Annotated in this window: 48 protein-coding genes and 2 pseudogenes; 22 read left to right on the plus strand and 28 right to left on the minus strand. The window is 73.4% G+C overall.

What is annotated here, in order from left to right; translation table 11 throughout:
* From KCH_RS03560 to KCH_RS03570, 3 genes are all read right to left on the minus strand, one after another.
* A partial coding sequence (locus tag KCH_RS03560; RefSeq protein WP_035858860.1) for a 5'/3'-nucleotidase SurE occupies positions 1-568 on the minus strand: 568 nt, incomplete at its 3' end.
* Positions 565-2,397, minus strand: coding sequence for a glycoside hydrolase family 3 protein (locus KCH_RS03565; protein ID WP_244305128.1), 1,833 nt, complete (start codon positions 2,395-2,397; stop codon positions 565-567). The genes KCH_RS03560 and KCH_RS03565, both read right to left, overlap by 4 nt.
* The gene (locus tag KCH_RS03570) at positions 2,394-3,647 is read right to left on the minus strand and encodes an MFS transporter (protein ID WP_035858863.1); all 1,254 of its coding nucleotides are present in this window, start codon (positions 3,645-3,647) and stop codon (positions 2,394-2,396) included. The genes KCH_RS03565 and KCH_RS03570 overlap by 4 nt, the downstream gene beginning before the upstream one ends.
* Positions 3,648-3,887: 240 nt before the next feature.
* Here KCH_RS03570 and KCH_RS39070 point away from each other — a divergent pair.
* Positions 3,888-4,484, plus strand: a pseudogene (locus KCH_RS39070) (TetR/AcrR family transcriptional regulator); the annotation flags it as partial.
* Between the two features lie 117 nt (positions 4,485-4,601).
* Here the strand turns inward: KCH_RS39070 and KCH_RS03580 are convergent.
* Genes KCH_RS03580 through KCH_RS03600 form a run of 5 tightly spaced genes read right to left on the minus strand, consistent with a single transcriptional unit; the run spans position 4,602 to position 9,840 of the window.
* Positions 4,602-5,411 carry an ABC transporter ATP-binding protein gene (locus KCH_RS03580; protein ID WP_035858871.1) on the minus strand — a complete coding sequence of 270 codons (810 nt, stop codon included), beginning with the start codon at positions 5,409-5,411 and terminating at the stop codon, positions 4,602-4,604.
* A complete protein-coding gene (locus KCH_RS03585) occupies positions 5,408-6,379 on the minus strand; it encodes an ABC transporter ATP-binding protein (RefSeq protein ID WP_035858875.1) in 972 nt (323 codons plus the stop codon). Before KCH_RS03585 ends, KCH_RS03580 begins: the two co-directional genes overlap by 4 nt.
* A 1-nt stretch (position 6,380) precedes the next feature.
* Positions 6,381-7,247, minus strand: coding sequence for an ABC transporter permease (locus KCH_RS03590; RefSeq protein ID WP_035858879.1), 867 nt, complete (start codon positions 7,245-7,247; stop codon positions 6,381-6,383).
* On the minus strand, positions 7,244-8,197 hold the full coding sequence (locus KCH_RS03595) for an ABC transporter permease (protein WP_035870650.1): 954 nt from the start codon (positions 8,195-8,197) through the stop codon (positions 7,244-7,246). The genes KCH_RS03590 and KCH_RS03595 overlap by 4 nt, the downstream gene beginning before the upstream one ends.
* Positions 8,197-9,840: an ABC transporter substrate-binding protein gene (locus tag KCH_RS03600; RefSeq protein ID WP_035858883.1), complete on the minus strand. Its 1,644-nt coding sequence runs from the start codon at positions 9,838-9,840 to the stop codon at positions 8,197-8,199. Before KCH_RS03600 ends, KCH_RS03595 begins: the two co-directional genes overlap by 1 nt.
* Before the next feature lie 161 nt (positions 9,841-10,001).
* Here KCH_RS03600 and KCH_RS03605 point away from each other — a divergent pair, with 161 nt between their 5' ends.
* Together KCH_RS03605 and KCH_RS03610 are read left to right on the plus strand one after the other, a co-directional pair.
* Positions 10,002-11,105 carry a LacI family DNA-binding transcriptional regulator gene (locus tag KCH_RS03605; protein ID WP_035858887.1) on the plus strand — a complete coding sequence of 368 codons (1,104 nt, stop codon included), beginning with the start codon at positions 10,002-10,004 and terminating at the stop codon, positions 11,103-11,105.
* A gap of 120 nt (positions 11,106-11,225) precedes the next feature.
* A pseudogene (locus KCH_RS03610) lies at positions 11,226-12,622 on the plus strand (NAD(P)/FAD-dependent oxidoreductase).
* 69 nt (positions 12,623-12,691) lie between these two features.
* Here the strand turns inward: KCH_RS03610 and KCH_RS39075 are convergent.
* Positions 12,692-13,921 (minus strand): C40 family peptidase, encoded by a 1,230-nt coding sequence (locus tag KCH_RS39075; RefSeq protein ID WP_167573986.1) that lies wholly within the window; start codon positions 13,919-13,921, stop codon positions 12,692-12,694.
* A 442-nt stretch (positions 13,922-14,363) separates the two neighbouring features.
* Between KCH_RS39075 and KCH_RS36760 the strand changes: the two genes are divergently transcribed.
* The 3 genes from KCH_RS36760 (at position 14,364) to KCH_RS03635 (ending at position 17,738) form a co-directional block, all read left to right on the plus strand.
* A complete protein-coding gene (locus KCH_RS36760) occupies positions 14,364-15,716 on the plus strand; it encodes a hypothetical protein (protein ID WP_051652698.1) in 1,353 nt (450 codons plus the stop codon).
* The gene (locus KCH_RS03630) at positions 15,704-16,489 is read left to right on the plus strand and encodes an alkaline phosphatase family protein (RefSeq protein WP_051652699.1); all 786 of its coding nucleotides are present in this window, start codon (positions 15,704-15,706) and stop codon (positions 16,487-16,489) included. Before KCH_RS36760 ends, KCH_RS03630 begins: the two co-directional genes overlap by 13 nt.
* Positions 16,490-16,670: 181 nt before the next feature.
* On the plus strand, positions 16,671-17,738 hold the full coding sequence (locus tag KCH_RS03635) for a polyprenyl synthetase family protein (protein ID WP_035870660.1): 1,068 nt from the start codon (positions 16,671-16,673) through the stop codon (positions 17,736-17,738).
* Positions 17,739-17,981: 243 nt separating this feature from the next.
* Here the strand turns inward: KCH_RS03635 and KCH_RS03640 are convergent, their stop codons facing one another.
* From KCH_RS03640 to KCH_RS03655, 4 genes are all read right to left on the minus strand, one after another.
* The gene (locus tag KCH_RS03640) at positions 17,982-18,848 is read right to left on the minus strand and encodes an NmrA family NAD(P)-binding protein (protein ID WP_035858890.1); all 867 of its coding nucleotides are present in this window, start codon (positions 18,846-18,848) and stop codon (positions 17,982-17,984) included.
* 44 nt (positions 18,849-18,892) lie between these two features.
* Positions 18,893-19,336 (minus strand): hypothetical protein, encoded by a 444-nt coding sequence (locus KCH_RS03645; RefSeq protein WP_035858895.1) that lies wholly within the window; start codon positions 19,334-19,336, stop codon positions 18,893-18,895.
* 111 nt (positions 19,337-19,447) lie between these two features.
* Positions 19,448-19,966 (minus strand): MarR family winged helix-turn-helix transcriptional regulator, encoded by a 519-nt coding sequence (locus tag KCH_RS03650; RefSeq protein WP_035858898.1) that lies wholly within the window; start codon positions 19,964-19,966, stop codon positions 19,448-19,450.
* 96 nt (positions 19,967-20,062) lie between these two features.
* Positions 20,063-21,391, minus strand: a complete 1,329-nt coding sequence (locus tag KCH_RS03655) for a GH1 family beta-glucosidase (protein WP_035858902.1) — start codon at positions 21,389-21,391, stop codon at positions 20,063-20,065.
* Positions 21,392-21,814: 423 nt separating this feature from the next.
* Between KCH_RS03655 and KCH_RS03660 the strand changes: the two genes are divergently transcribed.
* From KCH_RS03660 to KCH_RS36765, 3 genes are all read left to right on the plus strand, one after another.
* On the plus strand, positions 21,815-22,267 hold the full coding sequence (locus KCH_RS03660) for a hypothetical protein (RefSeq protein WP_035858907.1): 453 nt from the start codon (positions 21,815-21,817) through the stop codon (positions 22,265-22,267).
* A 1,197-nt stretch (positions 22,268-23,464) separates the two neighbouring features.
* On the plus strand, positions 23,465-23,878 hold the full coding sequence (locus KCH_RS43890) for an RICIN domain-containing protein (RefSeq protein ID WP_035858915.1): 414 nt from the start codon (positions 23,465-23,467) through the stop codon (positions 23,876-23,878).
* Positions 23,879-23,906: 28 nt separating this feature from the next.
* Positions 23,907-26,120: an arabinofuranosidase catalytic domain-containing protein gene (locus tag KCH_RS36765; RefSeq protein ID WP_051652700.1), complete on the plus strand. Its 2,214-nt coding sequence runs from the start codon at positions 23,907-23,909 to the stop codon at positions 26,118-26,120.
* A gap of 491 nt (positions 26,121-26,611) precedes the next feature.
* Here KCH_RS36765 and KCH_RS03685 read toward each other — a convergent pair whose 3' ends face one another.
* Entirely contained in the window at positions 26,612-26,866 is a 255-nt protein-coding gene (locus tag KCH_RS03685; protein ID WP_035858921.1) for a hypothetical protein, read from the minus strand.
* Positions 26,867-27,139: 273 nt separating this feature from the next.
* Entirely contained in the window at positions 27,140-27,958 is an 819-nt protein-coding gene (locus tag KCH_RS40905; RefSeq protein WP_051652701.1) for an RICIN domain-containing protein, read from the minus strand.
* 289 nt (positions 27,959-28,247) lie between these two features.
* On the opposite strand from KCH_RS40905, the gene KCH_RS42230 reads away from it, so the two are divergent.
* A complete protein-coding gene (locus KCH_RS42230) occupies positions 28,248-29,168 on the plus strand; it encodes a helix-turn-helix domain-containing protein (protein ID WP_035858923.1) in 921 nt (306 codons plus the stop codon).
* Positions 29,169-29,233: 65 nt separating this feature from the next.
* On the opposite strand, the gene KCH_RS03700 is transcribed toward KCH_RS42230, so the two are convergent.
* Entirely contained in the window at positions 29,234-30,055 is an 822-nt protein-coding gene (locus KCH_RS03700) for a phenylalanine 4-monooxygenase (protein ID WP_208865913.1), read from the minus strand.
* Between the two features lie 108 nt (positions 30,056-30,163).
* Positions 30,164-30,694 carry a hypothetical protein gene (locus tag KCH_RS03705; RefSeq protein WP_157031876.1) on the minus strand — a complete coding sequence of 177 codons (531 nt, stop codon included), beginning with the start codon at positions 30,692-30,694 and terminating at the stop codon, positions 30,164-30,166.
* Positions 30,695-30,895: 201 nt separating this feature from the next.
* Between KCH_RS03705 and KCH_RS03710 the strand changes: the two genes are divergently transcribed.
* Positions 30,896-31,687 (plus strand): MerR family transcriptional regulator, encoded by a 792-nt coding sequence (locus tag KCH_RS03710; protein WP_035858928.1) that lies wholly within the window; start codon positions 30,896-30,898, stop codon positions 31,685-31,687.
* An 8-nt stretch (positions 31,688-31,695) separates the two neighbouring features.
* Positions 31,696-32,916 (plus strand): glycosyltransferase, encoded by a 1,221-nt coding sequence (locus KCH_RS03715; RefSeq protein WP_035858931.1) that lies wholly within the window; start codon positions 31,696-31,698, stop codon positions 32,914-32,916.
* A gap of 50 nt (positions 32,917-32,966) precedes the next feature.
* Here the strand turns inward: KCH_RS03715 and KCH_RS03720 are convergent, their stop codons facing one another.
* Together KCH_RS03720 and KCH_RS03725 are read right to left on the minus strand one after the other, a co-directional pair.
* Positions 32,967-34,241 (minus strand): Na/Pi symporter, encoded by a 1,275-nt coding sequence (locus tag KCH_RS03720; RefSeq protein WP_244305129.1) that lies wholly within the window; start codon positions 34,239-34,241, stop codon positions 32,967-32,969.
* Between the two features lie 172 nt (positions 34,242-34,413).
* A complete protein-coding gene (locus KCH_RS03725) occupies positions 34,414-34,776 on the minus strand; it encodes a hypothetical protein (protein ID WP_035858933.1) in 363 nt (120 codons plus the stop codon).
* A gap of 560 nt (positions 34,777-35,336) precedes the next feature.
* Between KCH_RS03725 and KCH_RS03730 the strand changes: the two genes are divergently transcribed.
* From KCH_RS03730 to KCH_RS03755, 6 genes are all read left to right on the plus strand, one after another.
* On the plus strand, positions 35,337-35,780 hold the full coding sequence (locus tag KCH_RS03730; RefSeq protein WP_035858937.1) for a DoxX family protein: 444 nt from the start codon (positions 35,337-35,339) through the stop codon (positions 35,778-35,780).
* A gap of 144 nt (positions 35,781-35,924) precedes the next feature.
* Positions 35,925-37,235, plus strand: coding sequence for a globin domain-containing protein (locus KCH_RS03735; RefSeq protein WP_084224146.1), 1,311 nt, complete (start codon positions 35,925-35,927; stop codon positions 37,233-37,235).
* 272 nt (positions 37,236-37,507) lie between these two features.
* Positions 37,508-37,933 (plus strand): hypothetical protein, encoded by a 426-nt coding sequence (locus tag KCH_RS03740; protein ID WP_035858938.1) that lies wholly within the window; start codon positions 37,508-37,510, stop codon positions 37,931-37,933.
* 481 nt (positions 37,934-38,414) lie between these two features.
* Positions 38,415-40,175: an aa3-type cytochrome oxidase subunit I gene (gene ctaD / locus KCH_RS03745; RefSeq protein WP_051652702.1), complete on the plus strand. Its 1,761-nt coding sequence runs from the start codon at positions 38,415-38,417 to the stop codon at positions 40,173-40,175.
* A 124-nt stretch (positions 40,176-40,299) separates the two neighbouring features.
* Positions 40,300-40,827, plus strand: a complete 528-nt coding sequence (locus KCH_RS36775; RefSeq protein ID WP_051652703.1) for a hypothetical protein — start codon at positions 40,300-40,302, stop codon at positions 40,825-40,827.
* 34 nt (positions 40,828-40,861) lie between these two features.
* Positions 40,862-41,581, plus strand: a complete 720-nt coding sequence (locus tag KCH_RS03755; RefSeq protein WP_051652704.1) for a sigma 54 modulation/S30EA ribosomal C-terminal domain-containing protein — start codon at positions 40,862-40,864, stop codon at positions 41,579-41,581.
* Positions 41,582-41,613: 32 nt separating this feature from the next.
* On the opposite strand, the gene KCH_RS40915 is transcribed toward KCH_RS03755, so the two are convergent.
* The 6 genes from KCH_RS40915 to KCH_RS03785 form a co-directional block, all read right to left on the minus strand.
* The gene (locus KCH_RS40915; RefSeq protein ID WP_035858941.1) at positions 41,614-42,141 is read right to left on the minus strand and encodes a hypothetical protein; all 528 of its coding nucleotides are present in this window, start codon (positions 42,139-42,141) and stop codon (positions 41,614-41,616) included.
* Positions 42,142-42,219: 78 nt separating this feature from the next.
* Complete coding sequence (locus tag KCH_RS03765; RefSeq protein ID WP_208865914.1) at positions 42,220-43,698, minus strand: hypothetical protein; 1,479 nt, start codon at positions 43,696-43,698, stop codon at positions 42,220-42,222.
* A gap of 193 nt (positions 43,699-43,891) precedes the next feature.
* Positions 43,892-44,212 (minus strand): hypothetical protein, encoded by a 321-nt coding sequence (locus tag KCH_RS03770; RefSeq protein WP_157031877.1) that lies wholly within the window; start codon positions 44,210-44,212, stop codon positions 43,892-43,894.
* Positions 44,213-44,278: 66 nt separating this feature from the next.
* A complete protein-coding gene (locus KCH_RS03775; RefSeq protein WP_035858947.1) occupies positions 44,279-44,578 on the minus strand; it encodes a hypothetical protein in 300 nt (99 codons plus the stop codon).
* Positions 44,579-44,817: 239 nt separating this feature from the next.
* Entirely contained in the window at positions 44,818-45,990 is a 1,173-nt protein-coding gene (locus KCH_RS03780; protein WP_035858949.1) for a magnesium and cobalt transport protein CorA, read from the minus strand.
* Positions 45,991-46,331: 341 nt separating this feature from the next.
* Complete coding sequence (locus KCH_RS03785) at positions 46,332-46,730, minus strand: VOC family protein (RefSeq protein WP_035858963.1); 399 nt, start codon at positions 46,728-46,730, stop codon at positions 46,332-46,334.
* Positions 46,731-46,847: 117 nt separating this feature from the next.
* Between KCH_RS03785 and KCH_RS03790 the strand changes: the two genes are divergently transcribed.
* Positions 46,848-47,894 (plus strand): helix-turn-helix transcriptional regulator, encoded by a 1,047-nt coding sequence (locus KCH_RS03790; RefSeq protein ID WP_035858966.1) that lies wholly within the window; start codon positions 46,848-46,850, stop codon positions 47,892-47,894.
* A 78-nt stretch (positions 47,895-47,972) separates the two neighbouring features.
* On the opposite strand, the gene KCH_RS03795 is transcribed toward KCH_RS03790, so the two are convergent.
* On the minus strand, positions 47,973-48,734 hold the full coding sequence (locus KCH_RS03795; RefSeq protein WP_208865915.1) for a hypothetical protein: 762 nt from the start codon (positions 48,732-48,734) through the stop codon (positions 47,973-47,975).
* Positions 48,735-48,927: 193 nt separating this feature from the next.
* Here KCH_RS03795 and KCH_RS03800 point away from each other — a divergent pair, with 193 nt between their 5' ends.
* On the plus strand, positions 48,928-49,698 hold the full coding sequence (locus tag KCH_RS03800) for a GNAT family N-acetyltransferase (RefSeq protein ID WP_051652705.1): 771 nt from the start codon (positions 48,928-48,930) through the stop codon (positions 49,696-49,698).
* Positions 49,699-49,790: 92 nt separating this feature from the next.
* Here KCH_RS03800 and KCH_RS03805 read toward each other — a convergent pair whose 3' ends face one another.
* Together KCH_RS03805 and KCH_RS40920 are read right to left on the minus strand one after the other, a co-directional pair.
* Positions 49,791-51,203 (minus strand): MFS transporter, encoded by a 1,413-nt coding sequence (locus tag KCH_RS03805; protein WP_035870682.1) that lies wholly within the window; start codon positions 51,201-51,203, stop codon positions 49,791-49,793.
* A gap of 31 nt (positions 51,204-51,234) precedes the next feature.
* Entirely contained in the window at positions 51,235-51,432 is a 198-nt protein-coding gene (locus tag KCH_RS40920) for a hypothetical protein (RefSeq protein ID WP_035858969.1), read from the minus strand.
* 76 nt (positions 51,433-51,508) lie between these two features.
* Between KCH_RS40920 and KCH_RS03815 the strand changes: the two genes are divergently transcribed.
* Positions 51,509-52,360, plus strand: a complete 852-nt coding sequence (locus KCH_RS03815) for a helix-turn-helix domain-containing protein (protein ID WP_035858972.1) — start codon at positions 51,509-51,511, stop codon at positions 52,358-52,360.
* A gap of 269 nt (positions 52,361-52,629) precedes the next feature.
* On the plus strand, positions 52,630-56,007 hold the full coding sequence (locus tag KCH_RS03820; protein WP_157031878.1) for a right-handed parallel beta-helix repeat-containing protein: 3,378 nt from the start codon (positions 52,630-52,632) through the stop codon (positions 56,005-56,007).
* Positions 56,008-56,916 lie beyond the last annotated feature (909 nt).

The raw sequence follows: 56,916 nt of genomic DNA on the forward strand, positions 1-56,916 counted from the left end.
CGACCGTGCCGGAGTCGTTGACCTGGGCGCTCACGTTGGGGCCGGAGTTGATGCCGGCGACGACCAGGTCGGGGCCGTCCGCCCAGCCGGCCTTGGCGGCGAGGCCCGCCCGCAGGGCGAGCTTCACGGTGTCGACGGGGGTGGCGCTCGGGCTGTCCGGGCCGCACGGGCCGGCGTCGAGGCAGACCCCGTAGACCGGTGCGCCGGACGGCGCCGCGGCGCAGTCCTCCCGGTGGCCGGCCGGGAGTTCCGCGCGGCGGCTCAGGGTGAGGGTGCCGCCGTTGCTGACGGCCGTGCCCCGGCCGGACTGCGGCTGCCAGGGCGCCATCACCACGACGTCCGCGCCGGCCGCGCAGAGCGCCCGGCGGACCTCGTACAGGCCGAGGCCGTCGGAGTTCGAGGGCCTGGCGGCCTGCACGGAGTCGTCGTTGGTGAGCAGCACGCGCAGGCCGGCCAGCGGGCGGGGCGGGGCTGCGGCGGCGGGCTCGGCGGCGGAGGCGGTGACGCTGCCGGCGAGCGCCGCGACGGCAGCGGCGGCGGCGAGGGATTTGCGGGCGGCGGGTCTCATGCGGGCGGTCCTTCCAGGTCGAGGCCGGCGCCGAACGGGAAGACCGGGTCGGCGGTGTCGTGCGGGACGTCCGGGCGGGAGGCTTCGACGGCGGCCATCGAGCGCGGCAGTTCGAAGGGCAGCCGGCCCTCGGCGCGGGCGCGGCCGAAGACCACGTCGAGCATCGCCTCGTCGTCGGCGCCCCAGTCGGCGATCACGGCGGCGGCGCGTTCGGCGATCTCCGGGATGACGGCGGGCCGTTCGAGGTTGATCAGGACGACGGTCGGCACGGCGTCGAGCACCCGCAGGACGGCGGCGAGTTCGTCCGCAGGGAAGTCGAGGCGGCCGGAGTGGAACATCGACTCGAAGCGGTTCTCGCGGTGCTCGTACGGGGTGAACAGGCGCAGCACGGCGAGGTCGGCCCCGGCCGGGGTGGCGGCCGGGCGGCCGTACCGGGCGACGGCGGCGGGGTCGAGGCCCTCGGTGTACAGGCGGGGTGCGGTCCGGGTGACGGGGAGGGTGCGGTCGCGGTTGGTGAGGACGGTGAGCGAGCGGCGCTGGGCGGCGGCCCCGGCGGCGCGGAAGTCGGCCCGGCCGACGGTCTCCTCGGCGGCGTCGGGGTCGACGAAGCGCCGTTCGTCGAACAGGCCGAGGACGAACTTCTCGCGCAGCAGCCGGCGGACGGACCGGTCGATGCGCCCCTCGTCGATCCGGCCGGAGCGGACCAATTCGACGACCACCTCGGGGCACTCCTCGCCGCCGAACTGGTCGACGCCGGCGTCCAGCGCCTTGGCGGCGCGTTCGGCGACGGTGAGGTGTTCGACGCCCCAGGCCCGGGCCTGGTGGGGTTCGCCGAGGATCTCGTCGTCGTTGAGCAGGCCCCAGTCGGTGCAGACGATGCCGTCGAAGCCGAGCTGTTCGCGGAGCAGGCCGGTGACCACGCCGCGGTTGAAGCCGAAGCCGACCTCCTCCCAGTCGGTGCCGATCGGCTGGCCGTAGTAGGGCATCATCTGCGCGGCGCCGGCGGCGATCGCGGCGCGGAACGGCGCGAGGTGCAGTTCGCGCAGGCCGCCCGGGTAGACCTGTTCCTTGCCGTGCGGGAAGTGCGGGTCCTCGCCGTCCTTCTGCGGGCCGCCGCCGGGGAAGTGCTTGACCATGGTGGCGACGCTGTCCGGGCCGAGGCGCTCGCCCTGGAAGCCGCGGATGTACGCCCGGACGAGTTCGGAGGTGAGGGCGGCGTCGGCGCCGAAGGTGCCGAGCTGCCGGGACCAGCGGGGCTCGGTGGCGAGGTCGATCTGCGGGTGCAGGGCGACCCGCAGGCCGACGGCCAGGTACTCCTGGCGGGCGATGTCGGCGAAGCGGTGCACCAGTTCGGGGTCGCGGACGGCGGCCAGGCCGATCGCCTCGGGCCAGGCGGAGAAGGCGCCGGCCCGGACGGAGGCGCCGATGTTGAGGGTGAAGGAGTGCCGGGGGTCGGTGGAGACCGTCACCGGGATGCCGAGCCGGGTGTCGGCGGCGATCCGCTGCACGGCGTTGTGCCACTCGGCGAGCCGGCGGGGCTCGGCGGTGCCGACCAGGTTGAAGTGGTTGATCCCCTGACGGCCGATCAGGCCGGTGGTGTCGGCGGGGAAGTCGGGGTCGTCGCCGTCCGCGGCCTCGACCGGCCGGCCGTCGGCGTGCATCGGGATCATGGTGTGGAAGAGCAGGCCGGCCTTCTCCTCCAGGGTCATCCGGGCCAGCAGGTCGGCGACCCGTTCGTCGACGGGCCGGGACGGGTCCTGGTACGGGTGAATGGCGGGGGCGGTGCGCACAACGGTCTCCGGGGAGGTTCGGGGCGGACGGATCTTCATCGGACGGTCTTGATGGGCGCCACCGCGAGCGCCCCGAGCAGGATGATCAGCGCGCCGACCAGGTAGAGGGCGTCGTAGCCGGCCAGGCCGACCACCAGGGAGGCCACGAAGGGGGCGAGGATCTGCGGTCCGGCGTTGGCGATGTTCAGCACGCCGAGGTCGCGGGCGTTGTCGGAGGCGCTCGGCAGCACCAGCGTGACCAGGGCGGTGTCCACGGCCATGAAGCAGCCGAAGGCGATCCCGGCGAGCACGGTGTACAGCAGGATGCCGGTCCAGTCGGGCATCACCACGGGGACGGCCATGGTGATCGCGGCCAGCACGCAGGAGACCGCGACGAACGGCTTGCGCCGCCCGATCCGGTCGGACAGCCAGCCGCCGAGCGCGGTGGCGGCCAGCGTGGAGACGGCGTCGACGGGCGCCAGGACGGCCTGCGCGCCGGCCGCGTCCATGCCGTCGGGCAGCTCGATGTGGTCCTGCAGGATGTAGAACTGGAACAGCGAGACGGCGAAGAAGCCGAGCATCATCAGGAACCGGCCGATGAACGCCCAGCGGAAGTCCGCGACCTTCAAGGTCTCGGCGAAGGCGGCCAGTTGACGGCGCAGCGGCACCGCTTCGACCGGCGGCAGCTTCTCCTCCCGGACCAGTGCGGTGAACAGCACGGCGATCACGGCCATCACCGCGCCGGTCACCAGGTAGCCGGTGCCGAGGGAGTCCGGGACGTAGCGGGTGGCCAGCATGACGCCGATCACCGAGCCGATCGGGGTGCCGATGCCGACCATCGCGGAGGCCAGGCCGCGGCGCCCGGCCGGGACCCGGTCGGGGACGATGGCGGTGAGGGCGGCCTGGTAGACGTTCATCGCGACCTGCACCAGGCACCAGACGACGGTGACCAGCAGGATCGTGCGGACCTGCCCGAGCAGCGCGAGCGTGCCGAAGGCGGCGAGGCCGCCGGCCAGGGTCCACGGGTTGCGGCGGCGGGAGCGGTCGGAGAGCAGTCCGGCCAGCGGGTTGAGCAGGGTGGCGAACACGGCGGCGATGCCGGAGACCAGGCCGAGGCTGCCGACCTTCCCGTCCGGGTCGAGCAGTTCGATCTGGGCGGGCAGCAGGACGCCGCCGACGCCGAGGTAGACCAGGTACAGCGCGGCGTTGCCGAGGGTGAGCATCGGCATCAGCCGGCGGTCCCCGGCGGCCGGGGGCGAACCCTCGGTGCCGGTTCTCCGGGCGCCGACGGCGGTGTCGGTGGTGGTCATGACCGGCCTCCTGGGTGGCCACAGGTCCCGTGCGTCGCGGGAAGTCTCGGGGGGAGCCCGGGGCAGGCACGGCTCTTGCTCCGGTCGGCGAGCGGGTGGGCCGACCGGAGCGGCTCGGGGCGCCGTCCGGGGTGCGCAACACAGCGAAGCACGAAAACCGAGTAGGTAGTAGGTTTTCATCCTGTGACCCAGATCACACGCCTCCCGTGCCGCGCACACCCGTTGGCTAAGGTGGCGGTCATGGACGTCAAGGGCAGGGGGACGACCCGCGGCACGGCACGCGGCACCTACGCGGTGGGCGACGAGCGGCGCTCGCGGATCCTGGACACCGCCGTCGAGCACTTCGCCCAATGGGGCTTCCACGCCACCTCGCTGGCCCGGATCGCCAAGGACGTCGGCATCACCCAGGGCGGCCTGCTGCACCACTTCCGCACCAAGGAGGCCCTGCTGGTGTCGGTGCTGGAGGCCAGCGACGAGCACGACACCGAACGCTTCTTCGCCGAGGAGTGCGACAGCGTCGCCGAGTGGTTCCACCGTCTGCTCGACCTGACCGCGCACAACGCCCGCCGGCCGGGCCGCACCCGGATGTTCAACGCCCTGGTCGGCGAGTCCGGCGACCCCGAGCACCCGGCGCACGCCTTCTTCACCCGCCGCTACCGCACCCTGGTCGAGGACGCCGCGCAGTCGCTGCACCGCGGCGTGGACAGCGGCGAACTGCGCCCCGACCTGGACTGCCCGGCCGAGGCCCGGCAACTGCTGGCGATGATGGACGGCCTGCAACTCCAGTGGGTGCTCGACCCGGAGGCGCTGGACATGCCCGCCCAGCTGCACGCCTACCTGGACCGCCTCTACCGGGCGCTGTCCGTCGCCGGCACCGGCCTGCCGCCCGGCCGGCCGGCTGACGCGGACCGCCGGGTGGCCGGGCCCTCCCCCCACAGCAGGGGCCCGGCCGGCTCAGGCCGGCGCCCTGCGGCCCGCCGCGATCCGGCCCGGGTCCCACCCGCGCCGGGGGACGGAGTCCAACAGGAGCCGGGTGTACGGGTGTTGCGGCTCGGTCAGCACCCGGACGGTCGGCCCGGTCTCGACCACCCGCCCGCCCCGCAGCACCGCGACCTCCTCGGTCAGGTGCCGCACCACCGCGAGGTCGTGGCTGACGAACAGGAAGGCGACCCCGGACGCGCGGCGGATCCCGGCGAGCAGGTCCAGGATCTGCGCCTGGATCGACACGTCGAGCGCGGCCACCGCCTCGTCCAGGATCAGCACCTTCGGCTCGGCGGCCAACGCCCGTGCGATGGCGACGCGTTGGCGCTGCCCGCCGGAGAGCCGACGGGGCAGCTCGGCGGCCTCGCGCTCGCCGAGGCCGACCTGGTCGAGGAGTTCGGCGACCCGGTGGCGCCGGTCCGCCCGGTCGAGCGGGAAGTGCAGCCGCCGCACCTCCTCGATGCACGCGCCGACCGGGATCCGCGGGTCGAGCGACACGTACGGGTCCTGGAAGACCAGTTGGATGCCGCGGGCCCGCTCCAGCCGCCCGGCGCGACCGCGCGGCCGCATCGAGCGGTCCACGCCGTCCAGGTGGACGGTTCCGCCGTCGGCCCGCTCCAGTCCGACGAGCATCCGGGCGGTCGTGGTCTTGCCGCACCCGGACTCGCCGACGATCCCGAGCGAGCCGCCGGGCGGCAGGGTGAAGGACACCCCGTCCACCACGGTGCGGCCGCCGAAGCCCTTGCGGAGGCCCTCGACCACCAGTCCGGTCGGTCCGCTCATGCCAGGATCCCTTCGTCGGCGCGCAGACAGGCGGCGAGGCCGTCGCCGTGCGGGCGGAGCGCGGGCGTCTCGGCCGAGCAGCGCGGCTCGGCGAAGGCGCAGCGCGCGGCGAACGCGCAGCCGGCCGGCGCCTCGGCGAGCGAGAGCGGCCGGCCCGGGACGGGCCTCGGCGGCGGGGCGCCGGGGTCGATCCGCGGGGTGCAGGCGAGCAGTCCGGCGGTGTAGGGGTGGCGCGGGCGTGCGAACAGTTCGTCGGTGGCCCGGGTCTCGACGATCCGCCCGGCGTACATGACGTGGATCCGGTCGCAGACGGCGGCCGCGAGTTCCAGGTCGTGGGTGACGAACAGCAGTCCGGTGCCGCGTTCGGCCTGGAGCCGGGTGAGGACGGCGATCACCTCGGCCTGGGTGGTGACGTCCAGGGCCGTGGTGGGTTCGTCGGCGATCAGCAGGTCGGGTTCGCCGGCGAGTGCGGCGGCGATGACCACGCGTTGCAGCATGCCGCCGGAGAACTCGTGCGGGCGGCGGCGCATCGCGGCCCGCGGGTCCTCGATGCCGACGGCGTCGAGGAGTTCGGCCGCCCGGGCGGTGGCCCGGTCGGCGGGGACGCCGGCGGCGCGCAGGCCCTCGGTGAGGAAGTCGCCGATCCGGTGCAGCGGGTCGACGGCGGCGCGCGGGTCCTGGAACACCATGGCGACCTTGCGGGACCGGAGTTCGCGCAGGGCGGTGCGGTCCAGGGTGAGCACGTCCCGGCCGCCCACCCGGACCTGCCCCTCGGCGCCGGCGCCCTGCGGCAGCAGGCCGAGGACGCTGCGGCAGGCGACGGACTTGCCGGAGCCGGACTCGCCGACCAGCCCGACCGTCTCCCCGGCGGCGACGCTCAGCGAGACGCCGTCCAGGATGGGCCGGGCGGCCCGGGCCGCGGGCAGCCGGACGCTGAGCCCGTCGATCTCCAACAGGGCTGGGGTCATCTCAGCGCTCCCGTCGTGCGAGCCGGTCGGCGATGCCCTCGCCGACGATTCCGAAGGCCACCACGGCGAGCACGATGCACACCGAAGGTGCGAGCGCGGGCATCGTCGCGCCCTGCTGGAGCGCCGACTCGCCGTCGTTGATCATCGCGCCCCAGTCGGCGGCGGGCGGCTGCACGCCGAAGCCGAGGAAGGACAGCGCGGCGAGGTCCATCAGCGCGTAGCCGAAGTTGATCGCCGACTGCGCGAGCACCGTCGGCGCGATGTTGGGCAGCAGGTGCCGGACGCAGATCGTCCAGCCGGACCAGCCCTGCACCCGGTACGACTCCAGGTACGGCCGGGCCTTCTCCTGCCGGGCGAGCCCGTGCACCAGGCGGCCCACGTACGGGGTGTAGGCGACGGCCATGGCGATCACCGGGGCGGTCAGGCCCGGCCCGGCGACGGCCACGAACATGATCGCCACCAGCAGTCCGGGGACGGAGAAGACCAGGTCCATCAGCCGGGACAGCACGGCGTCCGCCCAGCCGCCGCGCCAGCCGGCCACCGTGCCCAGCAGCAGGCCGCCGGCCGTGGAGAGGCCGACCACCAGCAGCGGGCCGAGCAGCCCGGTGCGGGCGCCGTACAGCAGCCGGGACAGCACGTCCCGGCCGGACTGGTCGGTGCCGAGCAGGTGGTCGGCGCTGCTGCCGACCAGCGAGGACCGCAGGTCCAGCGCCTCCGGGTCGTACGGGGCGATCAGCGGCGCCAGCGCGGCGACCAGGACGAGCACGCCGAGCACCAGCACGGCGACGGTGAACAGCGGGCCGTTGCCGAGCGGCCGGAGCCGGCGCAGCAGCGGGCGGCGCACCGCGGGAGTGAGGACGGCGCTCATGCCGCGCCTCCCGTCGCCGGCGACACCCGCGGGTCGATCAGCGGGCCGAGCAGGTCGACGGCCAGGTTGACCAGGACGAAGCCGAGGACGGTCAGCAGGGTGACGGCCTGCACGACCGGGAAGTCCTTCGCGGTCACGGACTGCACCAGCAGCTGGCCGACGCCGGTCACGTTGAACGCGCTCTCCACGATCGAGGTGCTGACCAGCAGTCCGGCCAGCGTGGTGCCGCCGACGGTGACGATCGGGCCGAGCGCGCCGCGCAGCACGTGCCGGCGGATCACCGTGCGTTCCGGGACGCCGCGCGAGCGCGCCACTTCGACGTGCTCGCGCGCGAGTTGCTCCAGCATCGCCGAGCGGGTCACCCGGGCGAGCAGCCCGGCGAGGGTGACGGCGAGGGCGACGGCCGGCAGCGTCAGGTGGTAGAGCCGGCCGCCGAGTCCGGTGCCCGTGGAGCCGGGGCCGGGGAACCAGCCGAGCTGGACGGCGAACAGCGAGACCAGGGCGATCGCGCTGACGAACGGCGGGGTGGCGGTGGCCACGCCGGTGCCGATCAGCACCGCCCGGTCGACGAGGCCGGGGCGCAGCGCGGCGAGGACGCCGGTCAGCACGCCGCCGACGCAGACCAGCACTGCCGCGTACCCGATCAGCAGCGCGGTGCCGGGCAGCCGGGAGCCGATCAGCGGGCCGACGTCCTGGCGGAACTGCACCGAGCGGCCGAAGTCGCCGTGCAGCACGTTGCCGAGCCACGTCAGGTACTGCACCAGGAAGGGCCGGTCCAGGTGGTACTGGGCGGCGATCGCGGCCCTGGCCTCGGGTGTCGCCGGGTGGCCCTTGAGCAGGAAGGACACCGGGTCTCCGGGGGCGAGGTGGACGGCGCTGAAGACGAGGAAGGACGTCACCAGCAGCACCGCGGCCAGCCCGAGGAGCCGGCCGAGCAGGTAGCGGGCCATCAGCGGGCGGATCCGACGGTCGCGGCCCACGGGTAGTAGAGCTGGGCGATGCCGGCGGGGGCGCCGGTCACCTTGCTGCCGAGGAAGACCGAGAACGGCGCCTCGTACAGCGGGATGGACGGCAGCTCGCGGACGGCGATCTGCTGGAGCTGGGCGGTGAGGTCGGCGCGGACGCCGGGGTCGGTGGCGGCGACGGCCCGGTCGTAGAGGGCGTCGAACTCGGGGTTCGACCAGTTCGCGTAGTTGCCGAAGTCGCCGGTGTGCAGGGACTGGTAGAACTCCAGCGGGTCCGGGGTGTTGTCGTAGCCGTTGGTGACGACCAGGTCGATGCCGGCCCGCGCGGCGGGGTCGGTGAACAGCGCCGAGTAGGCGTCCGGGGAGACCGGCTTGAGTTCGACGTCCAGGCCGATCTGCTTCCCGGCGGCCTGGACGGCGTTGCCGACGACGCTGATCTCGGGGGCGAGCGTACTGGTCGCCATCACCACCTTCCTGCCGGTCGCGCCCGCCTCCTGGACGAGCTTGCGGGCGCCCTCGACGTCGTGGACCGGGGCGGGCAGGGCGGCGTAGTAGCCGGCGGTGCGCTCCGGTGCGAGGGCCCAGGCCCCTTGCGCGGCGGGGGCCTTGGCGGGGACGCCGATGCCGCCGGCGGCGGACGCGACGATGCCGTCGCGGTCCAGCGCCATGGACAGCGCCCGGCGGACCTTCGGATCGCCCATGGCGCCCTGGAGATTGAGCACGGCGAGGTCGGCGGCGGCGGTGTTGGGGCCGAACCAGACCTTGCCCTGCGAGGTGCCCTGGAGCTGCGCCATCGAGGCGGACGGCACCATGTAGCCGCCGTCGACGGCGCCGGAGAGCCAGCCGTTGGCGCGGGCCGCTGGGTCCGCGATGAACACGAACTTCACGCTGTCGGCCTTCGGGGCGAGGGAGTTGTCCCAGTAGGCCGGGTTCTTCCGCAGGGTGATGCTCTCGCCCTGCGCCCAGCTGTCGATCGCGTACGGGCCGGTGCAGTCGATCCCGCCCTGCGGGCTGCCGTACTCCTTGCCGGCCTTGGCGAGGTAGGCGGCGCTCTCGATGGTGCCGGGCGAGGCGGCGAGCAGTTCGTTGAGCAGCACGTCGGGCTTGGTGAGCCTGATCGTGACTTCGAGCGGGCCGGACGCGGCGATCGAGGCGACGTTCTTGAAGGCGCTGGCCCAGGAGGAGCCGGTGGCCGGGTCCATCTGGCGGTTCAGCGAGGCCACCACGTCGTCGGCGGTCATCGTCGCGCCGTCGTGGAACTTCACGCCCTGGCGCAGGGTGTACACCCAGGTCAGCGGGTCCGGGTTGGCGGAGCTCAGGGCGAGCCCGGGTTCGATCTTCAAGTCCGGTGTGACGCGGAAGAGTTGTTCGCAGACGTTGGCCAGCACGGTGTTCGGCGGGTAGTCGTAGGCGAGCGCGTAGTCGAGCGACTGCGGCTCCGCGTAGAGCGACCAACTGAACGACGGCAGCGGGCCCTTGGCCGCCGGCGTGAGCGCGGTGACCTGCTGGCCGGAGCCGGCGTCGGGGTGCTTGGCGGTGGCGCCGGAACAGGCGGTCGCGGTCGTCGCGACCAGGAGGGCCGCGGCGAGCAAGGCGGTGGATCGGGAGAGCTGCGGAAGTCCGCGCACGGCGAAGCCACCCCTTTCTGATTCGTGGGGGCTGGGATTCTTCGTGGAAGTTGGAGTGGAGTATTGATGCGGGAACGTTCCCGCACAAGCCTCGTGCGGGAACGATTTTTCAGCGGTCGCGGCTGCTGACGGGAGGCCGCGCGGACTGGCAGCATCTGCGCATGACCGACACCCCGCGCCGCGGCGGCCCGGCCGCCGCCCTCCGGATCCGCCTGGTCGACGTGGCCCGCGAGGCCGGCCTGTCCAAGACCACCGTCTCCGCCGCGCTCAACGGCACCGGCCGGATGTCCGACGCCGTGCGCGAACGCGCCCGCGAGGCCGCCCGCCGGCTCGGCTACCGGCCCAACGCCACCGCCCGGCTGCTGCGGGCCGGCCACGCCCGGCTGATCGGCTACGTCGTCGGCGAGTTCGCGAACGAGCCGGGCTCGTACATGTCCTCGCCCTACTTCGCCCAACTCACCAGCGCCACCGCCACCGCGGCGCTGCGGCACGGATACGCGCTGGTCCTGCTGCCCGCCCGCTGCGGGCCCGAGGAATGGGCCGACCTGCCGCTGGACGCCGCGATCGTCGCCGACCCGCTCGACGACGATCCGCTCGTCGAGGACTTCGTCGCCGCCGGCATCCCGCTGTTCACCGACCGCTCCGTGGAGGGCCGTCCCGGCACCCACTGGGTGGACGTGGACGCCGACGCGGCGGTCCGCGAAGTCCTCGACCACCTGCGGGAACAGGGCGCGCGACGGCCCGCCGTGGTGCTGCCCGGCACCGTCACCCGCTTCCACCGCGCCGTCACCGACAGCTACCGGCGGTGGTGCGGCGGGCACGGCACGCCGCCCCGCCTGGTGCACACCGGCGGGCCCGGCGACGGCGCGGTGGTCGCCGCCGTCGAGGACCTGCTTGCCGGCCCCGGCACCGGCCCCGACGCGCTGTTCGTCCTCGCCGAGGCCAGCCCGCCGCTGGTCCTGGACGCGGTCCACCGGGCGGGGCTCCGGGTTCCCGAGGACCTGCTGCTGGTCTGCGCGAGCGAGGACGCCTCCGCCGCGCACACCCACCCGCCCGTCACCACGCTCAGCCTCCGGCCCGCGCTCATCGCGGAGAAGGGCATCGAGCTGCTGATGGCCGCGCTGGAGAGCGGCAGCCGGGAGCCGACCGGCGCCGTCGTCCCCACCCGGTTGGAGCTCCGCGCCTCCAGCCTGGCCGCGCGCGGGCCGGGCGGCCCGGCGGCCCGCGGGCGTGCGGCCGGCGGCGATCGCGCGGGCCGCGCCTGACCGGACGGCCGGCGCCTTATGTCAACGGCATTGACGTTCATGGCGGCCCGAGGGTCTGATGGCGGTCCACGGAGGCCCGACCTCCGCGCACCGCAGCCAGGCACAGAAGGAGCCACCCCCATGGCCGATCCCGTCCGCGCCCTGAAGGACGCCCAGCCCGTTCCGTTCTGGCTCGACGACCCGGCCCGTCCCGACGCCGCCTCCGCCCTGGTCGGCGACGTGCGCTGCGACCTGCTGGTGGTCGGCGGCGGCTACAGCGGACTGTGGACCGCGCTCATCGCCAAGGAGCGCGACCCCTCGCTGGACGTCGTCCTGATCGAGGCCCAGCAGGCCGGCTGGGCCGCCTCCGGCCGCAACGGCGGCTTCTGCGAGGCCAGCCTCACCCACGGCCTCGCCAACGGGTACCAGCGCTGGCCCGACGAACTCGGCACGCTGGAGCGGCTCGGCGCGGCCAACCTCCAGGCCATGGAGGACAGCATCGGGCGCCACGGCATCGACTGCGACTGGGAGCGCACCGGCTCCCTCGTCGTCGCCACCGAGCCCTACCAGGCCGACGGCCTCGCGGAGTTCGCCGAACTCGCCGCCCGGTACGGCAGCCGGCTCGACCTCCTCGACCAGGACGCCGTGCGCGCCGAGATCGACTCCCCCACGTTCCTCGGCGCCCTCTGGGACCGCGAGGGCGTCGCCATGCTCAACCCCGCCCGCCTCGCCTGGGGCCTGCGCCGGCCTGCCTCGACCAGGGCGTGCGGATCTTCGAGCACACCCGCGCGACCGGCCTCACCGACTCCCCGCACGGCATCACCGTCCGCACCCCGTACGGCCGCGTCGGCGCCCGCCGGGTGGCGCTGGCCACCAACGCCTTCCCCTCGCTGCTGCGCCGCCACCGCCCGTACACCGTGCCGGTGTACGACTACGCGCTGATGACCGAGCCGCTGACGGAGCAGCAGCTCGCCTCGGTGGGCTGGCGCAACCGCCAGGGGTTCGCCGACAGCGCCAACCACTTCCACTACGTCCGGCTGTCGGCCGACAACCGGATCCTGTTCGGCGGCTACGACGTGGTCCACACGTTCCGCGGCGGGGTGAGCGCCGAACGCGACCAGCGGCCGGAGACCTTCGCCACCCTCGCCCGGCACTTCTTCCAGACCTTCCCGCAGCTGGCGGACGTCCGGTTCAGCCACGCCTGGGGCGGGGCCATCGACACCTGCACCCGGTTCAGCGCCTTCTTCGACCTCTCCCACGACGGCCGGGTCGCCTACGCGGCCGGGTTCACCGGCCTCGGCGTCGGCGCCACCCGCTTCGGGGCCGAGGTGATGCTCGACCTGCTGGAGGGCGCCCGCACCGAACGCACCGCGCTGGAGATGGTCCGCCGCAAGCCGCTGCCGTTCCCGCCCGAGCCGGCCCGTTCGATCGGCATCGGCATCACCCAGTGGGCCCTCACCCGCGCCGACGCCAACCGCGGCCATCGCAACCTCTGGCTCCGCACCCTCGACCGCTTCGGCCTCGGCTTCGACAGCTGAGCACCCGTCACCGGCCCCTCCGCTCCCGGACCCCGCCGGGCCTGGGAGCGGAGAACTGCCGCCGCGGTGCTAGCAGTTGGGGATGACGGTGCCGTTGTTGTCCTTGGCCGTGTCGTTGCCCCACCTGGACAGGTAGAACGCCGACACCCACTGACCCGCCGGGCCGACGTCCGGATCCGTCTTCAACCACCAGTGGTTGAAGCTCGCCCCGCTCAACACCTCACGCCCCCAGGCCTTGCAGTACACGTAGTTGGTGCCCTGGTACAGCGTGCCGGTGGCGCTCGCGCCGGTGGCGGTCGGGGAGGCGTACACCGCCGCGTTGGTGAAGGTGTCCACCCAGTACTTGCCGCTCGGGGGCGGGGTGCTGCTGCCCGAGCAGTCGGGGACGGTGGTGCCGCTGTTGTCCTTCGCGACGTCGTTGCCCCACTTGGAGAGGTAGAACGCCGACACCCACTGACCCGCCGGGCCGACGTCCGGATCCGTCTTCAACCACCAGTGGTTGAAGCTCGCCCCGCTCGACACCTCACGCCCCCAGGCCTTGCAGTACACGTAGTTGGTGCCCTGGTACAGCGTGCCGGTGCTGGTGGTGGAGGTCGGCGAGCCGTACACCGGCGCGTTGGCGAAGGTGTCCACCCAGTACTGTCCGCCGCCCGCCGGGGGCGGGTTCGGCGGCGGGGTGGAGTTGCCCGCCCCGTACAGCCGGATCGCGCCGTAGTAGTCGCCGTGCGAGGAGAGCGCCGCCACCTGGACGTAGCCGCCGGAGTACGGGGCCTCGACGATCCAGCCCTGCCCCAGGTACATCGCCACGTGGTGGATGGTGGAGGCGGTGTTGCCGAAGAACACCAGGTCGCCGGGGAGCAGCGGCGCGGTGCCGTCGGCCCGGTAGTAGCGGGCGACGGCCCTGGAGGTCGGCCACTGGGTCCGGGTGGTGCCGTTGATGACGTCCTCGCCGACCGCCAGGTAGTAGGCGTAGCGGACCATGCCGGAGCAGTCCAGGCCGCGGACGTTGCAGTCGTTGGGGGCGCCGTTGGACGAGTCGCAGAGCCCGTAGGTGGGTCCGGGCTGCGAGCCGTGGCCGCCGCCCCACGAGTACGGGGTGCCGATCAGCCCGCAGGCGGACCGGACGGCGGCGGTCGCCTGCGAGGCCGCACCGGTGGACAGCACCCCGCAGGCGGGCGCGGCCCGGGCCGCCTGGGCGCCGGCGAAGAACACGCCGACCGACACCAGCACCGACAACAGGGCGGCCCACCGCAGCGGGGCGAGCAGCCGCCGCGACAGAAGGTTTACGCGTGCAGTCATAGCCGCGGATCCTTCCGGCGGCGCTGACGGCGGCTCAATAGCTCCATTGCACAGAGCACTTGACCGCACGCTGGTCGCCGGCCACATTGCGCGAGCCCGACTCTTCCGCCTTCCCGGCGGACGGCCTCCGCACCACGGCACTCCGACGAGGCCCGCCGGCCCGGGGCGCCATCTTACCAACGAGCTTTCTCCGCACGAGAATTGACGGGCCGCTACCGGCCGGTACGAGACGGCTCCGGGGGCGGCCCGGGGTGCCCGCCTCCCACCGGACGGTGGACGCACCGGGCCGCCGGCGCACGCCAGTTGGCCGAACAACTCTTCATCCCGTCGCCCCGCAATGTTGCTCGAACCGACAGCCGGCACTCCTTGAGCGCGCGGCGTCCGGACTGCCATCCTGGCGCGCGCCCCGCCCACCCCTCCCACCCTCAGGAGACCGATTCCCATGCGGAAGTCGTCCGCACGCCGACGCCATCGACGGCTGCACCTGCTGCTGCTCGCCGTCGTGGCGCTGCTCGCACCCGCCGTCTCGACCCCGGCCACGGCCGCGGGCAGCTCGATCGGCCTGCCCGCCACCAGCTACGTCCAGGGCCGGACCTCGGCGCTGGCGGTCACGTACAGCACCGCCCGGGCCTCGTCCACCAACTGGGTCGGCATCTACTCCACCGACCCCGCCAAGGGCCCCGGCAGCGGGACCGCCTCGCTGGCCTGGACGTACGCCCCGAACAGCAGCGGCACGGTGACGGTGGCGGCGGGCTCGCTGCAGCCCGGCAGCTACCTGGCCTACCTGCTCGCCGACAACGGCTACACGCCGCTGGCCTCGCCGGTGCTGTTCACCGTGACCTCCGCGACCGAACTCGGCACCCAGAACAGCATGCTGTGCCTCGGCCGGGCCACCGCCCCGCAGGGCGCGCCGGTGACCGCCTCCTACGGCACCGCCCAGGTGTCCCCGACCAACTGGATCGGCGTCTACCCCGACAACGGCACGCAGCCGGGCGGGAGTCCGGCGCTCGTCTGGGCCTACGCCCCGAACGGCACCGGCACGGTGACGCTCGCCACCGACGCGCTCGCCCCGGGCGCGTACGTCGCCGACTACCTGGCCGCGGACGGCTACACGGCGCTCGCCCGGCCCGCCCGCTTCTCCGTCACCGCGCCCGGCGCCGACAGCCCCAACCTGATCGTCAACGGGGACGCCGAGTGCGCGGACGCCTCCGTCAGCGGATACGACGCCGTGACGCTCCCGGGCTGGCAGGCCGCCGGCGTGCCGACCGCCGTGGCGTACGGCGCGCCGAACGGCTTCCCGTCGAGCGGCACCGCCGGCCCGGGCAACCGCGGCGGCGCGTTCTTCTCCGGCGGCCCGGTCGGCAGCTCGACGCTCACCCAGACCGCCGACGTGTCGGCGGCGGCCGCCCGGATCGACGCCGGCGGCGTGACCTACAACCTCTCGGGCTGGCTGGGCGGTTACGCCTCGGAGAACTCCACCGCCACCCTCACCGCGACCTTCCTGAGCGGCACCGGAGCCGCCCTCGGCACCGGCCGGATCGGGCCGGTCGGCGCCACCGACCGCGGCCTGTCCACGGCCCTGCTCCAGCGCACCGCCACCGGCACCCTGCCCGCCGGCACCCGCAGCATCGGCCTCGCGCTCCAGCTGACCCGCGAGGCGAGCCGCACCGGCAAGGCGTACAACGACGCCTACGCGGACAACCTCTCGCTGACCATCTCGGCCCCCGTCCCCGCGCCCGCCGGGCCGGCCCCGCCACCTCCCAAGTCCCCGCGCTGGACCACGTGTTCTTCGTGATGCTGGAGAACAGGTCCTTCGACCAGGTGCTCGGCAACTCCGCGGCGCCCTACCTGACCCAGCTGGCGAACAGCAACGTCACGCTCACCCAGTCCTACGGCCTGGTGCACCCCAGTGACCCCAACTACCTTGCGGTGGCCGGTGGTTCGACCTTCGGCCGGACCGACAACCCCTACCCCGCACTGACCGGGGCGGTCACCGGACCGCACCTCGGCAACCTGGTGGAGCAGGCCGGCAAGTCCTGGCGCGGCTACGTCGAGGACATGAAGTCGCCCTGCAACCTGAGCTCCAACGGCAACTACGACGCGGACAACGTGCCGTTCGTCTACTTCAAGGACGTCACCGGCGACGCGGCCCGCTGCCAGGACAAGCTCCAGCCGATCACCCGGCTCTGGTCCGACCTGCAATCCACCGCCACCACACCCGAGTTCGTCTGGTTCGAACCCAACAGCTGCAACACCATGCACAATTGCAGCGTCACGACCGGCGACACCTGGATGCAGACCAACCTGCCGAAGCTGTTCGCCTCCCCGGCCTGGACGCAGCAGCGCTCGCTGCTCGTCATCACCTTCGACGAGGACGACGACAACCACGGCCAGCGCATCCCCACCCTGGTGGCCGGCTCGCCCGGCCTCACCAGGACCGGATACCGCTCCGGCACCCAGTACAACCACTACAACATCCTGCGCACCGTCGAGGACGGCCTGCGCCTGCCCGGCCGCCTGACCCAGAACGACCAGTACGCCACCCCGCTCAACGACATCTGGAACTGACGCCCCGCGCAGCCCTGTTGACGAAGGCCACGCCCGGCAGGACCGCTCCTGCCGGGCGTCGCCGAGTGTACGGACCGACTCCTGCCGGGCGCCGCCGAAGGCGCGGGCCGAGTGCCACCAGGCGTCCCCGAGGGCGCGGGCCCGTCCGGATGAGAGGCTGGGCCCCGTGAACGAGACGATCATGGCAGCCGCCCGCGAACGAGCCGCCGGACACCGGCGCCGCTTCGACCTCCGCTTCGAGGCGTACTTCGCCACCCTGCCGGAACGCCTCGACACCCCGCCGCTCAGCCGCTTCACCCCGCGCTGCCTGGACCTGCTGCGGGACCTCTCCCTGCGCGGCGGCAAACGGCTGCGGGTCGCCCTGCTGTACGAGGCCGCCCGACTGGTCACCACCGACCCGGTACCCGGCCTGGCCGAGGCCGCGCTGAGCATCGAACTGCTCCAGACGCACGGGCTCGTCCACGACGACCTCATCGACGACTCGCCCCGGCGCCGCGGCGGCCCGTCCACCTACTACGCCTACCGCCAGGACTTCCCGGACGCCGACCGCACCGCCCTCGGACTGGCCGTCCTGGCCGGAGACCTCGCCGCCTTCCTCTCGATGCGGGTCCTGCTGGACGCCGACGTCCCCGCCGAGCTGCGCCGGGCGATGCTGGAGGTGCAGCTCGACGCCGCCGCCGAGACGGTCACCGGCCAGATCGTCGACCTCGAACGCGACTTCCTGCCCGTCCCCGACGAGGAGTTCCTGCACACCGTCTGCGAGTACAAGTCCACCCGGTACTCCGTGCTCGCCCCGCTGCGGCTGGGACTGCTGGCCGCGGGCGAGGACCTGGCCCGCCACGACGCCCGGCTGCGCCGGTACGCGACCCTGGTCGGCATCGGCGGCCAGCTCCGCGACGACTACCTCGACCTGTTCGGCGACGACGCCGCCACCGGCAAGACCACCGGCGCCGACCTCCGCGCGGGCCGCCGCAGCTACGCCATCAGCGCCCTGCTCGCCGCCGCGGACGCCAGCCAGCGGGCCGAGATCGAATCCGCACTCGGCGACCCGCACTCCCCCACCGAAACCGTCCACCGCCTCCGCGACCTGGCCCGCCACCTGGGCGTGGACGCCAAGCTCCGCGCCGCCATGCACCGCCACGCCGACGCCGCCCGCACCGAGGCCCGCACCTGGCGCCCGCACTGGCGCGAAGACGCAGTCGCCTTCTTCGAGGGCCTGCCACTCGCGAACGTCCTACCGCCCGAGTGACCTGACACCCGGACCCCTGACTACGCACCCGTGCACTCACGGCGACGCACAATCAGTTCCGATCCGCAGGCCTCTGACGCGCGAACGTATGGCTCAACTGCGGCCGTACCACTGCGCCGACGCCGTTTCAGCCGCCCACTCGTCGACCGCTCGTTCGGCGAGTGCGCCGCGCTTGCGGAGGCCGGGCCTCGGTTGCGCGTGCGGCCGCCTCGGCCCCCGCCTTCTCGGCGCGTGCGTCCGGGCTCAGCGGAAGGCGTCGAGGTGTTCGCGCAGGAACGCCTCCAGGGTGCGCGGCGCACGTCCGGTCAGCCGGGTGGCGGTGTCGTCCGGGGTCTCCGGGCGGAGCACGGCGAGCCGCTGGATCTCCACCACGTGGGTGGCCAGCCACGCGGGCATCCCGACCCGTTCCACCAGGTGCGCGTGAAAGCGGTCCGGCGGCAGGTCGAGGTAGGTGACGGGGCGGCCGAGCAACTCGCCCAGCAGGGCGCCGAGTTCCGGGTAGCTGTAGGCCCGCCCGCCGGTGAGCGGGTACGTTCCGCCCGCGAGTTCGGGGCGGGTGAGGACGGCCGCCACGGCGTCGCCGATGTCGCGGCAGTCGATGTAGTTGCAGGCCGCACCGCCCATCGTCCCGTGCAGCAGACCGGCACGGGCGACACCGGGGGCGAGCAGCAGCAGCTTCTGCATGAACGCGTAGGGCCGCAGGACCGTCGCGGTGATGCCGGACGCCCGCAGGTACTGCTCGATGCGGTGGTGGCCGCGCGAGACGGCGACGGGCGAGTCCGCTTCGGCGGCCGGGGCGGACATCTTGACGATGTGTTCGACGCCCGCCGCCAGCGCCTGATCGACGGCGCGGAGCTCGTACTCGACCTGGCGGGGTCCGTTGGCCATGGTGAGGAAGACCCGGCTCGCGCCGCGGAACGCCGCGCGCAGCGAGTCGGGGTCGCCGGCGTCGGCGGGCACCGCCTCCACGAGGCGGCGGGTGGGCCCGTCCAGGCCGGCGAGCAGGCGGTGCGGATCCCGGCTCAGCGCCCGTACCGGAACGCCCAGGCCGGTCAGGCTGTGCAGGGCGGCACCGCCGGTGGCGCCGGACGCTCCCATGATGACGATCATGTCGTGCTCCTCGGGTGTCTCGGGGGTGGGTGACGGGACGCGCGTCAGGCTTTGCGGCGGGTGCCGCGCCAGCGCCAGGTGATCATGGTTGCGGCGATCGCGGCGGAGATCGGCAGGTCGAGACGGAGCCGACCGGGCCAGGGACTGTCGGCCAGCGCCGGAACGTCCGGGAGCCAGTGCGCGCCCGCCCGCCCGAGCAGGGAGGCGAGCACGGCGGCACCGAGCCCCGACCCGACCGCCAGCAACGGACGCGGCATGCGGGCCGTCCAGGAGTCGTCCGGACGATGCCGCAACCCGGCGCCGACGAGGGCGGCAACCACGGCCGAGGTGCCCGCGATGGTGGTGAGGGCCGCGATCACCAACTGCGGCCGGCCGGTGGCCACCCCGCCCGCGGCGGCCATGACGGCCGGCATGGCGTAGGCGACCAGCACCTCGCGCCACAGGACGAACGGTGGCCGCTCGCCGGTCGAACGATGCTTCGTGGACATGAGTCCTCCAAGCCAATTAGGTGGCTAACTATCACTGATTAGGTACCTAACTACATGGTCATGAAAAGGCGGCGGCCGGCACCCGGGGCACCGGCCCGCCATGGCGAACCGTCAGTCGGCGGTCAGCGCATCCATGCCCTCGACCAGCCTGGCGAGCAGATCGAGGAACATCGCCCGCTCCTCGAGCGAGAGCCCGTCGACCATGGCCTGCATCCGCCGGAAGTGCTCGGGAGCCAGGTCGCGCAGACGCTGCGCGCCGCGCGCGGTCAGGATGACCACGCTGCCCCGCCCGTCCTCGACCGCCGGCCGACGGGCGACCAGGCCCTCACGTTCGAGACCGTCGACCAAGCCGGTCACGGTCGCCCGCGAGACGCCGAGGCTGGCCGCCAACTGGGAGGGCGACTTCTCCCCACCGTGATCCTCCAGGTCGGCCAGCAGCCGGTAACGCCCGGTGGACAGACCGAACCGCGCGAAGTGCACCTCCCCGGCCTGACCGAGTCGGGCCCCCGCCGCCATGAGCCGCGCCGCCACCAGCACCGCCTGCGGATCGGCCGCGAGACCGTAGCGTGCGATCTGGCGGCGGGCCTGGTCGAGACTGGGAGCGCCGTGCGCCGCATCCTGCTGTGCCATGCAGGTAATATGGCACCTAACCACCTATCCGTCAAGGCGGCCACTCGACATCGAACCCGACTTGGAAAGGCTTCCCCCGATCCTCAATCACCCCTCTCACAACGCTCGGTGACGGGCGATCAGGTCGCGATACCAGGCGTACGAGGCCCGGGGGGTGCGCTGTTGGGTGTCGAAGTCGACGTGGACCAGACCGAAACGCTCGCCGAATCCTTCTGCCCATTCGAAATTGTCGAGCAGGGACCAGGTGTAGTAGCCGCGGACGTCGATGCCGTCGGCGACAGCGCGGGCGAGGGCGTCGAGATGGGTGGCCAAGTAGTCGATGCGGAAGGTGTCGTCGAGGGTTTCGTCGGTGGAGCAGCCGCTCTCGGTGATGGTGATCGGGGGGAGGGCGTCGCCGTACCGCGCGCGGAGGGTGTGCAGCAGTTCGTGCAAGCCGTCCGGGACGACGGGCCAGCCGAAGTGGGTGAGCGGCACGCCCTCTATCGGCGCCTGCGTGAACGGCAGCCCGGGATCGGCGGGGGCGGCGATCCGGGTCGGGTTGTAGTAGTTGACGCCGAGTCCGTCGAGGCCGGGCCCGGTGATCAGGTCGAGGTCACCCTCCCGCACCGCCCCGTGCAGATCCTCGCCCACCCCGTACGCCGACAAGTCCGGGTAGCGCCCGAGCAGCAGCGGGTCCAGGAACAGCCAGTTGTGCAGCGCATCGTAGGCGTCGGCGGCCGCCCGGTCCTCGGCGGAGTCGCTCGCGGGCCGGACGGGCGTCAGGTTGTTGGCGATCAGGACGTCGAGGCCGCGGGAGCGGAGTCCGGCGGCGGCCAGGCCGTGGCCGAGGAGTTGGTGGTGGGCGGTCGGCAGCGCGTCCAGCATCAGCGAGTGCCCCGGGGCGTGGATGCCGAGGGCGTACCCGAAGACCATGTGCACGAACGGCTCGTTGAGGGTGATCCAGGCCGGTACACGGTCGCCGAGCCGGTCAGCGACGAGATCCGCGTACTCGGCGAATCGGAAAGCGGTTTCCCGTTGCATCCAGCCACCTCCGTCCTCCAGCGCCTGCGGCAGGTCCCAGTGGAAGAGGGTGGGCAGCGGGGTGATGCCGGCCTCCAACAGCCCGTCCACCAGCCGCTCGTAGAAGTCGAGCCCCGCCCCGTTGACCGCGCCCCGGCCGGTCGGCTGCACGCGCGGCCAGGCGATCGAGAACCGGTACCCGTCGAGCCCCAGACCGCGCATCAACTCCACGTCCTCGGGCCACCGATGGTAGTGGTCGCACGCCACCCGGCCGGTGTCGCCGCCCTTCACCGCGCCGGGCCGGTCGCAGAAGTCGTCCCACACCGAACGGCCGCGGCCGTCCTCGTCGACCGCGCCCTCGATCTGGTAGGCGGCGGTGGACACGCCCCAGCGGAAGTCGGGCGGCAGGTCGTGACGGTCCGTCATAGTGATCCTTCCAGCGCACGAGCCAAAAATGCGAGCAGGGCTCATGTTAAGGAGAGTTGACGGCTCGAATCCAGAGCCGAGCGCCATGCAACCCGCACGGACCTGCGATCAGCGGGCCGACACATCCACCAACCGCATCCGACCGGGCCAGTCGGGGCGATGCCGAGGGGTCGACCGCCGGCGGGGCGGCGGTTCACTCGGCGTTCGACGCGGATTCGCGCGGGGTGGTGCCCGCATTGGCCCGATCGGGCGGATTTGCGTCACCCATGGTGCGGATTTGGACGGCTTGACACTTCGAAGGTCAAAACGGGCCAGGGGCTTCGAATCGCATGGCAAAGTTCTTGTCGTGGCACATGTGAAATGTCACATGCCCGCCAGGGCCTCTCTCCGAACGGTTTCCCCTCTCGTCTCAAGGAGAAGATCATGAACCGCATCACCCGCCTCGCGGTGGCCGCCGCCGGTGCCGCCGCCCTGCTCACGGCGCCCGTTCCCGCCTTCGCCGCCGCGACCGGCGCCGACACCGTCGCCACCACGACCACGACGTGCAAGTACAGCCTCCAGGCCGGGCTGGCGACCTACGCCTGCGCCGACGTCACCGGCGACAGCGTCGTGATCTACGGGAAGATCGGCCTGGCCGGCCCGCCGGACGGGCCGGTGGGGTGGCAGACCCTGTACACCAATCTGTCGGCCGAGGTGGTCGGCGGCGCCTCGCTGGGCTCCGTGAGCGGGACCGTGCCGTTCCACTCCACCGGCGTGCGGGTGGAGGGCTTCACTGCCACCGTCGCGTGCGGTTCGACGGTGCGCGTGACCTTCTCGGTGCAGGGAAGCGGCCCGTTCGGCACCCGGCCCGTGCTGGACGTACCGGTGACGTGCTGACGGCCCATCAGCGCGACGGCCGGGCCCGGACGTTGGTAACCTCCGGGCCCGGCCGCCTGCGTGTCCGGCGGGCTCCCGCCGAGCATCGTCGTGCCGGTCAGTACCGGGTGGTGACGGTGACGCCGCCGAGGGCGGCGGCGATGCTGCCCTCACCGTCGACCTCGGTGGAGCGGTCGGTCAGCTGGACGTTCAGGCCCCGCACCATCGCGCCGGAAGGCCGCCTCGGGCTTGCCCGGGGTCAGGCAGAGACCGGTGGCACAGGCGTCGAGCCAGCTGGCGAAGTCGGCGTCGCGGTTCACGTAAGCGGAGCTGACACAAAGGCAGATGCGCGGCCCGGTAGTGCTGCCTACGATCGGCGGATGGATCGACGCGTTCCCTCTGGACTGAGCCCCGTGGACAGCTACGCCCTTCGTTGCTTCCAACGGGGCGACGCCGAGCACGTTCGGAGCATCCGGCTCCACCCCGTGCATCCTGACCAGAACCTTGCCCGGTACACCCTCCGGATCCAGGCGGCCGGCTGGCACCTTGCGGAGCAGAGCTTCGGGGTCGACGGGTCCTACCGGTGCTGCGAGATGCGCTTCGTTCGACCGGCTGAGTGATCAAGGGGTGGAGCTGGAGCCCACGGTTCTCAGCCCGCGGCGGTAGGTGATGACGCAGCAGGCCGCCTTTTGGAAGGCCTCGTGAATGTCGTCGGAAGCCGTGGATCCAGGAGTCTGTCCGCTCGACCACCCCTGGGAAGCTGCTGAGTCCGGAGCCGTGCGCCACGCCGCAGCGGGCGATCACCGGTTTGATCCCGCGCTTTCCACCGCAGCCTTCGGTACTTGTCGCAGTCGTAGCCGCGGTCGGCGTGGAGCCGGGCGGGGCGGCGAGACGCCCTTCTCCACCGCCCGGCGCGAATTCCAGCAGGAACTGGACCTCGACCGCGTCCCGCTCCGTCCGGTCATGGCCGACTCCTCTCGAACAGGCCCCTGCTGAACGTTGAGACGCCAGGAGCGGGGCGAGCCGGAGATGGCGGGAAACGGTCGTCAGGGCCCGATGGGGGCCGGTGCGTTCAGGTGGCGACGTACCCGGCCTGACCACGAACGGACTGTTCGTGCCCGGCTCGATCCGGATCTCCGGATCACCCCGGCGACCCGATCACTTCACGCCGTAGTCGAACCTTTGGCCGTTCGAAAGGCATTCCGTTCCCCTACTCTCATGGCCGAACGGGGCTCCGCAGGGGCCCTGAAGTACGCGCACGGAACTCCAGCTCGAACCACCCTCGATCAGCTCGCCAACACCGCCACCGGCAAGTGCGCCGACCTGCCGAACTACGACTCGAACCCGGCGGGCACCGCCGTCACCCAGTACGGCTGCAACTACGGCTCCGACGACAACCAGATGTGGAACGTGGAGGTAACCCGCTACATCAACGGGATGCCCCTGTACCAGTTCGTCAATGACAAGAGCGGGTACTGCCTCGACCTGCCCGACTACGGCACCGTCCCGGCCGGCACCCCGCTGTGTACGGTTGCTCCACGCACGACGACCACATCTGGTCGCTCATCTGATCGCACGCCGCCCCGCCGGCCCCGCGCGCTCCTCCCGGAGGGTGCGGGGCCGCGCTCCTGACCGCCCCCGAACCTCCGAAAGGTCCGCCTTGACCACGGCCCACCGCCGTCCCGGACGGCGAGCGCCGCTCCGCGCCCTGCTCGCCGTCCTGTCCGTCCTCGTCGCGAGCCTGGCCGCGCTGCCGGCCACCGCGCAGGCGAGCACCGTCGCGCCCTGCGACATCTACCGCACGTACAACACCGGTTGCGTCGCCGCGCACAGCACCGTCCGCGCGCTGTTCGCGGGTTACGCCGGCCCGCTGTACCAGCTCACCCGGGCGTCGGACGGCGCGACGCACGACGTCGCGACTCTCGCGGACGGCTACGCCGATGCCGCCGACCACGACGCCTTCTGCGCCGCCACCGGCTGCACCATCACGAAGATCTACGACCAGACCGCGAACCACAACGACCTGACGCCCGGTCCGGACGGAACCGAGTGGGGCACCGGCCCGGACCGGCCCGCCGACGCCGGCGCGCTGGCGGTCACCGCGGGCGGCCACAAGGTGTACGGGATCTGGATCACCCCCGGGGTGGGCTACCGGTACACCGGAAGGGCCACCGGCGTCGCGGTCGGCGAGGAACCGGAGGGCGCGTACATGGTGGCGAGCGGCACCCACGTCAACGCGGGCTGCTGCTTCGACTACGGCAATGCGGAGACGGTGCCGAAGGACACCGGCAAGGGCCACATGGATGCCATCAACCTCGGCACCACCTGCTTCTTCGGGCCGTGCACCGGCTCGGGGCCCTGGGTGAAGGCCGACCTGGAGGACGGCCTGATCCAGGGCGGCGACACCAACGGCAGCAACCCCGCCAACCTGGGCAACAGCAGTGCGTACGTCACGGCGATGCTGAAGAGCGGCAGCCAGCGGTACGCGCTCAAGGGCGGCAACGCCCAGTCCGGCGGCCTGAACACCTGGTGGGAGGGCTCGCTGCCGACCGACTGGAGGACGATGCACAAGGAGGGCGGCATCGTCCTGGGCATCGGCGGTGACAACAGCAACTGGGCCGAAGGCACCTTCTTCGAGGGCGCCATGACGGCCGGTTACCCGACCGGCGCCGCAGAGGACGCCGTGCAGGCGAACATCGTGGCGGCGGGCTACGCCGGCCAGACCGGTGTCCCCAACGGGCCGCACAGCATCGTCGCGGGCTCCCAGGCGACCGTCGTCGACCACAACGGCGCCACCGCGGTCTACGCCCTGGCCACCGACGGCTTCATCCACGAGAACTACCAGCGCAATCCGGGCGCGGGCAACTGGTCCGGCTGGGCGTCGCTCGGTGTGGGCGCCGGCGACGGCCGCACCAATGTTCCGAACCACTTCGTCAGTTCGCCGAGCGTCTTCGTGGACTCGGCCGGCAAGACCGTCGTGACGGCGATCGACGGCCAGGGCAACGTGGAGGAGAACTACCAGACCCTGCCCGGCAACGGCCCGTGGTCCGGCTGGCACACCTACGACTCACCGCTGCCGAACGGCGTGACGTTCGTCGGCACGCCCTTCGGGACCAAGGACGCGAACGGGGTCAACGTCACGTACGCGACCGGCTCGGACGGCAACGTGTACGAGAACTACCTGATCCCCGGCGTGAAGTGGAACGGCTGGACACTGGCACTGGGCGCCAACGGCTCACTGGTCAGCTCGCCCAGCGTCTTCGTGGACTCGGCCGGCAAGACCGTCGTGACCGCCATCGACCGCACGGGCAACGTGCAGGAGAGCTACCAGACCCTGCCCGGCAACGGCCCGTGGTCCGGCTGGCACACCTACAACTCACCGCTCCCGAACGGCGTCAAGTTCGTCGGCACCCCGGTCTCGACGAAGAACGCGGGCGGGGTCAACGTCACGTACGCGACCGGCTCGGACGGCAACGTGTACGAGAACTACCTGATCCCCGGCGTGAAGTGGAACGGCTGGACACTGGCACTGGGCGCCAACGGCTCGCTGGTCAGCTCGCCGAGCGTCTTCGTGGACTCGGCCGGCAAGACCGTCGTGACCGCCATCGACCGCACGGGCAACGTGCAGGAGAGCTACCAGACCCAGTCCGGCACCGGTCCGTGGTCCGGCTGGCACACCTACAACTCGCCACTCCCGAACGGCGTCACCCTGGTCGGCGTGCCCAACTCGCTGAAGGACAAGAACGGCACGAACGTGACGTACGCGCTGGGGTCCGACGGCAAGGTGTACGAGGACTTCCTGACCGCCGGTGTGGGATGGAACGGCTGGCAACTGGCGCTCGGCAACCCGCCGGTGGGGCTGATCCAGTTCTGACCGAGCCCCGTACCGGGCCCGGGCGGTGGGCTACGGCGCGCAGGTGCTCCGCGAGGACTTCCACGTCCCCGGCCGGGGCGCGGTCTCCGTGATCGGGCTCAGCGTGCTCTCCGAGGCCCTCGCCCTCCTGACGCTCGGGCTGGTCCGGCCCCGGGGCGAGGCCGTGCCGCGCAGGATCCCGCTCCTCGGCGGCCGTCGCGTCCGTCCGCTCGCCGCCGTCGTCCCCGCCGCCGTCGGCTCACCGGCCCTCATGTACCTCTGGACGGCCTTCGGGTACTGGTGGAACGTCGACCGGCATCCGGCGGTGCTCGGACCTTGGCGCACGATCGTCGGCATCCGGTACCAACCCCTGGGCCTCGGGGGGCCGTTGCCCGCCGCCGTCACCGTCTCCCACTACCGCCGCCACCGACCGCCCCGGGCGGCGATCGCCTCCCGTCGGCTCCCCCGCGGGAATCGGCGGTCGGCGCGGCGCCCGGGCGGCAGCGCGGGGGTCAGTCCGCCAGGGTGCCGCGGTAGCCGACCGGGCCCTCGCCGGGGAACTGCGCGGTGCCCTGGAAGTTGCTGCCGTTGTCGAAGAAGGTGACGGTGCCGTTGCCGGCCTCGCCGCTCCAGGTCACGGTGGTGCCGGTACCGGGAGCGCCGTTCCCGGGGACGACGCCGTCGCGGTTGGCGATGCTGGTGTTCAGGGGCGCGTCGTCCTGCCAGCCCCCGCCACCCGTCTGGATCTCCGTGTTGTACGTGGCCATGTCCGTGTCCTTCCCTGTCCCCAAACGGTGGGCGGCGGTGCCGTGCGATGCGCCGCGCGAGCCGTTCGCGCACGCTCACCGGCTCCAACTCCCCAGGACGGGGCGGGGATACGGGCAACCACCCACTCGGCCGCGCCGACCGGGTCACCGCGCGGCCGCACGCCCACCGGCGGCCGGAGCCGGTCGGCGGGCGTACGGTGAGCGGGTGTAGGGGGCGCGAGCGGACAGCGGTCGTACGGTGCGCGAACAGCAGACGTGCAGGGCGGCGCGCGGTCAGCAGCCCAGCGGGGTCCAGCCCATCTGGACGCTGCCGGACCGCACCCAGCCGACCTTTCCGTTGCTCTCCAGGTAGAACCACGTCTCGCCGATGCTGTTGACGTTGGAGCAGCGGATCCACGCCCCGTCACCCTGGGCGGCCTGGCCCACGACGCCGCAGATGGTGCTCTGGCCGGTGCGGATGTTCACCGGACCGGCGATGAACGAGCCGGGGTCGTGGGAGTCGTTCGCGGGTGTCCAGCCGCAGGCCGGCGGGTTGTCGTACCAGCTCTGCCGGTCGAGGGCGTTGCAGCCCTGGGCGCGCAGGCCGGACCCGGCGCTGTCCTCGATGCACCGGCCGGTGTTCTGGTTCTTCAACTCCCGAGTCCCGTCGTCCCACTTGTGCTCGAACCAGCTCTGGTAGTTGAGCGCGTTGCAGCCGAACGCGCGCAGGCCGGCCCCGGCGCTGTCGTCGATGCAGCGCTGGGTGTTCCGGTTCTTGAGCTCCCACGTCCCGTCGCCCCACTTGTGCGCGGTGAACTGCTGGTAGTCCAGGCCGTTGCAGCCGAACGCCCGCAGGCCGTAGCCGAGGCTGTCGTCGATGCACCGGCCGGTGTTCTGGTTGACCAGCACCACGGTGCCGCCCTCGATCAGGCTGCCGCGAACGGTGACGCCGCCGGGGCCGACGCCGGTCGCATCGACCGCACCGGGCGTGGCAGTTGCGCCGGCCGCGCTCGTCGCGCCCGTCGCGCTGGTCGCTCCGAACGCGAGCAGGGCGGTCAGCACCACTGCGAGCGCCCGGACGATGCGCCGGGCTGCGGGCGGGTTCGTTTTCATTCGGGTTCCTCCGGTTCGCCGAAGAGAGGGGCAGGACAGGCGCCTTCGCCCCGGCCGGACCGCCACTGGGCGTGCATCTGCTGCCGGGCCGGGTGTCGAGCCAGCACAGCAGCCCCGGGCGGGCCCGCACAGGCTCCCGGGCCGGGCGGTGAACATCGGTGGACAACGGGGCGGGCGGAGCCGGTCGTGTCACCCCGTGCGCCTCGGTTGCGCCGTTGACGTGGACGGACATCGCCGAACAATGAGACATGCCGTCCGCCCGGGCGGGCAGCGGCGAGGGGAGAGGCGCGTGTCACGCAGGCAACACCCGCTCGAGGGCGAGGGCGCCGTGGTCCGGTTCGCCGAACGCCTGCGGTCCACCCGGGAGACGGCCGGACTGACGCTGCGTCAACTGTCCAGACGTTCGGGCTTCTCCCCCAGCACGCTGTCGATCGCCGAGGCCGGGAAGAAGCTGCCGTCCTGGGACGTGACGGCGGCGTTCGTCGCGGGCTGCGGCGTGACGGACACCGGCCGCTGGCGCGGACTCTGGGAGTCGGCCCAGGACGGCGGTCCCGCACCGGAGCAGTCCGCCCAGGACCGCCAGCCGGAAAACGCTTTCCCGCCGCCTGCTCCCCCGGACTTCGACGCCCCGGCCCTCCCCGCGCGGCGCGGCCTCCTCCGCCGGGGGTGGCCGTTCGCCCTGACCGCCGCGGCCTCCTCGGCGCTGACCGTCGCGGCGATGCTCGCCTTCACTCCGCCCGGCACGCCCGCCCCTCGCACCGCGGCCTCGGCCCCGTTGACCTACCCGCCCGGGGACGACCCGGTCCCGACCTCCAAGTGCGACGGCCAAGTGGCCGGCTTCGGCTGCCACCGGAAGGAGCCCGGCGCCGCCGGCTGCTGGATGATCCCGGGCGCCGTGGTCCGCGCCACCTCACCGCTCGCCTTCGAGGGCCGGCAGGTCGCCGTCCTGGAGAACTGGTACTCCCCCACCTGCGGCACCCACTGGGCCCAGATCCGGATGCCGGCCGGCTGGGAGGCCCGCGTCGAGATGTCCACCCAGACCGCCCGCGACTGCGAACCGATGGACTGTCAGACCCTCAACCACGCGATGACACCGCCCCTGTGGACGAACATGCTCTTCGCCGTCAACCAGCCGACCGTGGCGCTCGCCTACGTCAAGCTCCCGACGGGCGAGGTGAAGAAGCTCGAAGCCTCCACCGCCGGTCCTTGACCACCTTCAGCGTGAGGCGGCTGCCGGGCGGCCGTGGCGCGGGGCGCTGTCCTCGTCGAGGGTGGTCAGGAAGTCGTGCAGGGTGTCGGCGACTTCGTGCAGGCAGCGGGCGCTGAACAGGACGGGCTGGTAGCCGGTGATGTCGTACGGGGTGGTGAGCATCGCGGCGATGCCGAGGGGCGGATCGCGGGGCGGGCGAGGCGGCTGATCTCGCCGCAGGAGGAGAGCAGGGCGGCGCCGAAGGCCTTGGGAACGCCGTCCTCCTCCAGGACGCCGTACTCGAGGGCGAACCAGTAGACGTCGCTGATCATCTGGAGGACGTCCGGATCGTCGATGCGGCGGGCCGCCTCGCCGATCAGGCGGTAGATCTCGGCGAAGGCCGGGCTGGACAGGTGGATGCCGTGGCCGAAGACGTCGTGGACGACGTCGGGTTCGGGGGTGAACAGCGGGACGGCGGGGTGGCGGACGAACTGCACGGCGTGGAAGTAGCCGTCGGCCATCGAGCCGAGGAAGCGCTTGTTGGCGACCACGCCGCCGGCGAGGGTGAACTCGAAGCCGGTCATGCGGCGCAACTCCGCTCCGACTTCGGCGTGCTGCGGAATGTGATCGGCCGGGATGGGCGCCTGCTCGCGGGCGTCCAGGACGGCCCGGCAGGCGTGCACCCCCTGCGCGGCCCACAGGGCGCGGTGGACGATCCGCCAGGTCCGCTGCTCGCCCGGGCTGTACTCGACGGCGGGGGCGGGATCGCCGACCCGGTGGCCGTCGGCCCGCGCGGCGATGGCCCGGCGTCGGTGCACGTAGGACGGATCGCTGAGGCCGGGATGCTCGACGGCCGCACCCAGCCGGCCCCCGGCCGTCACGGGCGTGCGCGCCACTGTTCCGCCCACGACGTTCTTCTGCCCCGCCCGCGCGCACTCACACCCCCGCCGCGCCGGACACTGCCCGCCCCGGCCCGCCCCGCCCTCGGGCCCCCGCAACCCCGGCCCGCCCTGCCCTCAGGCCAGCCCGGACGCCCGCTGGACGGCCTTCGCCGCGAACTCGTGCATGTCCGCCGCGCTGAACGGGCTCAGCTTGGTCACGCTGAGGTACACGACGAGCCGTCCGCGCCGGATGTAGAGCGTGTTCCAGTGGGTCTTGGCGTTCTGCTCCGTGAAGTAGTGCACCTCGTCGCCGAGGTCGCGGAACAGGGTGGCGTCCTGCTCCGGCGGGGTGCCGATCAGCTTGTTGAGTTCGCCGACCAGCTCGGGGAGGCGGGTGCTCGCCTCCGCGGCGTTCTCCTCGCGCTCCAGCAGCTCGTCGAGCGTCTCCAGGCCGCCGCCCGTCCCCCGGAAGCTGGCGGTGTGGATCTTGGCGTCGTTGTCACAGCGGGTGGGCGTCGGCCAGTCCTTGTACCCGGCGGGAAGGTCCTGCGCGGTGACGAGCGCGTCGCAGATCGCCTCCGCGCCACCCGCCGCAGCGCTCGCCGTCCCGGAGTCCGAGTGCCCGGTGCCGCTCCCCGACGTGCACCCCGATCCGAGCAGCAGCACGGCTCCGGCCGTCGCGGCCGCCACTCCCAGCCGCCGGCTTCGCCGAATTCTCCGGTCTTTCATGAGCCCCCCAGGAAAAGTCCGCTGATTCGGTCGCGGAGCATAACAGCCGCGTTCACCGGCCCCGTCACGGGAGGCCGGAGTTGACCCTCTCCTGGCGTCAGGGTTCAGCATGGTGCGCGTTCGAAGGGAGATCGGGTAATGGCTGGGCAGGGTGCGAGCTATTCGGTCGGGCAGGTGGCGGGGTTCGCCGGGGTGACGGTGCGGACGTTGCACTACTACGACCGGGAGGGGTTGCTGTCGCCGAGCGAGCGGACTGCGGCGGGGTACCGGCTGTACAACGACCGGGACTTGGCGCGGCTGCAACAGATCCTGTTCTACCGGGAGTTGGAGTTTCCGGTGGAGGAGATCCGGAGCATCCTCGACGATCCGCAGGCGAACGCGGTCGCGTACCTGAAGGAGCGTCACCGGCAGCTCAACGAGCAGATCACCAAGCTGCAGAAGCTGGTGGAGGTCGCCGAGCAGGCCATCGAGGTGGAGCGGACGGGGGTGCGGCTCTCGCCGGAGGAGCGGTTCGACATCTTCGGCGAGGTCCGCTTCGACCTCAGCTACGCGACGGACGCGCAAGTGAAGTGGGCGGACAGTGCGCGGCAGCGCGAGTCGATGGCGCGGGCGGCCCGGCACAGCAAGGCGGACTGGCGCCAGCTGATGTCCGAACTCGCCCAGTGGCGCGCCGAGTTGATCGTCGCCTTCGAGGACGGTCAGCCGGCCGACGGGGAGCGGGCGATGGACCTCGCGGAGCAGCACCGGGCGCATGTGGAGCGCTGGTTCACACCGTGTCCGGCGGAGTCGCACCGGCTGATCGCGGCGGACTACCTGAGCGATCCGCGGGCGTTCGCGATGCTCGTGCCGCCGTCCGAGCAACTGCCCGGCCTGGCCCGGTTCCTGCACGCCGCGATCGACGCCAACGCCGGTCGCCTGATGGAGGGTTGACGAGGAAGATGCGCATTCTGATCACGGCGGCGGGCTCGCACGGAGATGTCGCGCCGTACACGGGGCTGGGCGTCCGGCTGGCCGAGGCGGGCCACCAGGTGGCGTTGGCGACGCACCGGAGCCACGCCGAGCTGGTGGGGCGGTGCGGGCTGGAGTTCCGGCCGCTGCCGGGGGATCCGCAGGCGGGCGGGGAGCCGGTGCGGGGGAAGGGCGCGATGCTGCGGCGGGCGAAGCAGTTCGTCGGGGAGCTGGGGCGGGGCATCGCCGAGGTGGCGGAGCCGGGGGCGGACGTGCTGCTGCTGTCGACCTCGACGGCCCCGCTGGGGTGGCACGTGGCGGAGGCGACGGGCACGGCCAGCGCGGGGGTGTACCTCCAACCGGTGGAGCCGACCGGGGAGTTCGGGCCGGTGGTCGGGGGTGCGAGGTCGCTCGGCCGGTGGGGGAACCGGATGGCCGGGCGGGCCGCGCTGGGCGTGGTGGACCGCCTGCACCGGGACGCCGTCGCGGAGTTGCGGGCCCGGCTCGGCCTGCCGCCGCTGTCCGGGTCGGCGATGCGCCGCAGGCTGGCGCGCGAACAGTGGCCGGTGCTGCACGGGTTCAGCTCCGCGCTGGTGCGGCGTCCGGCGGACTGGCGGCCCGGGCTGGAGGTGGTGGGCAACTGGTGGCCGGCCGGGCAGGGCGAACTCCCGGACGAGGTCGAGGAGTTCCTCGCGGCCGGCCCGGCGCCGGTGTTCATCGGCTTCGGCAGCATGGGCTCGGGCCAGGGCGAGCGGCTGAGCCGGCTTTCGGCGGAGGCGCTGCGCGCGGCGGGCCGCCGGGGTGTGGTGCAGGCCGGCTGGGCGGGGCTGTCGGTCGACTCGGCGGACGTCCTGACGGTCGGTCGGCTCGACCACGCGGCGCTGTTCCCACGGATGGCGGCCGTCGTCCACCACGCGGGGGCGGGCACGGCCGCGGCGGCGCTGCGGGCCGGCGTGCCGTCGGTGCCCGTCCCGGTGACGGCGGATCAGCCGTTCTGGGCCCGCCGGCTGACGGCCGTCGGGGCCGCGGTGGCGCCGGTCCCGTTCGCCGAGCTGACGGCGGAGCGCCTGGCCGCGGCGATCCGCTCGGCGGTCGACGGCCCGTCGCTCCGCCATTCCGCGGCAGCGGCGGCGGCCCGGATGGCGAAGGAGGACGGCGCGGGCCGGGTCGCGGAGCTGCTCGCCGCACTGCCCCGCCAGGCCGCCGCCTGAACCACGACCGAACGCCCACCGCCCACCGCCCGTCGCTGACCGCCCGTCGCTCAGAGCACGCCCACCAGCACGATCACCATCGCGGGCAGGACGACGAACACCGTCCCGAGGTAGCCGGCCAGGACCCAGCGGCGTTCGGAGGCGACCCGGGCGAGGTTCTCGGCGCAGAACAGCGGCACGGGGCGCAGCAGCGGGATCACGTAGATCGCGACGATCGAGAACAGGTTGTAGATCAGGTGCACGAAGGCGGCCTGGAGGCCGATCCTCGCGTCCGGTCCGACGCCCGCGAACGCCGCGAAGACGACCGTGAACGTGGTGCCGAGGTTGGAGCCGACCACGACGGGATACACCTGGGCCGGCGTCAGGATGCCCGCGCCGGCGAACGGGACCAGGACGGAGGTGGTGATGGTGGAGGACTGGGTGACGACGGTGACGCCCATGCCGGACGCCATGGCGAGGTAGACGTTCCGGCCGACGGCCTTGATCAGCACGTCGCGGGCCCTGCCGACCATCAGCAGTTTGAGCAGCTTGCCCAGGTAGCGGACGGCGACCAGGATCAGCGCGGCGCCGATCACGATGGTGGACAGCGGGCCGAGGGTGCCGGCGACGTGCGAGGTCGCGTGGACGACCGCCTGCTCGACCGGCCGGGTGGCGGACCGGACGATGTTGAAGTGGGCGGGGTCGGGCAGCCAGTCGGTGCCGTAGAGCGCGTCGGTCAGGGCGTGGCTGATGTGTTGCAGGGGGTGCCAGATCAGTTCGACCGGGAAGAAGATCAGCAGCGCGAGCCAGTTGTAGAAGTCGTGGACGGTGGACGCGCCGAGTGCCCGGCGGAACTCGGTGCGGTCGCCGATGAAGGTCAGGGCGACCAGGCTCGTCGTCACGGTGGTGCCGACGTTCGCGCCCAGGATGATGGGGATCGCGCCCTCGATGGGCAGTGCGCCCGACCCGACGGCGGTGACCGCGATGGCGGTCGTCGTGGTCGACGACTGGATCAGGACGGTGCCGAGGACGCCGACGCTCAGCCCGACCCACGGGTTGGCGGCGAACGCGAACAGGCTGTGCGCCGCGTCGCCGCCCAGGTCCGCGAAGCCGCCGCTGATGATGCTGACGGCGCAGATCAGCAGGTAGATCAGCCCGGCGACACCGGCCCAGCCGAGCGCCTTGCCCCAGGCGGGAAGCTCGACCGCCCCGTCACCGACCGTGGAGTCCTCCGGGCGGACGGAGGCCGCCCTCGGTGAACCGCCGGACGGCGCCCGGTCGGAGGCGTCGCCCCCGGGTGGCTGCTGTCCGGCCCGCTGTCGGATGAGACGTCCTCCATGGACCAAGGCTAGGAGCTTCCCGGCACGATGATCGTGACGAAACGCCCAAGTCCGGCACGAGTCGGTGGACACCGCCGGCGGGTGCGGCCGGCCGGCGGCGCCAACGCGGCACCACAGCGCGGGTGTTCACGGCCGCGACCCTGCCGGGGCCGCGGGCCCCGGCAGGGTCGCGGCCCGGTCAGGCGTCGGAGTAGCTGAGGTCGCCGACCGACCAGGCGCTGATGTCGGCGATGGCGATGCGGTACATGCCGCCGGTGTGCGGTAGGCCGAAGTCGCCCTGGAGGATCCTCGCCCGGTGCAGGTGGAGGTGGGTGGGGCGGCCGGGCGGCTCTTCGGCGGGTGGGGCGAAGAGGGCGGCGAAGGGCTTGAGGTGGTCGGAGGCCTGGAGGACGTCGGCCACGCGCTCCCACCACAGGGCGACGGGGGCGAGCCGGCCGGTGATCACGGCTCCGGGAACCACCACGGTGAGGGACATCTGGTTGCTGTGCTCGGACTCGACCATCGCGGCGATGTCGACGAGCAGCCCATCGGGGTTCGACATGGTGCCCAGCGTAGGACACGCCCCGGCGCCCGTCGGCCTTCCCGTCCAAGCCGGTCGGGCGACACGCCCTGGTTCACGCGCCCCCCGGGGCGCCTTCCCGCCCCGGACGGGCCCTCTCACCTGCGGAATCGTTGGGCCCGGGCCAGGACGCACGCCGCACCTGCCGCCGCCGAACTCTCCGAAGTCGGTTTGGGAACGGCGAGCGGGTACGCCTCGGCCGACCGCGACGGCCCGCCGGGTCACCCGCGCGCCCGGCGGGCCCGGGTTCACCGGAAAGGGGACGTTCGGGCCCCTCCCCCTCGCACCCGCCCCTCGCACCCGCCCCTCGCACCCGCCGCTCGCACCCGCCGCTCGCACCCGCCGCTCGGGACGGTGGCGGGCCACACTCAGAGGAATCTCAGAGCTTCCCCTGCTTGGCCGACCCCGTGGGGCGCGCCAGAATTGGCAACACTTCGTCAAGCCGGCCTCAGGGCCCCACCCCGGATCCGGCGGCGGCGGACTCCCTGCGACTCCCTGCGCCCGACATTCAACGGTCTCTCGTCCCCACGCGAGGAGTTCTCATGATCGAAGACCTGTCGCAGCTCGCCGAGCGCGCACGTCCCACGGTGCTGGGCCTGGCCCGGATCGTCGTTTCGCTGCTGTTCGCCTGCCACGGCGCGGCCACCCTGTTCGGGGTGCTGGGCGGGGCGCACGGCAAGGCCCCGCAGTTCGGCGAGTGGCCGGGCTGGTGGGCCGCACTGATCCAACTGGCCGGCGGCGTCCTGGTGTTGCTCGGGGTGGTGGTCCGCCCGGCGGCGCTGGTGTGCTCCGGTTCGATGGCGTACGCGTACTTCAGCGTGCACCAGGAGCACGCCCTGTGGCCGATCCAGAACGGCGGCGAGCCGGCCGTGATGTTCTGCTGGGCGTTCCTGCTGATCGCCGCCGTCGGCCCGGGCGGGCTGGCCCTGGGCGGGCTGTTCCACCGGCGTTCCCGGACGCCGGGCGCGGCCCCCGCAGCCGCCTGACGTTCCGTCAGGGGTCCGCCGGCGACTGTCGGCGGGCCCCTGGTACGAGTGGCGTCCCCGCAGGTCAAGGGCCGAACGTCCCGGCCTCGGGCGGCCGAACAGTCCATGATCATCTCGGCTTCGCGGGTGGTTAGCCTGGCGTTCATGGAGTTCATCAGCAGTGGCGCTCCGCGCCCGCGCACCGCCACCCCCAGCAGCCCCGTCCACACCCTCGGCGCCCAGGACGAGGACGCGTTCAGCCCCGAGTACGACCGGCTGCTCGCCCGGCACCACGCGATGCGCCTGCGCCGCAGCATCCTGGCCCCGCCGTCCCGGCCGGCGCAGGGCCCGGCGGTGGAGCTCCCGGAGCCCGGCGACCGGGACCTGATCGTCCGTCACCTCCAGCCGCTGCTGCCGTTCGACGCGCTGATCGAGGTGCTGTACGACGCGATGTTCGTCCGGCGGCCGTACCTGCGGCGGCTGTTCCCGGAGTCGATGGAGTTCCAGCGCCAGCACCTGGGGCACATGTTCCACCACCTGATCCGCCACCTCGACCGTCCGGAGGAACTCGGCGCCAGGCTGCGGGCGTTGGGCGCGGACCACCGCAAGCTCGGGGTGTGGCCGGCGCACTACGAGGCGTTCGAGGAGGCGCTGACCACGGCGCTGCGGGTGCGCGGCGGCGCGGCGTGGAGCGGGCAGGTCGAGGCGGCCTGGACCCGGATGCTGCGCTTCGCGGTGGCGGCGATGGTCGCGGGTGCGGAGGGCGCGGCCACCGAACCGCCGTTCTGGCACGGCGAGGTGGTCGAGCACGAGCGGCGGCGCCCGGACCTGGCGGTGCTCCGGGTGCGCACCGGCGAGCCGTACCCGTACCGGGCCGGGCAGTACGCGGCACTGGAGTCGCCGCTGCTGCCGCACAGTTGGCGGCCGTACTCGGTGGCGTGCGCGCCGCGCGAGGACCGGGTGCTGGAGTTCCACGTCCGCCGCACCGGCCCGGGCGGGCTGAGCGCGGCCCTGGTGGAGGGCACCGGCGTCGGCGACCAGATCCGGGTGGGGCCGCCGCGCGGCGAGCTGTCGCTCGACCTCGGCGGGCAGGACGTGCACCGCGATCTGCTGCTGCTGGCCGGCGGCACGGGCCTGGCGCCGATGAAGGCGCTGGTGGAGGAGTTCGCGGCGGCCCACCGGGCGCGCGGCCGGCGGGTCCGGCTGGTGGTCGCGGCACGCGGCCGGGAGGAGCTGTACGACTGGCCCGCGCTGGTCGAACTCGCCGCCAACCGCTCCTGGCTGGAGCTGACCCCGGTGCTCGGCCCGGACCTGGAGGGCCTGGCCGCCCTGCTCCGCGGCCACCACAGCGTGCCCGGGCTGGCGCTGCTCGGCGGGCCGCCCGCGATGGTCGCCGGGGCGCGCTCGCTGCTGCTGGACGCGGGCGTGCCGGACGACCGGATCCGCTACGACGGTTCGACGGCCGCCCCGCGGTGACGCCTCGCGGCGGCCCCCACGGTGCGGTCGCCCCGCCACTGCGGCGCCCCGACGCTGCCGCGACCCGAGTGCGCCCCGCGCCGTCCCGGGTGTCCCGAAGACGCGGCCGGCCCGCCGTTCGGGCCCGGTGAACGGGGCCGTTCGGCCCTTCCGCCGCCGTTTCCGGCTTGGGGACAGTGACCCCAGGTCAACAGGTCAGCGTTTGTCTGTGAGTCCGGCCCGCACGCGGCGGGTCGGTCGGGTTGGGCGTGGGTGCCCGGAGAGGCCGAGCGATGGAATCCGACGAGGTCATGCTTGCTGTCCGGCTCACCACCGCCGACCGGACGCTGCTGCGCCGCCTGGCGCACGGGCACCGGGGCGACGTGTCCGAGGTGGTGGCGGACGCCCTGCTGGACGTGCTGCCCTTCCTGCTCACCGGTGGCACGCCCCAACTCGCCGACGAGCTCCGGCGGTTCGCGCCGTGCGCGGTGACGGTGTGGCTGCCGCCGGAGCTCGCCGAGCTGCTGCCCGCGCTGGCCGACCGGATGGCCGAGCTGAGCGGCGTCCGCCCGGGCTCGCCGTGCGAGGCGCTCGGCACCGCGGTCCGGCTGTGGCTGCGCCAGGACCCGGCCCGGCTGGCGGCCGGCCTGCGCACCCTGCACCACGCGGACGTCCGCACCCACCACCTGCACCACCGCGCCCAGCCCGTCGCGGCCTGACGCCGCCACCCGCCGCCGGAAGGCCCCGGCCGGAACGCCCCCGCCGCTCCTCCGCGGGGGCTTCGGTGTCCCGCCCCGCCGCCCCCGTACGCCCGCCCCGCCGCCCCGCAGGCCCGTCCCGGGGCGCTGTCAGCGCCCGTCCGAACGGGATACGTGCCGGACCCGTGTCGAGCCGCGTCGCCACCTGGCGGTCCGTCAGTCCCTGCCGTCCTCGGGCCGTTCGGCTCGCCGGGGCCCGTGGACGGGGGACGTCGGGCCGTGCCGCGCGGGACCATCGGCCCTGGGGTGGCGACCCGTCCGCGAACGAGCATGGAGCGCTGCCGCTCGGCGGGGTGCTCCACTCCCCGGAAGCACCTGCGGGCCGGGCGGTTCGGCATGCGCCACCGTCCGGCCCGGGCCTCGCCTGTCCCCTGTCATGGCAGGTGACGGCCCGTCGGGCGGTGGCGCCACCAGGTTCGGCAAGGACGAAGGAGGGCGGCCGATGGCTGCCATCGAGGCGAGTCGGGGGACGGCTGAGGCCGCTCCCCGGCGCACACCGGGCAGCGCGTTGGTGCGCATGCTCACCACCACCGATCACAAGACGATCGGCACGATGTATCTGGTCAGCGCGTTCGGGTTCTTCCTGATCGGCGGCGTGATGGCGCTGGTGATGCGCGCCGAGCTGGCCCGCCCGGGGACGCAGATCCTCTCCAACGAGCAGTTCAACCAGGCGTTCACCATGCACGGTTCGGTGATGCTGCTGCTGTTCGCGATGCCGCTGTTCACCGGCTTCGCGAACTGGATCATGCCGCTGCAGATCGGCGCGCCCGACGTGGCCTTCCCGCGGCTGAACATGCTGTCGTACTGGATGTTCATGTTCGGCTCGCTGATCGCGGCGGCCGGCTTCCTCACCCCGCAGGGCGCGGCGGACTTCGGCTGGTTCGCGTACGCGCCGCTGTCGGACGCGGTGCACTCGCCGGGCATCGGCGCCGACATGTGGATCATGGGCGTGGCGTTCAGCGGCTTCGGCAGCGTGCTCGGCGCGGTCAACTTCATCACCACGATCATCTGCATGCGCGCGCCCGGCATGACCATGTTCCGGATGTCGATCTTCGCCTGGAACGTGCTGCTGACCTCGCTGCTCGTGCTGATGGTCTTCCCGGTGCTGGCGGCCGCGCTGCTCGCCCTGGAGGCGGACCGCAAGTTCGGCGCGCACGTCTTCGACCCGATGAACGGCGGGCCGATGCTGTGGCAGCACCTGTTCTGGTTCTTCGGCCACCCCGAGGTGTACATCCTGGCGCTGCCGTTCTTCGGCATCGTCTCGGAGGTCATCCCGGTGTTCAGCCGCAAGCCGATGTTCGGCTACTCCGGCCTGATCGCCGCGACCATCGCCATCGCCGGCCTCTCGGTGACCGTCTGGGCGCACCACATGTACGTCACCGGCCAAGTGCTGCTGCCGTTCTTCTCGTTCATGACCTTCCTGATCGCCGTCCCGACCGGGGTGAAGTTCTTCAACTGGGTCGGCACCATGTGGAAGGGCTCACTGTCCTTCGAGACCCCGATGCTGTGGACGACGGGCTTCCTGGTCACCTTCCTGTTCGGCGGCCTGACGGGCGTTCTGCTGGCCGCGCCGCCGCTGGACTTCCACGTCTCCGACTCGTACTTCGTCGTCGCGCACTTCCACTACACGCTGTTCGGCACCGTGGTGTACGCGATGTTCGCCGGATTCCACTTCTGGTGGCCCAAGTTCACCGGCCGGATGCTGGACGAGCGGCTCGGCAAGATCACCTTCTGGACGCTCACCATCGGCTTCCACAGCACCTTCCTGGTGCAGCACTGGCTGGGCGCCGAGGGCATGCCCCGCCGCTACGCCGACTACCTGGCCGGTGACGGCTTCACCGCCCTCAACACCATCTCCACCATCGGCTCGTTCCTGCTCGGCCTGTCGATCCTGCCGTTCCTGTACAACGTGTGGAAGACCGCCAAGTACGCACCCAAGGTGGAGACCGACGACCCGTGGGGCTGGGGCCGTTCGCTGGAGTGGGCGACCTCCTGCCCGCCGCCGCGGCACAACTTCACCAAGCTGCCGCGGATCCGCTCCGAATCCCCGGCGTTCGAGCTGCACCACCCGGAGATCGCCGCCGCGGACTACCTCGACAACCACGGCGCCCCGGCGCCGCACCTGGCCGAGGTCACCCCGGCCCGGTTCGACCTGCCGGAGCGCGAGCGCCGCCGCCTCGGATCCTCCGCGTCCGAGGACTGAGCCGGCCCTTCCGTCCGCCGGCGCGAGCCGGCTGACGGCCCATCGACCGCCGTCCCCGCCCCGCCGTCTCCCCCGGTCCGGGGCGGGCGCGGGGACGGCACCCCTCAGCACTGGAGGACCCGCCATGGCCCACCCCGTCCTGGCACTCGGCACCGCCGTACTCACCGCCGCCGGCAGCGCCTGGTACCTGCCCGCGCTGCTCGACCTGCGGGCCGGCGCCGACCGCCCGCGCGCCGTCCGCCTCTCCGCCACCGGCTGCCTGCTGTGGTGGTGCGGACTCGGCGCGGCGGCGCTGCTGCTCACCACCCCGCTCAGCTGGCACGTGCCGCTCGGCGCGGCCCTCACCGGCGCGCTGTCCGGGCTGGCGCTGCGCGTCCTCGCCGCCGCCGAACGCCGCGCCGACCTGCGCGAACAGGACCGCGTCTGGGGCGTCTCGCCGTACGAACTGCCCACCGTCCGGGGCGTGCGGCCGTCGCCCGCCGCCGTCGGCTGGGTGACCGGCGGGCTGGCCGTGGCCGCCGCGACCGCCGCCGCCACGCTGCTCGCCGGACGGACCGGGCCGGCCGGCTCCGCCGTCGTCACCGTCGCCGGGTCGGTCGGGCTGTGCCTGCTGATCCTGCTGGTCGCCCTGAACCGCACCCGCCCGCACTGACCTCCCCTCTCCCCTCCCAGGAGGAAGCACAGCCATGGACGTCGCCGAGTCGATCACCCTGCACCCGGCCGGACTGCCGGGCGAGGCGGCCGCTCTCGCCCGGGCCCGGATCGCCGCCGTCGCGCAGGACGCCTCCGCGCTGGTCGAGGCCGTCCGGATCCGGCTGGCCGCCGCGCCGGGACGGGTGCTCGCCCAGGTCAACGCCGAGGTCGACGGGCGCCGGGTCCGGGTCCAACTGGCCGCCCGCGGCATCGGTGAGGCCGCCGACCGGCTCGCGGACGGACTGCGCCACCGCATCCGCACCGTCTCCGCCAGCTGGCGGCCCCGGCCCTGGCCCTCCGGCGACCGCGCCGTGGGCGTGCCGGCCACCGGCAGCGAGCGCATCGTCCGCGTCAAGTCGCCGTCGCTGGTGTGGTGTTCGCCGGACGCGGCGGTGCGCACCCTGGACGCGATGGACTACGACGTCCACCTGTTCACCGACCCGGCGACCGAGACCGACGCCGTCGTCCAGCGGATCGGCCCCACCGGCTACCGGCTGGCCCGCACCCTGCCGGCCGCGCCGCCGCAGCGCCCCGCGACGCCGCTGACGCTCAGCCCGCACCCGGCACCGCCGCTGACCGACCGTCAGGCCGCGGCCCGCCTCACCGCGGCCGAACTCCCGTACCTGTTCTTCGCCGACCCGGTCACCCGGCGCGGCCGCCTCCTCTACCGGCGGCTCGACGGCGACCTCGGACTGGTCGTCCCGGCCGGCTGAGAAAAACCTGGTGAGAGGCCCTCCGTCACCCGCTAGAGTCCGAACTCGTGCAGCAGCGGGTGACGGTTCATCATGTCCGTACCGGGCCGACCGAGTACCGGGTGATCCGGGCCGCCGACGGCCCCGGGCGGCTCGTCCTCCTCGACCGCCACCACCTGCTCGACATGTACGCCGACCTCGACGGGCTGAGCCGCCTCGCGGCGCTCTGGTCCCTGGCCGCCCGCTCCGCGCGCTCCCTGGTCCACCTGCCGCTGCGCGGCCGACCCGCCCCGGCCGGCTACCACGACGGCCTCCCGAACGAGATCCCGCCGGTCGCCCTGGACGTCCTCCTGGTCCACCACAGCCTCCAGTTCCGCCCCGCCGACTGGAAGGCCCTCCGCAACCGCCTCGGCCCCGGCCGCCCGCACACCACGGCCACCCCCGACCGGGAATTCCCCGCCGAACACACCTCGGTCCGCCGCCGCCCCCACGACCACCTCCGCTTCGACCGCGCCGCCCGCACCCTCGTCATCACCGGCAGCCCCGCCGCCTACCGCTTCGAGGGCATAGGCCTCCGCCACCTCCTCACCGAGGCCCCGCCGCCCACCACACCTGGCCCGCCACCCACCAGTGCACCGAACTCGACGCCGGCCCCTGGCTCACCTACCCCGTTCACACCCCGGTCCCCCGCCGCATCCACCTCCAGTACTGCCCGGACTGGCAGCTCTGACGGCCGGTCGGCGCGAACCGTCCGTCAGCACGCGGAGCGCGAGCACCGACCCGTCCGCGTGCACGGAGACCGGGCCGCCCCACTTCTCGTCCAGACCCACCCAGGGCCGGTCGCGTCGGTTCGCGTGGACGACGGCGCGGTACTCCGCGACGTCACCGCCGATCAGCAGGTCGAATAGCCGCGTGTGAACTCCTGAGAACGCCTCGACCCTGGTCCCGTTCAGCCGGAACACGTGATCGGTGCCGACGTACGACTCGCCACGTATCGTCTCCCGAAGGTCCCCGGGGCCGACGCCGGCCGCGTGATCGTAGCCCTCGAACCGCTTCCGTCCCTGAGCGACCGTCAAGTACTGTGCGGTGCCGTTGCCCGAGTCGGTGAACGCCATCAGACCGGCCGCCTCCGTACGGCCCAGGGTCTCCTGGAACCAACGGAAGTCGTCTGGCCCGAGGTGCCATCCTGGCTCGGGCTCGGGCACCCGGCCTCCTTCGGCCGGTCGCCGTACACCGGGGACGAGGACCGCCGGCCGGGAAGGCTCGTTCAAGCTCACCGGCAGTTCCCCGTCCGGAAGGTCGAGCCGACCGCCCCGGCCCACCGCCCGCAGGACGTGCACCGTCACCACACCCGCGCGCGACAACTCCGTGCTGAACAGCAGCCCGGGGGTCTCGTTCCACTCACCGATGTGCAGACCCTCGGCGTGCGCGGAGGCGGAAGCCAACTGCCCGGCCGACGTGAGGGAATTGCTGTGGTTCCCTTTCGAGACGATGGGGACCACCAAGGACGCCTCCCCCGGCCGCCAGACCTCGGCGAGGTACTGCGGGCGGTACCGATGGCCGGCGCCGCCTCCCTTGCGCGCCTCCCGGCCCGTGTCGGTCACCGCCCAGCCCGCACGCAGCACGGTCTCGACGGGCAGGATCGACACGCAGTGGTGGGGATACCGCAGCCCGAGAACGTGCTTGGCGATCGTGAGAGCCAGTCCGGTGCCGAGTTCGGTCGACTGCTGGTGCTTGTAGTAGTCACCGATCCCCCGGCCTTCGCCGGTCAGCCTGAGGTACTGGCCGTGGCCCGGCAGTTGCAGTTGCCCGCCGACGGCGAGGGCCTGGTGGTACTTGAGTGCGCCCCAGTGCTCCGCCATCCCCCGGCCCGCGCCCTTCGCCGACAGTGCGGTGGCCGAGGCCAGGGTGTGCAGGACGTCCCACATGGCGACGGTCTGCTCCCGGGTGAACTCCCCACGGTGCAGCGGCGCGAGGTGCGGTTTGCGGCGCAGCCCGCCCTCGCCCCGGTCCGCCCGCTTCTTGTCGTCGGCCGCGATGGCCGCCTTCACCTTGCCGAGCAGATCCTCGCCGGACCGGACCGAAACGGTCGACGCCTCGACGAGATCCTCCAGGACCGTCTCCACCGACTTCTCCACTGTGCCCCCACCGTTCCGGAACTGCGGACCCGGTGACGGTACGAACGAACCCGGCGGGGCACGCAAGCCGCGCAGGGGGGCACGTGGGAGGGGCAAGGGTCTTTCGCGGCCCGGACGGAGGTCGTCCCCGGCACCGTGCGCGCAACCGTCGCCGCCTGTGCGGACTGTCCAACACGCCCCACGGGACGACGACTTAACCGGGGTGCCGCCACCAGAGGTTCCAGCTGCCGTTGGCGCCGGACGCGCAGTAGAAGTACTCGTCGGCCTCTCCGGTGAGGTTGCCGTAGGCGATGTTGTTCCAGTACGCGCGGCCGACCTGGCAGTCGTTGTACGAGCTGCCGCCGTTCTGGTACTGGATCCACAGTTCGTTGACGTAGGTGGCAGCGGGTGCCGCCGAGGCCGTCGTGCCCGTCGGAGCTGCGACGGCTGCGCCGGCACCTCCGGCGAGCGCTGCGGCAGAGGCCGCGACGGTCAGCGCCACAACGGCTGACGCTCGCTTGATCCTCAAGAACATGGTGCGGTTCCTCACCTTCCGTTGATTGCCCACGAAGAGTTGCGCCCGTCGGGTGTGCCGCCCGGCTCACACGTTGTGCCGCCACCACAGATTCCAGGCACCGTTGGCACCGGGCGCACAGTAGAAGTACTCGTCGTTCCCGCCGTTGGGGTTGCCGTAGTAGACGTTGTTGAAGTGGACGATTCCGAGCTGGCACTGATTCCAGGCAGTCGCTGCCTGGGTGTACGAGAAGTACAGCTCGTTGATCGTGGTGGCCGCGGCGCTCGGAGCCGCCGTCGCGGTGCCGGTGCCCACGGTGAGGGCCGCGGCAGAGGCGACCAGCGCCACCGCGACGGCCGAGGTTGCTCGCTTCAGTCGGGAATACATGCGCGTGTCCTCACTCGGTTTCTGTGAGAGCCTGAGCCCTTGCTTGCGAATCCAGGGGCGAACCGGCGCCTTCCCCGCCCGTCTGACGGGCCTTCACCGGTTGACCGCTGCCCATATCCTGGTCCGGATCGACCTGCGAGACATCCGTCAAACGACGGTTCAGGTCGACCGGTGCAAGGGTGCGTGACTTAAGAAGCCGCCTCGTGTCCGCCCACTGCGCATCACCGGGCGAGAAGACCCTAGAGCCAGTCGCGCTTCTTGAAGATGAAGTAGAGGCTGGCGCAGACCACGCCCATCAGGCCGATGGCGAAGGGGTAGCCGAAGGCCCAGTGGAGTTCGGGCATGGAGTCGAAGTTCATGCCGTAGACGGTGCCGATGAGGGTGGGGGCGAAGAGGATGGCGGCCCAGGAGGAGATCTTCTTGATCTCGTCGTTCTGGGCGTGGCCGGCCTCGGCGAGTTGCTTCATCTCCTCGTTCTGCCGCTGGGAGACCAGGGTGGCGTTGACGGTGAGGATGTTCTGGAGCATCTGGCGGAAGCCGTCGACGCGTTCGGCGGCGTAGGTGGCGTGGTCGGCGACGTCGCGCAGGTAGCGCTGGAGTTCCTCGTCGGTGCCGTACTTCTGGAAGCCCGCTTCGAGGGCGCGCATGATCTCCAGCAGGGGGCCGGTGGCGCGCTGGAGTTCGATGACCTCGCGGGAGAGTTCGTAGATGCGGCGGGAGACCCGGGGGTCGCCGCCGAAGACCTCGGTCTCGATCTCGTCGATGTCGTGCTGGAGGCCGGCGATGACGGGCGCGTAGCCGTCGACGACGGCGTCCAGGACAGCGTAGAGGACGGCTTCGGGGCCGAGGGCGAGGAGTTCGGGGTCGGCTTCGAGGCGGCCGCGGATCATCGACAGGTCGGGCGACTGGGAGTGGCGGACCGTCAGGACGAAGTCGGGGCCGACGAAGAGGTGGATCTCGCCGAAGTCGACCTCTTCGACGTCGTCGAGGTAGCGCGCGGCGCGCAGGACGACGAACAGGGTGTCGCCGTAGCGTTCCAGCTTGGGCCGCTGGTGGGCGACGATGGCGTCCTCGACGGCGAGTTCGTGCAGGTCGAACTTCTCGGCCGCTTCGACGAGTTGGGCCTCGGCGGGCCGGTAGAGGCCGATCCAGGCCATGGTGCCGGGCTTGCCCGGGAGTTCGCGGTAGATCTCGGCGAGGCTGGCCGGCGTCTCTATCCGCCGCCCGTCGCGGTACACGGCGGCGTCGACGACGGAACGCTCCAGCGTGACGGGCTGGTTGTCGTCCGGGTTCTGGTCGGAGCGCGGGTCCATGGAGTGTTCGGGAGCCGGCGAGCGGTCGGCGGCGGGCCGGGTGGTGCGGCTGAACGGTCGCTTGCTCGCGCGCACGGCGCGCACTCGCCAGTCGGACATGGCGGGTACCTCCACGGGTCTGGGTCCGTCGCGCCCCGCACGGCGGGGTGGGACGGCCGGCCCCGGAGGACGGTCCGCGCGGGCGAGCGGACCCGGGGAACGCGGGGCGGCGTTCAGCGGGCGGTGCGCGGGCGGGGGTTCCGGAGGCCGGGAGCGGGTGAGAACTGCCCGGAGCGGGGCCGACTTCGGCCCGGACTACTGCACTCCACTGCTCTCACCTCCGTACCTTCCGGACGCACCGGGCGTCACGACCGTCGCCCAGTCTAGCCCCGATCGGTATGAGTCCTCGTCAGCCGGTCGGCGGGCCGTCGCGGCGCCCGCGCGGGCGCCCGTCCGTGGGGTCAGCGTGCGAACTTCTCGATCGCGGCCGGGGTGACCGGGGTGAAGAAGTTGACCAGGTTGCCGTCCGGGTCGCGGAGCAGCAGCGAGCGGTTGCCCCAGGGCATCGTGGTGGGTCCGGCGACGAAGTCGGTGACGGATCCGGTCAGCCTGCGGTGGAGTCCGTCCACGTCGTCGACCAGGAACTCGGTGATCACGCTGTCGTTGGCGGCCGGCCGGGCCGAGCCCGGGGCGAACAGCGGGACGGTGCGGGTGCCGGCGATCGCCAGGGTGGCGGTCGGGGTCCGGAGTTCGGCGAAGTCCTCGGTGGCCCAGGCCGCCCGGGCGCCGGTGGCCTGCTCGTAGAAGGCGACGAGGCGCGCGACGTCGGCGGTGATGATGCGGATCGAGACGAAGTCCATGGAGGTCTCCTCGGCTGTGCGGAAGGCGTGCACCTCGCAGGCTAGGAGAAATACCGGACAGGATCGGTCCGGTATCCGCCGACGGATCCGGCGAACGGGCTGGGTAGGCTGCGGACCGTGTCCCGACCCACCGGCCGCGTGCTGGCCCTCCTGGAACTGCTGCAGTCCGGCGGGACGCGCACCGTGGCCGAACTCGCCGACCGGCTCGGCGTCGAGGGGCGGACCGTCCGCCGGTACGTGAACCACCTGATCGAGCTGGACGTGCCGGTGGAGTCGGTGCGCGGCCGCTACGGCGGCTACCGGCTCGCCCCCGGGTACCGGCTGCCGCCGCTCATGCTCGGCGAGGACGAGGCGCTGGCCGTGCTGCTCGGCCTGGTCGCCGGCCGCCGGGCGGGCCTCGCCCCGGCGCAGCGCACGGCGGGCGAGACGGCGGCGGCGAAGATCCGGCGGGTGCTGCCCAAGCACCTCGCGCTCCGGCTCGACGCCCTCCTGGAGACGCTCGCCTTCACCGACCGGCCTGGCGATCCCGAGGTCCCGGACGCCGGGGTCCTGCTCGCGGTCGCCGAGGCGGCCCGCAGCCGCCGACCGCTGTCGATCCGCTACCTCGACGGCGAGGGGCGGCGCAGCACCCGCACCGTGCACGTGTACGGGATCGTCGCCCACGCGGGCCGGTGGTACGCCACCGGCGAGGACGCCGGGCTCGGCGCGGAGCGGACCTTCCGCCTCGACCGCATCGCGGACGCCCGGATCCTGCCCGGCTCGTTCGAGGTGCCCGCGGGCCTCGATCCGGCGCAGCGGCTGCTGGCGGCGTTCGCCACCGCCGAGCGCCGGTACGAGGTGACGCTGCGGGTGCACGCCACGGTCGGCCGGATCCGCACCGTCCTTCCCGCCGCCGTCGCGCGACTTGAGGACGACGGGGCGACGGTCGAGGACGAAGCGGGCGACGACGACGAAGCGGGCGAGGACGCTGCGGGCGAGGACGACGCGGCCGGGGACGGGACGGTCGAGCGCTGGCGGCGCGTCGAGCTGCGGGTGGAGCGGCTCGACTGGCTGCCCGCCGCCCTCGCCTCGCTCGACCGGCCGTTCACCGTCGAGCGCCCCGAAGAACTGCGCGTCCTGGTCGCCGAGTTCGCCGAGCGTCTGGCGTCCTACGCCCGCGGGTGAGCGCCCGCAGCCGAGCGCCCGCAGCTCAGCGCCGACCGCCGGCGCGCCCCCGGACGGGCCGCACTCGGGCGGTGCCGGTCACGCGGCCGCGCGCCCGGCCGGGACGTCCCCGACGGTCGCGGCGCGGGTGCGCGCATACTCCTCCGGGTCGCGGATCCGCCACACCGCCTGCCCGACGGCGAGCACGCCGCGCGCGGGCAGGGCGACCTCGCCGATGACGGGGTTCTCGGTGAGCCGGGCCGGCCGGCCGAGGTCGTGGCCGTCGAGGGTGGCGAGCGAGTCGGTGATCAAGTACATCCGCTGCGGCATCAGCACCCCGTGGTGCCCGCTGGGCATCGGGCCGGCCAGCCGGAGCCGCCCGAGGCCGAGCCCGCGGGCCAGCAGCTCGCGCATCCGCACCAGCGGCGCGGGCCGCCAACTGGACGGCGGCAGAACGGAACTGACGGCGTTGAGGGCGCGCAGCGCGGGCCCTTCGGCGGCGGTGAGGGTCCAGTCGAGTTCGGGGTGGTCCATGGTGACGAGCAGGGTGTCGGGCCCGGTCCAGGTCAGCCCGATCCGGGCGGTGCCGGTGTGCGCGCAGGCCGCGCCGTAGTAGCGCGGGCAGGCGGTCCCGACGTGCGGACCGTCGACGTGGATCGACCAGTCGCCGTCCGGGGTGCGATGCCACACGGTGCGGTACGGGCCGAAGCTGCTCTGCGGGAAGACCCGCAGCGCGAGCACGTGCCCGGTGTCGAACGGCAGGCCGAACACGCCCCAGCCTGCCGCGTACTCGTATCCGTCCCACGGGCTCCCGCCCTGCGCGCTCGGCGGCGGGGACAGCTGCGACGCCAGGTCGACCATGACGACCACCTCGCTCCGGACGGGTGCTGTCGCTCCCCCCAGCATCCCACCGGGCCGCCGGACCCGAACGCCGCGACGGCCGGGCGGCGGCGGAGGGGCAAGGCGCGCGCAGGGCGAGGCGCGGCCAGGGCAGCGCAGGGCGGGGGCGAATATTCGGTACCGGGCGCGGGACCGTGATGGCAGGCTCCGGGGCATGATCGACTCGAACCGCGCCACCCGCACCGACGGCATCGTGATCACCACGCTCGCCGAGCGCCCCTCGCTGATCCCCCGCGTCTACGAGTTCGCCGACACCTGGCCGGAGTTCGTCGCGCACGACCCGGTGGCGGACGCCTTCATGGGGCACGTGGCGACGGCGTTCCCGGAGCACTGCGTGGTGGCGACGGACGGCGACCGGGTGGTGGCCCGGGGAATGAGCGCGCCGTTCGACGGCCGGCTCGCCGGGCGGGACGAACTGCCGGACCGGGGCTGGGACCAGGTGCTGGCGTGGGCGTTCTACGACCGGCGCAAGGAGCGGGCGGCGACGGTGGTCAGCGCGCTGGAGATCACCGTCGAGGCGGGTCACCTGGGCCGGGGCCTGTCGTCCCGGCTGCTGAACGCGCTGCGCGCGGCCGCCGGCGCGCAGGGCCACCGCCACCTGCTGGCACCGGTCCGGCCGACGGCGAAGCACCTGGAACCGCACGTCCCGATGGCCGAGTACGTGGAGCGCCGCCGCCCGGACGGCCTGCCGGAGGATCCGTGGCTGCGGGTGCACGTGCGGGCGGGCGGCGAGATCGTGCGGGTCGCGCCGGCGTCGATGACGGTGAGCGGTTCGCTGGCGGAGTGGCGCGCCTGGACGGGCCTCCCGTTCGACCGGGACGGCGCGGTCGAGGTGCCGGGCGCGCTGACGCCGGTGCACTGCGACCTCGCGCAGGACCACGCGGTGTACGTGGAGCCCAACGTCTGGGTCCGGCACCGCACCTGAGCCACCGGAGAACCCGAGCCGCCGGACCTGAGCCGCCGGACGCCGGCGGGCCGGTCGCCCCGCGACGGGGCGACCGGCCGGGTGACGTGGCGTCAACTCCGCTGCTTCAGGCGGGTGGAGGCGAGGACCGCGACCAGCACGAGCGCGGTGTTGGCGAGCACGGCCAGCGCGATGCCGGTCAGGATGCCGTGCGCGGGCGCGGACGCGGCGACGATCGCGCTCATCACGGGGGTGCCCATGGTGATGCCGATCTGCTGGGTCATGGTGGCGAGCCCGGCGGCGGTGCCCTGCTCGCGGTCGGGCAGGCCGGCGGTCGCGGTGACCATGAAGCCGACGATGACCAGCATGTTGCCGACGCCGCCGACGAAGGTGGCGGGCAGCAGCAGCCACAGCCAGCCGGTGCCGGGGCCGAGCAGCAGCAGGGCGCCGGTCGCGGCGGCCTGGGCGAGTCCGCCGGCCAGCAGGGCGCCGCGGGTGCCGAGCCGGGCGATCGCCCGGGCGGCGAGGGTGCCGCCGAGGACGGTGCCGAGGCCGAGGACGCCGAAGGAGAGCCCGGCGGCGAGGGCGGAGAAGTCCAGCACCTCCTGCAGGTAGAGGGTGAGCAGGAAGACCAGCGAGGTCTCGGTGAGGAAGGCCAGCAGGCCGATCAGGTTGCCGAGCCGGACGGTCGGGCGGCGCAGCACGGCGGGCGGGACGAGCGGTGCGGCGGCGCGGCGTTCGACGACCAGGAAGACGCCGAGCAGGGCGGTGCCGAGCAGCAGGACGGGCAGCGCGGCGGGGTGGGTCCAGCCGTGCTGGCCGGCCTCGGTGAGGCCGAGGACGAGGGCGAGCAGGCCGAGGGTGACGGTGATCGCGCCGGGGAGGTCGAGGCGTTCACGGGCGGCGGCCTCGGGGCGGGACTCGGCGAGGACGCGGGGGGCGATCAGCAGGACGGCGAGCGCGACGGGGACGTTGATCAGGAACGCCCAGCGCCAGGACAGCAGGTCGGTGAGGACGCCGCCGAGCACCGCGCCGGCGGTGAAGCCGGCCGACATCAGGGCGCCGTTGAGGCCCAACGCCCGTTCGCGGAGCGGCCCTTCGGGGAAGGCGGTGGTGAGCAGGGCGAGTCCGGCGGGGGTGACGGCGGCGGTGGCGAGGCCCTGGGCGACGCGGGCGGCGATCAGCACGGCCGGGTCGGTGGCGAGGCCGCCGGCGAGCGAGGCGACGGCCAGCAGGGCCAGTCCGAGCAGGAACAGCCGGCGGCGGCCGAACAGGTCGGCGACCCGGCCGAACAGCAGGGTGAATCCGGCGGCGGGCAGCGCGAACGCGGTGGCGATCCACTGGAGCCGGCCGATCGGCAGGCCCATGCCGGTGCCGATCGCGGGCAGTGCCACGTTGAGGATGGAGAAGTCCACGGCCAGCATGAACTGGGCCACCAGCAGCACGACCAGGACCACCAGGGTGCGTCCGGCGAGGCGTGGCGCCGTGCCCGGCTCCGCCTGCCCGGTCAGCTGAATTGTCGACATGTCGGTCAACCTTCCCTTCGTTGTGCGCACTTCAGGCATTTCGGGTGCTTCGGTGCTTCGGTGCTTCGAGCGCGTCGAGCGCGTCGAGCGCGTCGAGCGCGTCGAGCGCGTCGAGCGCGTCGAGCGCGTCGGAGACCTCGGGCGCTGCGAGCGCCCCGGGCGCTGCGATGACCTCGGGAAGGAGCCTGCGCCGTTCCGGCGGGCGGAGGCAGACCCCGGCCGAAGCCACCCTCCGGGAAGGTGGCACTGGCAGGGTTACCCTCGGCCGCTGACGAGCCCGACCGGCGGCGGGCATCCTGGTGCGCATGCACACTTCGACCGATCTCGGGGAGTTCCTGCGCAGCCGCCGGGCCCAACTCCGGCCGCAGGACGTGGGGCTGAACGCGACGGACAGCCGCCGCCGGGTGCCGGGCCTGCGCCGCGAGGAGCTCGCGCTGCTGGCCGGCGTGAGCGTGACCTACTACACCCGGCTCGAACAGGGGCAGAGCGTCAACGCCTCGGACGGCGTGCTGGACGCGGTGGCCCGCGCGCTGCGCCTGGACCGCGACGAGCACGCCCACCTGCGCGACCTGGCCCGCCCCCGCAAGGCCGCGAACCGCGGCGCGGCGCCGAAGCCGGACCGGGTGCGGCCCGCGACCCGGCAGTTGATCGCGGCGATGGACCGCGTCCCGGCGGTGGTGCTGGACCGCCGCAACAACGTGCTGGCGTGGAACCCGCTCGGGCACGCCCTGCTGGCGGGGCACCTGGACCGGGACAGCCCGGACCGCCCGGCCGAGCGCCCGAACCTGACCAGGCTGCTCTTCCTGGACCCGCACACCCGGGAGCTGTACACCCACTGGGAGAGCGAGACCAGGGTGGCGCTCGCCGCGCTGCGGCTGACCGTCGGCCGGCACCCGGAGGACCGGCAGCTGGCCGAGCTGGTCGGTCATCTGGCCATCCACAGCCCGGAGTTCGCCGCGCTGTGGGCCCGGCACCCGGTGCGCGAGTGCACGGTCGGCAGCAAGTCCTTCCACCACCCGCTGGTCGGCGAGCTCGACCTGGCCTTCGAGAGCCTGACCACCTCGGACGGCAGCGGCCACCGGGTGCTGCTGTACAGCGCCGAGCCGGGCTCGCCGTCCGCCGCCGCGCTCGGCCTGCTGGCCGGCACCCTGCACTGACGGCCGGCCCCGCCGCAGCCGACCGCAGGATCCGGAATTCACCGACCGGCGACCGGAGTTCGCTGATTTGATGTCCCCAGGACGATCGGCGGCTCGCGGGGGGGCGCGATGGCTCGGGCTGGTGACCGGCAGGGCGGGGGCGGGCAGCCGCGGCTGCGGCCGTCGGGGATGTACCGCCGGTGGCGGGTGGCCGGTGCGGTGTTCGCGGCCGGCGCGCTGGCGGTGTGCGCGTCGGCGGAGTTCGGCGGGCGTCGGGTCCCGTGGCGGCGGTGCTGACCGGGCTCGCGATCGCCGTGTGGGCGGTGGTGCTGGTCAGGGCGGCCGTGCGGGTGCTGTCGCCCGTCACGGTGGTGGTCCATCCGCGCTTCCTCGAACTGAGCGGCGGGATGCGGAAGGTCCGGCTGCCGTGGGAGCAGGTCGAGGGCCTGTGCCTGCTGCCGGTCCGCGGGTTCGCCGCGTCGTACGAATCGCCGCACTGGCGCGGCTCGTTGCTGGTGCGCACGGCGGAGGGCAGCCCGGCGGCGCTGACGGAGCGCGGACCGCTGCGCTGGTCGGCGCCGTGGCAGGGCGTGCTGGTCGACCTGGCCCCGCTGGCGGTGCCGAAGGAGCGGCTCGACGAGCTGTTCACGCCGCCGGCGTCGGACCGGTGGTGCGGGACGACCCGGCTGCCGGCCGGGCCCGGCGCGGCGTCGGTGTTCGCGGCCGGCTCGCTGCTGTCCTTGCCGGGCCGTGCGCTGCTGCGGATGCGGCGGTCGGTGGTGGTGCTGGGCACGGTCGTCTCGTTCGTCGCGTTGCGGGTGTCCGCGCCGGAGGCGTCGTTCGCGCCGGCGCTGCCGGTCGCGATCGCGATGTTCGTGCTGCTCTTCTCGGGGACGGGGTGGCTGCTGCTGCGGCTGTCTCGGCACTGCGAACTGCGGGTGGAGACCCGGGGCGTGGTGGTGGCCGTCGCGGGCCGGGAGCGGACCGTGCCGTGGGCCGAGGTCGTCTCGCTGGAGGCGGTGCAGCGCACGGTGTCGCCGAACGGACAGCGCCACCTGGCGACGTCGGTGCTGGCCCGGCTCGGCCCGGAGGCGAGCCTCCCCGCGCCGCTGCCGCACTGGCCGTTCCGGGCGGACGGCCGGACCGTGGAGCTGCTGCCGGTGCACTCGCCCGGGTACGGGCACCTGCACGGACTGACCGTCTTCCCGGCGCAGTTGACGGACGCGCTGACGCCGTACGGCGCGAACCTGCTGTCCGCCGGCACCCAGCGGGCCGGGTCCGCCGCCGGCGAGGCCGTCACCCTCCGGGTCGGGCCGAGCCGCCGGTCCGCCCACCGGACGCTGGCGTCGGCGCTGCACGCCGCGCCGCCGGACCGGCCGTTGCGGCTGCTGATCGAGCCGGGCCGGTACCGGGAGGCGGGGCCGCTGGTGCTGTCCGGCACCGTCGAGCTGGCCCGGGCGGAGGGCGAGGGCCGGGTGGTGATCGAGGCCCCGGAGCAGTCCGCCGTCCAGTGCGAGGGCCACGTCACCTTCGACTCGCTGACGCTGGAGGGCCGCGGCGCCGACGTGCTGGTCGCCACCGGCCGGCTCGAACTGCGGGAGTGCCGGATCGAGGCGTCCGGCGAGTACGCGCTGCGCGCCGCCCAGGGCGCCGAGGTGCTGCTGCGGGACTGCGAGGTCCTCGCGGGCCGGACCGAACTCGTCGGCGCGACGGGCCTGTTGACGCGCACCCGGTTCGTCTCGTGCCGGGACCACGCGCTGGTGGTGAAGGAGCGTTCGCAGGTCGAGCTCACCGACTGCGCGGTGACGGACAGTCGGGGCCGCGGCATCGACCTGACGCGTTCGACGGCGGAGATCCGCGGCTGCGAGTTCCGCGGCACCGGCGACACCGCCGTCGCCGTGGGCGACCACGCGGAGGTGCAGATCGTGGGGTGCCGGATCGACGAGGTCCACGCAACCGGCCTGGCCTTCGACCGGCAGTCGCGGGGCACCGTCCAGGACACCACCGTCAATGGCGCCGCCACGGGCCTGTACGTGGCGCGGGGCGCCGATCCGCGGGTCCGGGACTGCCTGTTCGCGCACTGCCGGGCCAGCGGCGTGGTCGTCGAGGACCAGGGGCGCGGGCGGCTGGAGAAGTGCCGGGTGGAGAACGCCGGCCAGAGCGGCATCAGCGTCGCCTCCGGCGGCATCCCCGCGGTGCACGACTGCGCGGTGGCGTTCGGCGTCACGGGCGTGACCGTGCACAAGGCGCGCGGCGACTTCACCCGGCTGCGGGTGCACGACCAGTCCGCGAGCGCCGTCGCGGTCCAGGAGGGCTCGGTGGTGGAGCTGACCGAACTGCGCCTGGAGCGCTGCAAGGACGGGGTGTTCGGGCACGGCACCGGAGTGACGCTCCGGCTGGTGGGCGCGGTCGTCACGGACGTCTCCGCCTCCGGGCTGGTGCTTCAGGACGCCGCCCGCGCCACCGCCGAGCACGTCACCGTCGAGCGGGCCGGCCTGTTCGGCCTCAACTGCCGTGACAGCAGCCGGCTGACGGCCCGGGACTGCACGGTGACCAAGCCGGGCGAGGCCGGGCTGCTGGTGCTCAGCACCAGCGCGGTGGAGATCACCGGCCTGGAGGTGTCCGGCAGCCGGCAGCACGGCGTCTGGGCGCGCAACACCGGTCAGCTGTCCCTCAGGGGGGTCCGGGTGCACGGCGCCGGCGGCGACGGCATCCGGCTGGAGGACGACGTGTACGGCACCCTGACGGACTGTGAGGTGACGGGCTGCGGGGGCGAGGCGGTGGTGCCGAACGAGCGGATGGTGCTGGACGACATCCGCACCGGCACCACCGCGGACGACCTGCTGCGGTCGGGGGCGGGGCCGATGGCCGAGCTGGAGAGCATGATCGGGCTCGCCGAGGCGAAACGGCAGGTCGCGGGCCAGGTCGACCTGCTCCGGCTGGCCCGCTGGCGCTCCGACGAGGACCTTCCGCCGCCGCCGCGGGCGCACCACCTGGTGTTCTCCGGCCCGCCGGGCACCGGGAAGACCACCGTGGCCCGGCTGTACGGGCAGATCCTGGCGGGGCTCGGCGCCCTGAAGAAGGGTCACCTGGTGGAGGTGGCGCGCGGCGACCTGGTCGGCGAGTACCTCGGGCACACCGCGCAGCGGACCCGCCAGGCCTTCGACCGGGCGTCCGGCGGTGTGCTGTTCATCGACGAGGCGTACAGCCTGGCGCGGCGGTTCGGCTCGAACAGCGACTTCGGGCAGGAGGCGATCGACGTCCTCACCAAGCTGATGGAGGACCACCGGGAGGACGTGGTGGTGATCGCGGCGGGCTACACCGAGGAGATGCGGGCCTTCCTGGACTCCAACCCCGGCCTGCGCTCCCGGTTCTCCCGCATCCTGGAGTTCGACCCGTACGACCCGGCCGAACTCACCGAGATCGTCGCGCGGGAGGCCGAGCGGCACGTGTACCGCCTCGCGCCGGACGTCGCCGACCGGCTCACCGAGCGCTTCACCCGCCGCGAGTTGCGCGGCGACCCCGCCAACGCCCGTGACGCGCGGACCCTGTTGGAGGAGATGGTGGAGCGGCAGGCGTCCCGGCTGGCGGCCGGCGGCACGCCGAGCCGGGAGGACCTGGTGCTGCTGCTGGTGGAGGACATTCCCGAGGAGGACAGCTGGCTGTGAACGAGGACGAGGCGTTCGACCTGCTCGCCGCCCGCCTCGCCGCGGTGGAGACCGACGAGGCGGCCGTCGCCTGGTTCGGCACCGCCGAGGCGTTCGCCGCGACGGCCGTCCTCCGGGCCGGCGGCGTGCCGCCCGCCGCGGAGCTTCCGTTCGAGGTCGCCCTCGTGCTCGGCTGGAGCGACCTGTACGGGTACGCGGCCGGCGGCGACAGCGACCCGTCGCTGCTCGGCGAGGGGCTGCTCTGCCTGCTCCTGGTCCGGCGGCACGCACCGGAGCGGATCCCGCCCGTGTTCGCCCCCGCCCTCGCCGTGGCCGCCGGCGAGCCGGTGGGCGCCGACGGGCCGGGCGTCGAACTGGCGAACACCGTCGCGCTGTCCGTGCTGGTCGCCTACCTGCGCTGGCAGCACCCCGGCGCGCCCGCCGTCGCGGCCGCGCTGCTGCGCCGGGCCGCCGACGACTGCCCGGCGGACGACCCGATGCGGGGCACGGTGCTGTCCTCCCTCGGCCTCGCGCTGGTCGACGACTGGTTCGACCGCGGCGCGCACCCGTCGCTCGCCGAGGCCGTGCGGGCCGGCCGCGCCGCCGTGGCCGCCGCCCCGGACGAACCGGGCGAACAGGCCCGCCGGCACGGCAACCTGGCCTTGGCGCTGCGCGTCCGGGCCGCCGCCGGGCCGGGCGACGGGCTCCTCGCGGAGGCCGTCGCCGAGGCCCGCACCGCGATCGGCCGCTGCCCGCCCGACGACCCCCGCGTGGCGACGTACCGGGCCGAACTCGGCGCCTGCCTGGCCCAGGCCGCCCTGTTCGAGGACGACCACGCCGTGCTGCCGGAGGCGGCCGCGGTGCTCCGCGCGGCGGTCCGCGCCGCCGACCGCGGCCTCCCCGGGCTCACCGACCGGCTCTCGAACCTCG

Source organism: Kitasatospora cheerisanensis KCTC 2395 (assembly GCF_000696185.1).
In the GTDB taxonomy this organism is placed as follows: Bacteria; Actinomycetota; Actinomycetes; order Streptomycetales; family Streptomycetaceae; genus Kitasatospora; species Kitasatospora cheerisanensis.

What these genes read in the sequence shown, in the direction of transcription:
- KCH_RS03565 (WP_244305128.1), bottom strand. Translation starts at nt 2,397, where the DNA reads ATGAAGATCCGTCCGCCCCGAACCTCCCCGGAGACCGTTGTGCGCACC.
- KCH_RS03570 (WP_035858863.1), bottom strand. Translation starts at nt 3,647, where the DNA reads ATGACCACCACCGACACCGCCGTCGGCGCCCGGAGAACCGGCACCGAG.
- KCH_RS03580 (WP_035858871.1), bottom strand. Translation starts at nt 5,411, where the DNA reads ATGAGCGGACCGACCGGACTGGTGGTCGAGGGCCTCCGCAAGGGCTTC.
- KCH_RS03585 (WP_035858875.1), bottom strand. Translation starts at nt 6,379, where the DNA reads ATGACCCCAGCCCTGTTGGAGATCGACGGGCTCAGCGTCCGGCTGCCC.
- KCH_RS03590 (WP_035858879.1), bottom strand. Translation starts at nt 7,247, where the DNA reads ATGAGCGCCGTCCTCACTCCCGCGGTGCGCCGCCCGCTGCTGCGCCGG.
- KCH_RS03595 (WP_035870650.1), bottom strand. Translation starts at nt 8,197, where the DNA reads ATGGCCCGCTACCTGCTCGGCCGGCTCCTCGGGCTGGCCGCGGTGCTG.
- KCH_RS03605 (WP_035858887.1), top strand. Translation starts at nt 10,002, where the DNA reads ATGACCGACACCCCGCGCCGCGGCGGCCCGGCCGCCGCCCTCCGGATC.
- KCH_RS39075 (WP_167573986.1), bottom strand. Translation starts at nt 13,921, where the DNA reads ATGACTGCACGCGTAAACCTTCTGTCGCGGCGGCTGCTCGCCCCGCTG.
- KCH_RS36760 (WP_051652698.1), top strand. Translation starts at nt 14,364, where the DNA reads ATGCGGAAGTCGTCCGCACGCCGACGCCATCGACGGCTGCACCTGCTG.
- KCH_RS03635 (WP_035870660.1), top strand. Translation starts at nt 16,671, where the DNA reads ATGGCAGCCGCCCGCGAACGAGCCGCCGGACACCGGCGCCGCTTCGAC.
- KCH_RS03640 (WP_035858890.1), bottom strand. Translation starts at nt 18,848, where the DNA reads ATGATCGTCATCATGGGAGCGTCCGGCGCCACCGGCGGTGCCGCCCTG.
- KCH_RS03645 (WP_035858895.1), bottom strand. Translation starts at nt 19,336, where the DNA reads ATGTCCACGAAGCATCGTTCGACCGGCGAGCGGCCACCGTTCGTCCTG.
- KCH_RS03650 (WP_035858898.1), bottom strand. Translation starts at nt 19,966, where the DNA reads ATGGCACAGCAGGATGCGGCGCACGGCGCTCCCAGTCTCGACCAGGCC.
- KCH_RS03655 (WP_035858902.1), bottom strand. Translation starts at nt 21,391, where the DNA reads ATGACGGACCGTCACGACCTGCCGCCCGACTTCCGCTGGGGCGTGTCC.
- KCH_RS03660 (WP_035858907.1), top strand. Translation starts at nt 21,815, where the DNA reads ATGAACCGCATCACCCGCCTCGCGGTGGCCGCCGCCGGTGCCGCCGCC.
- KCH_RS43890 (WP_035858915.1), top strand. Translation starts at nt 23,465, where the DNA reads ATGGCCGAACGGGGCTCCGCAGGGGCCCTGAAGTACGCGCACGGAACT.
- KCH_RS03685 (WP_035858921.1), bottom strand. Translation starts at nt 26,866, where the DNA reads ATGGCCACGTACAACACGGAGATCCAGACGGGTGGCGGGGGCTGGCAG.
- KCH_RS40905 (WP_051652701.1), bottom strand. Translation starts at nt 27,958, where the DNA reads ATGAAAACGAACCCGCCCGCAGCCCGGCGCATCGTCCGGGCGCTCGCA.
- KCH_RS03710 (WP_035858928.1), top strand. Translation starts at nt 30,896, where the DNA reads ATGGCTGGGCAGGGTGCGAGCTATTCGGTCGGGCAGGTGGCGGGGTTC.
- KCH_RS03715 (WP_035858931.1), top strand. Translation starts at nt 31,696, where the DNA reads ATGCGCATTCTGATCACGGCGGCGGGCTCGCACGGAGATGTCGCGCCG.
- KCH_RS03725 (WP_035858933.1), bottom strand. Translation starts at nt 34,776, where the DNA reads ATGTCGAACCCCGATGGGCTGCTCGTCGACATCGCCGCGATGGTCGAG.
- KCH_RS03730 (WP_035858937.1), top strand. Translation starts at nt 35,337, where the DNA reads ATGATCGAAGACCTGTCGCAGCTCGCCGAGCGCGCACGTCCCACGGTG.
- KCH_RS03735 (WP_084224146.1), top strand. Translation starts at nt 35,925, where the DNA reads ATGGAGTTCATCAGCAGTGGCGCTCCGCGCCCGCGCACCGCCACCCCC.
- KCH_RS03740 (WP_035858938.1), top strand. Translation starts at nt 37,508, where the DNA reads ATGGAATCCGACGAGGTCATGCTTGCTGTCCGGCTCACCACCGCCGAC.
- ctaD (WP_051652702.1), top strand. Translation starts at nt 38,415, where the DNA reads ATGGCTGCCATCGAGGCGAGTCGGGGGACGGCTGAGGCCGCTCCCCGG.
- KCH_RS36775 (WP_051652703.1), top strand. Translation starts at nt 40,300, where the DNA reads ATGGCCCACCCCGTCCTGGCACTCGGCACCGCCGTACTCACCGCCGCC.
- KCH_RS03755 (WP_051652704.1), top strand. Translation starts at nt 40,862, where the DNA reads ATGGACGTCGCCGAGTCGATCACCCTGCACCCGGCCGGACTGCCGGGC.
- KCH_RS03770 (WP_157031877.1), bottom strand. Translation starts at nt 44,212, where the DNA reads ATGTTCTTGAGGATCAAGCGAGCGTCAGCCGTTGTGGCGCTGACCGTC.
- KCH_RS03775 (WP_035858947.1), bottom strand. Translation starts at nt 44,578, where the DNA reads ATGTATTCCCGACTGAAGCGAGCAACCTCGGCCGTCGCGGTGGCGCTG.
- KCH_RS03780 (WP_035858949.1), bottom strand. Translation starts at nt 45,990, where the DNA reads ATGTCCGACTGGCGAGTGCGCGCCGTGCGCGCGAGCAAGCGACCGTTC.
- KCH_RS03785 (WP_035858963.1), bottom strand. Translation starts at nt 46,730, where the DNA reads ATGGACTTCGTCTCGATCCGCATCATCACCGCCGACGTCGCGCGCCTC.
- KCH_RS03795 (WP_208865915.1), bottom strand. Translation starts at nt 48,734, where the DNA reads ATGGTCGACCTGGCGTCGCAGCTGTCCCCGCCGCCGAGCGCGCAGGGC.
- KCH_RS03800 (WP_051652705.1), top strand. Translation starts at nt 48,928, where the DNA reads ATGATCGACTCGAACCGCGCCACCCGCACCGACGGCATCGTGATCACC.
- KCH_RS03805 (WP_035870682.1), bottom strand. Translation starts at nt 51,203, where the DNA reads ATGTCGACAATTCAGCTGACCGGGCAGGCGGAGCCGGGCACGGCGCCA.
- KCH_RS03815 (WP_035858972.1), top strand. Translation starts at nt 51,509, where the DNA reads ATGCACACTTCGACCGATCTCGGGGAGTTCCTGCGCAGCCGCCGGGCC.